The organism is Enterobacter nematophilus (assembly GCF_026344075.1).
Lineage (GTDB): Bacteria > Pseudomonadota > Gammaproteobacteria > Enterobacterales > Enterobacteriaceae > Enterobacter > Enterobacter nematophilus.
The window spans coordinates 1-57,671 of sequence record NZ_JAPKNE010000014.1; the positions used below are offsets into that span (position 1 = coordinate 1).

Annotated in this window: 46 protein-coding genes, 2 tRNA genes, 1 other RNA gene and 1 pseudogene (1 of these 50 running past the window's edge); 32 read left to right on the forward strand and 18 right to left on the reverse strand. The window is 57.1% G+C overall.

The features are described 5' to 3' along the window. The first annotated feature begins 79 nt into the window (after window positions 1-79). Window positions 80-1,138, forward strand: coding sequence for a MerR family transcriptional regulator (locus tag OSH03_RS21325; RefSeq protein ID WP_266180040.1), 1,059 nt, complete (start codon window positions 80-82; stop codon window positions 1,136-1,138). Here the strand turns inward: OSH03_RS21325 and dauA are convergent. From dauA to lolB, 4 genes are all read right to left on the reverse strand, one after another. Beyond that, on the reverse strand, window positions 1,124-2,803 hold the full coding sequence (dauA, locus tag OSH03_RS21330) for a C4-dicarboxylic acid transporter DauA (protein WP_266180041.1): 1,680 nt from the start codon (window positions 2,801-2,803) through the stop codon (window positions 1,124-1,126). The genes OSH03_RS21325 and dauA overlap by 15 nt on opposite strands. Window positions 2,804-2,927: 124 nt before the next feature. After that, a complete protein-coding gene (prs, locus tag OSH03_RS21335) occupies window positions 2,928-3,875 on the reverse strand; it encodes a ribose-phosphate diphosphokinase (RefSeq protein WP_003856663.1) in 948 nt (315 codons plus the stop codon). 125 nt (window positions 3,876-4,000) lie between these two features. Beyond that, window positions 4,001-4,870, reverse strand: a complete 870-nt coding sequence (gene ispE / locus OSH03_RS21340; protein WP_266180042.1) for a 4-(cytidine 5'-diphospho)-2-C-methyl-D-erythritol kinase — start codon at window positions 4,868-4,870, stop codon at window positions 4,001-4,003. Then, a complete protein-coding gene (lolB, locus tag OSH03_RS21345) occupies window positions 4,867-5,478 on the reverse strand; it encodes a lipoprotein insertase outer membrane protein LolB (RefSeq protein ID WP_266180043.1) in 612 nt (203 codons plus the stop codon). The genes ispE and lolB overlap by 4 nt, the downstream gene beginning before the upstream one ends. A 201-nt stretch (window positions 5,479-5,679) precedes the next feature. On the opposite strand from lolB, the gene hemA reads away from it, so the two are divergent. The 6 genes and pseudogenes from hemA (at window position 5,680) to kdsA (ending at window position 10,724) form a co-directional block, all read left to right on the forward strand. After that, window positions 5,680-6,936, forward strand: coding sequence for a glutamyl-tRNA reductase (hemA, locus tag OSH03_RS21350; RefSeq protein ID WP_021240361.1), 1,257 nt, complete (start codon window positions 5,680-5,682; stop codon window positions 6,934-6,936). Between the two features lie 41 nt (window positions 6,937-6,977). After that, window positions 6,978-8,060, forward strand: coding sequence for a peptide chain release factor 1 (gene prfA, locus OSH03_RS21355; protein ID WP_021240360.1), 1,083 nt, complete (start codon window positions 6,978-6,980; stop codon window positions 8,058-8,060). Further along, window positions 8,060-8,890 carry a peptide chain release factor N(5)-glutamine methyltransferase gene (prmC, locus tag OSH03_RS21360; RefSeq protein WP_266180044.1) on the forward strand — a complete coding sequence of 277 codons (831 nt, stop codon included), beginning with the start codon at window positions 8,060-8,062 and terminating at the stop codon, window positions 8,888-8,890. Before prfA ends, prmC begins: the two co-directional genes overlap by 1 nt. 8 nt (window positions 8,891-8,898) lie before the next feature. After that, window positions 8,899-8,994: pseudogene (locus OSH03_RS22235) on the forward strand (siroheme synthase); the annotation flags it as partial. Between the two features lie 29 nt (window positions 8,995-9,023). Beyond that, on the forward strand, window positions 9,024-9,833 hold the full coding sequence (gene sirB1, locus OSH03_RS21365) for an invasion regulator SirB1 (RefSeq protein WP_028013460.1): 810 nt from the start codon (window positions 9,024-9,026) through the stop codon (window positions 9,831-9,833). Between the two features lie 36 nt (window positions 9,834-9,869). Next, window positions 9,870-10,724 carry a 3-deoxy-8-phosphooctulonate synthase gene (gene kdsA / locus OSH03_RS21370; RefSeq protein ID WP_028013459.1) on the forward strand — a complete coding sequence of 285 codons (855 nt, stop codon included), beginning with the start codon at window positions 9,870-9,872 and terminating at the stop codon, window positions 10,722-10,724. 94 nt (window positions 10,725-10,818) lie between these two features. On the opposite strand, the gene chaA is transcribed toward kdsA, so the two are convergent. Then, window positions 10,819-11,919 (reverse strand): sodium-potassium/proton antiporter ChaA, encoded by a 1,101-nt coding sequence (gene chaA, locus OSH03_RS21375; RefSeq protein ID WP_061097959.1) that lies wholly within the window; start codon window positions 11,917-11,919, stop codon window positions 10,819-10,821. A gap of 269 nt (window positions 11,920-12,188) precedes the next feature. On the opposite strand from chaA, the gene chaB reads away from it, so the two are divergent. Both chaB and OSH03_RS21385 read left to right on the forward strand, forming a co-directional pair. Then, complete coding sequence (chaB, locus tag OSH03_RS21380; protein WP_014884191.1) at window positions 12,189-12,419, forward strand: putative cation transport regulator ChaB; 231 nt, start codon at window positions 12,189-12,191, stop codon at window positions 12,417-12,419. A gap of 178 nt (window positions 12,420-12,597) precedes the next feature. Continuing rightward, complete coding sequence (locus OSH03_RS21385; protein ID WP_061097960.1) at window positions 12,598-13,293, forward strand: gamma-glutamylcyclotransferase; 696 nt, start codon at window positions 12,598-12,600, stop codon at window positions 13,291-13,293. A 29-nt stretch (window positions 13,294-13,322) separates the two neighbouring features. Here OSH03_RS21385 and OSH03_RS21390 read toward each other — a convergent pair whose 3' ends face one another. From OSH03_RS21390 to OSH03_RS21400, 3 genes are all read right to left on the reverse strand, one after another. Then, the gene (locus OSH03_RS21390) at window positions 13,323-13,562 is read right to left on the reverse strand and encodes a DUF1883 domain-containing protein (protein WP_013096243.1); all 240 of its coding nucleotides are present in this window, start codon (window positions 13,560-13,562) and stop codon (window positions 13,323-13,325) included. Window positions 13,563-13,757: 195 nt separating this feature from the next. Further along, window positions 13,758-15,542 (reverse strand): methyl-accepting chemotaxis protein, encoded by a 1,785-nt coding sequence (locus tag OSH03_RS21395; RefSeq protein ID WP_266180045.1) that lies wholly within the window; start codon window positions 15,540-15,542, stop codon window positions 13,758-13,760. Between the two features lie 106 nt (window positions 15,543-15,648). Beyond that, the gene (locus OSH03_RS21400; protein WP_266180046.1) at window positions 15,649-16,002 is read right to left on the reverse strand and encodes a DsrE/DsrF/TusD sulfur relay family protein; all 354 of its coding nucleotides are present in this window, start codon (window positions 16,000-16,002) and stop codon (window positions 15,649-15,651) included. Window positions 16,003-16,074: 72 nt separating this feature from the next. Between OSH03_RS21400 and nasR the strand changes: the two genes are divergently transcribed. The 7 genes from nasR to OSH03_RS21435 all read left to right on the forward strand — a co-directional run bounded on the left by nasR (window position 16,075) and on the right by OSH03_RS21435 (window position 28,390). Next, entirely contained in the window at window positions 16,075-17,259 is a 1,185-nt protein-coding gene (gene nasR, locus OSH03_RS21405; RefSeq protein WP_266180047.1) for a nitrate regulatory protein NasR, read from the forward strand. Window positions 17,260-17,486: 227 nt separating this feature from the next. Continuing rightward, entirely contained in the window at window positions 17,487-18,734 is a 1,248-nt protein-coding gene (locus OSH03_RS21410) for a CmpA/NrtA family ABC transporter substrate-binding protein (RefSeq protein ID WP_266180048.1), read from the forward strand. A gap of 2 nt (window positions 18,735-18,736) precedes the next feature. After that, a complete protein-coding gene (gene ntrB, locus OSH03_RS21415; RefSeq protein ID WP_266180049.1) occupies window positions 18,737-19,615 on the forward strand; it encodes a nitrate ABC transporter permease in 879 nt (292 codons plus the stop codon). Window positions 19,616-19,624: 9 nt separating this feature from the next. Continuing rightward, a complete protein-coding gene (locus OSH03_RS21420; protein ID WP_253542348.1) occupies window positions 19,625-20,413 on the forward strand; it encodes an ABC transporter ATP-binding protein in 789 nt (262 codons plus the stop codon). Window positions 20,414-20,426: 13 nt separating this feature from the next. Continuing rightward, window positions 20,427-24,413: a nitrite reductase large subunit NirB gene (gene nirB / locus OSH03_RS21425; RefSeq protein ID WP_266180050.1), complete on the forward strand. Its 3,987-nt coding sequence runs from the start codon at window positions 20,427-20,429 to the stop codon at window positions 24,411-24,413. Continuing rightward, entirely contained in the window at window positions 24,410-26,908 is a 2,499-nt protein-coding gene (locus OSH03_RS21430) for a nitrate reductase (RefSeq protein ID WP_266180051.1), read from the forward strand. Before nirB ends, OSH03_RS21430 begins: the two co-directional genes overlap by 4 nt. Before the next feature lie 75 nt (window positions 26,909-26,983). Then, window positions 26,984-28,390, forward strand: a complete 1,407-nt coding sequence (locus OSH03_RS21435) for a YchO/YchP family invasin (protein ID WP_266180052.1) — start codon at window positions 26,984-26,986, stop codon at window positions 28,388-28,390. Window positions 28,391-28,393: 3 nt separating this feature from the next. Here OSH03_RS21435 and narL read toward each other — a convergent pair whose 3' ends face one another. Both narL and narX read right to left on the reverse strand, forming a co-directional pair. Further along, window positions 28,394-29,044, reverse strand: a complete 651-nt coding sequence (narL, locus tag OSH03_RS21440) for a two-component system response regulator NarL (RefSeq protein WP_003856701.1) — start codon at window positions 29,042-29,044, stop codon at window positions 28,394-28,396. Further along, entirely contained in the window at window positions 29,037-30,833 is a 1,797-nt protein-coding gene (narX, locus tag OSH03_RS21445; protein WP_253542336.1) for a nitrate/nitrite two-component system sensor histidine kinase NarX, read from the reverse strand. The genes narL and narX overlap by 8 nt, the downstream gene beginning before the upstream one ends. A gap of 309 nt (window positions 30,834-31,142) precedes the next feature. Between narX and OSH03_RS21450 the strand changes: the two genes are divergently transcribed. From OSH03_RS21450 to narI, 5 genes are all read left to right on the forward strand, one after another. Then, the gene (locus OSH03_RS21450) at window positions 31,143-32,540 is read left to right on the forward strand and encodes a NarK family nitrate/nitrite MFS transporter (protein WP_047364940.1); all 1,398 of its coding nucleotides are present in this window, start codon (window positions 31,143-31,145) and stop codon (window positions 32,538-32,540) included. A 382-nt stretch (window positions 32,541-32,922) separates the two neighbouring features. Beyond that, entirely contained in the window at window positions 32,923-36,666 is a 3,744-nt protein-coding gene (locus OSH03_RS21455) for a nitrate reductase subunit alpha (protein ID WP_266180053.1), read from the forward strand. Beyond that, window positions 36,663-38,198 (forward strand): nitrate reductase subunit beta, encoded by a 1,536-nt coding sequence (gene narH, locus OSH03_RS21460; RefSeq protein ID WP_119915826.1) that lies wholly within the window; start codon window positions 36,663-36,665, stop codon window positions 38,196-38,198. Before OSH03_RS21455 ends, narH begins: the two co-directional genes overlap by 4 nt. Next, complete coding sequence (gene narJ / locus OSH03_RS21465; protein WP_266180054.1) at window positions 38,195-38,905, forward strand: nitrate reductase molybdenum cofactor assembly chaperone; 711 nt, start codon at window positions 38,195-38,197, stop codon at window positions 38,903-38,905. Before narH ends, narJ begins: the two co-directional genes overlap by 4 nt. Further along, window positions 38,905-39,582, forward strand: a complete 678-nt coding sequence (narI, locus tag OSH03_RS21470; protein WP_021240339.1) for a respiratory nitrate reductase subunit gamma — start codon at window positions 38,905-38,907, stop codon at window positions 39,580-39,582. The genes narJ and narI overlap by 1 nt, the downstream gene beginning before the upstream one ends. Here narI and OSH03_RS21475 read toward each other — a convergent pair. After that, the gene (locus tag OSH03_RS21475; RefSeq protein WP_253543496.1) at window positions 39,579-40,475 is read right to left on the reverse strand and encodes a DMT family transporter; all 897 of its coding nucleotides are present in this window, start codon (window positions 40,473-40,475) and stop codon (window positions 39,579-39,581) included. The genes narI and OSH03_RS21475 overlap by 4 nt on opposite strands. A 108-nt stretch (window positions 40,476-40,583) precedes the next feature. Between OSH03_RS21475 and OSH03_RS21480 the strand changes: the two genes are divergently transcribed. Beyond that, entirely contained in the window at window positions 40,584-41,039 is a 456-nt protein-coding gene (locus OSH03_RS21480; RefSeq protein ID WP_266180055.1) for an Lrp/AsnC family transcriptional regulator, read from the forward strand. A 17-nt stretch (window positions 41,040-41,056) separates the two neighbouring features. On the opposite strand, the gene OSH03_RS21485 is transcribed toward OSH03_RS21480, so the two are convergent. The 5 genes from OSH03_RS21485 to OSH03_RS21505 all read right to left on the reverse strand — a co-directional run bounded on the left by OSH03_RS21485 (window position 41,057) and on the right by OSH03_RS21505 (window position 42,942). Further along, window positions 41,057-41,187, reverse strand: a non-coding RNA gene (locus tag OSH03_RS21485) — RtT sRNA. A 44-nt stretch (window positions 41,188-41,231) separates the two neighbouring features. Next, a tRNA-Tyr gene (locus tag OSH03_RS21490) sits at window positions 41,232-41,316 on the reverse strand. A 35-nt stretch (window positions 41,317-41,351) separates the two neighbouring features. Next, a tRNA-Tyr gene (locus OSH03_RS21495) sits at window positions 41,352-41,436 on the reverse strand. Between the two features lie 158 nt (window positions 41,437-41,594). Then, window positions 41,595-42,437 carry a formyltetrahydrofolate deformylase gene (gene purU, locus OSH03_RS21500; RefSeq protein ID WP_003856715.1) on the reverse strand — a complete coding sequence of 281 codons (843 nt, stop codon included), beginning with the start codon at window positions 42,435-42,437 and terminating at the stop codon, window positions 41,595-41,597. 46 nt (window positions 42,438-42,483) lie between these two features. Further along, window positions 42,484-42,942: a YchJ family metal-binding protein gene (locus OSH03_RS21505; protein ID WP_151413125.1), complete on the reverse strand. Its 459-nt coding sequence runs from the start codon at window positions 42,940-42,942 to the stop codon at window positions 42,484-42,486. Window positions 42,943-43,056: 114 nt separating this feature from the next. Here OSH03_RS21505 and rssA point away from each other — a divergent pair, with 114 nt between their 5' ends. From rssA to galU, 3 genes are all read left to right on the forward strand, one after another. Next, window positions 43,057-43,959, forward strand: coding sequence for a patatin-like phospholipase RssA (gene rssA, locus OSH03_RS21510; RefSeq protein WP_266180056.1), 903 nt, complete (start codon window positions 43,057-43,059; stop codon window positions 43,957-43,959). Between the two features lie 91 nt (window positions 43,960-44,050). Then, window positions 44,051-45,064: a two-component system response regulator RssB gene (gene rssB, locus OSH03_RS21515; RefSeq protein ID WP_061097977.1), complete on the forward strand. Its 1,014-nt coding sequence runs from the start codon at window positions 44,051-44,053 to the stop codon at window positions 45,062-45,064. Between the two features lie 200 nt (window positions 45,065-45,264). Further along, window positions 45,265-46,173 carry a UTP--glucose-1-phosphate uridylyltransferase GalU gene (gene galU / locus OSH03_RS21520; protein WP_028013435.1) on the forward strand — a complete coding sequence of 303 codons (909 nt, stop codon included), beginning with the start codon at window positions 45,265-45,267 and terminating at the stop codon, window positions 46,171-46,173. A gap of 198 nt (window positions 46,174-46,371) precedes the next feature. Here galU and hns read toward each other — a convergent pair whose 3' ends face one another. After that, window positions 46,372-46,785, reverse strand: coding sequence for a histone-like nucleoid-structuring protein H-NS (gene hns, locus OSH03_RS21525; protein ID WP_008502781.1), 414 nt, complete (start codon window positions 46,783-46,785; stop codon window positions 46,372-46,374). Window positions 46,786-47,332: 547 nt separating this feature from the next. Here hns and tdk point away from each other — a divergent pair. After that, a complete protein-coding gene (tdk, locus tag OSH03_RS21530) occupies window positions 47,333-47,947 on the forward strand; it encodes a thymidine kinase (protein ID WP_151413128.1) in 615 nt (204 codons plus the stop codon). A gap of 65 nt (window positions 47,948-48,012) precedes the next feature. On the opposite strand, the gene adhE is transcribed toward tdk, so the two are convergent. After that, window positions 48,013-50,691, reverse strand: coding sequence for a bifunctional acetaldehyde-CoA/alcohol dehydrogenase (gene adhE / locus OSH03_RS21535; protein ID WP_253542328.1), 2,679 nt, complete (start codon window positions 50,689-50,691; stop codon window positions 48,013-48,015). A gap of 478 nt (window positions 50,692-51,169) precedes the next feature. On the opposite strand from adhE, the gene OSH03_RS21540 reads away from it, so the two are divergent. The 6 genes from OSH03_RS21540 to oppF all read left to right on the forward strand — a co-directional run. Next, window positions 51,170-51,817: a YchE family NAAT transporter gene (locus OSH03_RS21540; protein ID WP_047368710.1), complete on the forward strand. Its 648-nt coding sequence runs from the start codon at window positions 51,170-51,172 to the stop codon at window positions 51,815-51,817. Between the two features lie 773 nt (window positions 51,818-52,590). After that, window positions 52,591-54,222, forward strand: a complete 1,632-nt coding sequence (oppA, locus tag OSH03_RS21545; protein WP_028013430.1) for an oligopeptide ABC transporter substrate-binding protein OppA — start codon at window positions 52,591-52,593, stop codon at window positions 54,220-54,222. 83 nt (window positions 54,223-54,305) lie between these two features. After that, on the forward strand, window positions 54,306-55,226 hold the full coding sequence (gene oppB / locus OSH03_RS21550; RefSeq protein ID WP_028013429.1) for an oligopeptide ABC transporter permease OppB: 921 nt from the start codon (window positions 54,306-54,308) through the stop codon (window positions 55,224-55,226). 14 nt (window positions 55,227-55,240) lie between these two features. Continuing rightward, the gene (gene oppC / locus OSH03_RS21555; protein WP_061097980.1) at window positions 55,241-56,149 is read left to right on the forward strand and encodes an oligopeptide ABC transporter permease OppC; all 909 of its coding nucleotides are present in this window, start codon (window positions 55,241-55,243) and stop codon (window positions 56,147-56,149) included. A gap of 11 nt (window positions 56,150-56,160) precedes the next feature. Beyond that, the gene (gene oppD, locus OSH03_RS21560; protein ID WP_061097981.1) at window positions 56,161-57,174 is read left to right on the forward strand and encodes an ABC transporter ATP-binding protein; all 1,014 of its coding nucleotides are present in this window, start codon (window positions 56,161-56,163) and stop codon (window positions 57,172-57,174) included. Further along, window positions 57,171-57,671, forward strand: the beginning of a protein-coding gene (gene oppF / locus OSH03_RS21565) for a murein tripeptide/oligopeptide ABC transporter ATP-binding protein OppF (RefSeq protein WP_061097982.1). It continues 504 nt past the right edge of the window; 501 of the gene's 1,005 nt are visible here — the first part of the coding sequence; it begins with the start codon at window positions 57,171-57,173; its stop codon lies beyond the right edge, outside the window. Before oppD ends, oppF begins: the two co-directional genes overlap by 4 nt.

Here is a 57,671-nt window from a genome sequence, read left to right on the forward strand (position 1 = left end):
TTTTTTTGCATAGCATATTGACCCTCACGTAACGTAAGGCTCCAGAGTGGTGGCACTGGCAAAGTAAAAAGGAGCAGTTATGTTGATTCAGGTGGGTGAGCTGGCGAAACGAGCCGGTATCACCGTGCGGACATTGCATCACTACGAGCAAACAGGGCTGTTGCTGCCTTCTGCCAGAAGCGCGGCAGGTTACCGGCTTTACAACCTGGCGGATGTCCAGCGTCTGCACATGATCCAGGCGCTGGCAAAAGCGGGGCTGGAACTTGCTGAAATCAGGGATTTTCTGGAAAAGGAGTCGCTGTCGTTGACCGAGCTACTCGATGCGCAAATCACGCTGCTGGATAAACAGCTGCGCAGCATACACACGCTGCGCGACCGGCTGGTGGAGCTGCGTACCGGGCTTACCGACGATGCGACGCCGGATCTGGAGTCCTGGCTACAGACTCTGGAGTTAATGAATATGTACGATCGCTGGTTTAGCAAAGAAGAGTTACAGCAGCTGCCGTTTGCGGTGCAAAAGGATGCGCTGGCGGCTATCTGGTCAGGGCTGGTGGCAGAGGCAAACGCGCTGCTGGAACAGGATACACCCGTAACTGACTCGCGGGCGATGGATCTGGCAACGCGCTGGATGGAACGCCTGGAGCAGGACACGGCGGGCAAGCCGGAGTTTCTCACCCGCCTGAACGAGATGCACAGCGTGGAGCCTCAAATGCGCGAGCAGACCGGCATCACGCCGGAGATGACCGATTACATCACGCGGGCGTTTGCGGAATCTAAGCTCAGCATCTGGGAGAAGTATCTCACTGCCGAAGAGATGGCCTTTACCCGGGTGCACTACTTTGACCGCATGATGGAGTGGCCGCCGCTGGTGGCGAAACTGCACCAGGCGCAGCGGGAAAATCGCGATCCTGCCTCGGAGGAGGCGCAAAAGCTGGCGGAAAACTGGCTGGCGTTGTTCCAGTCGTACGCAGGAACAAACCCTGAGACTCAGCAAAAGTTTCGCACAGCCATGCAGCAGGATCCGCATCTGATGAAAGGCACGTGGATGACGCCTGCCGTGCTGGGATGGCTCCAGCAGGCGATCGGGGTGATGATGCAGAGACGTTTCTCTGCATCGGGTAACTCACAGATCCGCTAACGCGGCTTCGCGGTTAGGGTAGAAGGAGAGTCGGCCAGGGATTGGCTGTACGCCCGCGCGCGCCATGGTCCGCAGGGGCTGGAATTCCAGGTTGCTCACCCGCAGCTCGCAGCCTTCCGGCAGACGTGCAACAAAGCGCTGGAAGGCATCCAGACCGCCAGCATCCAGCACCGGAACGGCATCCCACTTCAGTACCACAATTCGTTTGCCTGCGATGCGGGACTCCAGGTCGCTGAACAGACCTTCCGCCGCGGCGAAGAACAGCGGGCCAATCACGCGCAGAACCAGCACATCGTCAGGCACCTCAACGTTAACCGGTGAGAGGCGCGTCATCTGCGCGATGCGGCGCATAAACAGCAGGGAAGCGAGCACGATCCCGACGCTGATGGCGATAACCATATCGAACAGCACGGTCAGCGACATGCAGATCAGCATCACGATGATGTCGTCTTTCGGCGCGCGACGCAGAAGATTGACCACCTTATGCGCCTCGCTCATGTTCCAGGCCACCATTAGCAGCAGGGCGGCCATGGCGGAAAGCGGCAGCCATGAGAGCAGCGGAGCAAGGATCAGCAGCGCCAGAATCACCAGCAGGGAGTGGATAACCGCCGAAACGGGTGACGTTGCCCCCGCGCGTACGTTGGCCGCAGAACGGGCGATGGCAGCCGTTGCGGTAATACCGCCAAAGAACGGTGCGATGAGGTTGCCTAAGCCCTGACCGACCAGTTCACTGTTGGCTTTGTGCTTGGTGCCGGTCATGCCGTCGAGCACCACGGCGCAGAGGAGAGATTCAATCGCCCCAAGCATCGCCATCGAGAACGCGGCGGGCAGCAGGGCGCGCAGCGAATCCCAGCTCAGTGTGAAAGTGGAGCCCGGCATGTCCCACGGCAGCACCAGCTGCGGCAACAGCTGCGGAATGCCGCTACCCTGCGAACCGTCCGCCAGAACATAGTGGAACTGCGAGCCGATAGTCGCGACATGGCCGCCGAACATATTGACGATAGCCATCACCGCGCAGCCCAGCAGCAGCGCGGGCAGATGGCCCGGCAGGCGAATACCGAGGCGAGGCCAGACGATCAGCGTCCCGAGCGTGACAATCCCGATGGCGGCGTCGCCCAGGTTGGCCGTCGGCAGCGCCATAAACAGCGCCCCCACTTTTTGCAGGTAGTGTTCCGGTACGTGTGGCATCTGCAGGCCGAGGAAATCCTTGATCTGCATGGTTCCGATGGTAATCCCAATCCCCGAGGTGAACCCGAGCGTGACGGAAAGGGGAATATATTCAATCAGGCGTCCAAACCGGGCCAGACCGAACAGAATTAAAAAGAGGCCGGACATCAGGGTGGCAACCAGCAGGCCTGCCAGACCAAACTGTTGTGAAACCGGGTAGAGGATCACCACGAAGGCGGCGGTCGGGCCGGAGACGCTGAAGCGCGAGCCACCCGTCAGGGCAATAACTATCCCGGCAACGGCCGAGGTGTACAGACCGTACTGTGGCGCAACGCCGCTGCCAATGGCCAGCGCCATCGCCAGCGGGATGGCAATAATGCCGACGGTGATCCCGGCAATCAGGTCACGGATAAAGCGTGACGAAGTGTACTTTTCTTTCCAGCAGGCGTCGATGAGGGCGCGAAAGGGCAGAACATGTGAGGAGGCTACGTTTTTCACAATTATCTATCATCCGTATGCGCATCATCTGTCATGTGAATGGCAGGTGAAGGAGGCATTAATCATACAAATAAAACCCAGAGACAAAAAAACCCGCCGCAGCGGGTTTTTTGGCCGTGTTCGATTAGTGTTCGAACATTGCAGAGATGGATTCTTCGTTGCTGATACGACGAATCGCTTCGGCCAGCATCCCGGACAGGGTCAGGGTACGCACGTTTGGCAGTGCCTTGATCTCGTCGCTCAGTGGGATGGTATCGCATACCACAACTTCGTCAATGACGGAGTTGCGCAGGTTGTTCACGGCATTACCGGAGAAGATCGGGTGAGTCGCGTAAGCGAACACACGCTTGGCACCACGCTCTTTCAGCGCTTCAGCGGCTTTACACAGCGTACCGCCGGTATCGATCATGTCGTCAACCAGCACGCAGTCGCGGCCAGCCACGTCACCGATGATATGCATCACCTGAGAAACGTTAGCGCGCGGACGACGCTTGTCGATGATGGCCATGTCGGTATCGTTCAGCAGCTTAGCGATAGCACGGGCACGTACCACGCCGCCGATGTCCGGAGAAACCACGATTGGGTTGTCCAGGTTCAGCTGCAGCATGTCTTCCAGCAGGATTGGGCTGCCGAATACGTTATCAACCGGGACGTCGAAGAAGCCCTGGATCTGCTCGGCGTGCAGGTCAACGGTCAGGACGCGGTCAACGCCGACGCTGGACAGGAAGTCAGCGACAACTTTAGCGGTAATTGGCACACGCGCGGAACGGACGCGACGGTCCTGGCGGGCATAACCAAAGTAAGGGATTACAGCAGTGATACGGCCTGCGGAAGCGCGACGCAGGGCGTCGACCATAACAACCAGTTCCATCAGGTTGTCGTTCGTTGGAGCACAGGTGGACTGGATGATGAAAATATCACCACCGCGTACATTTTCGTTAATTTGTACGCTGACTTCGCCGTCGCTAAAGCGACCTACAGCGGCGTCGCCGAGGGAAGTGTACAGGCGGTTGGCAATACGTTGTGCTAGTTCCGGGGTGGCGTTACCAGCAAAAAGCTTCATATCAGGCACGAGAAGAACCTCAGGCATGCGTCCAGTGGTGGATAGCGTTCGCCGTAAACTGTGCGGGCCAGGCAAAGGCTATCCAGGCGGTGTATTAAAGAGCGCGATGCAACGTCTGGAACAGGGTGACGTTGTCACCGAAACTCAGTCTGCGCCAGAATGGCCTGCTGTAGGGGGGAGGTGTTCATCCCACGTGCTACAAAACCATGCAGCCAATCCGGCGCTTGCTCAAGCACCTGACGAGCGGCGGATTCGGTGTCAAATTCAGCAAAGACACAGGCCCCTGTACCAGTCAGGCGCGACGGCGCGTATTCTAACAGCCAGGAAAGCACCGCATCAACCTCGCGAAAACGTTTTCTTGCGATATCCTCGCAATCGTTGCTGAATTCACAATTTAATAACGTTTCTATTGACCGAATCGGGGTATTTCTTTTCAGGTCAGGATCTTTAAAGATGACCGGAGTCGGAATGCTCACGCCGGGGTGGGCAACCAGATACCATTTTTCCGGCGGGTTGACCGGGGAGAGGATCTCACCCACGCCCTCGGCAAAGGCCGCGTGGCCGCGAACAAACACAGGGACATCAGCGCCCAGCGTTAAGCCCAAACCAGCCAGTTCATCCGTCGATAGCCCGCAGCCCCAGAGGTGGTTCAGCGCAACCAGCACGGTGGCGGCGTTGGATGATCCCCCGCCGAGACCACCGCCCATCGGCAGACGCTTCTCGATGCGGATATCCGCCCCGCTTCCCGCCGGCAGACGGCCCGATTCCGCAGCGGCTTTCATCAGCAGGCGCGCGGCGCGGACGATCAGGTTGTCCTCATGCGCCACGCCGTCGACCGGCGTCAGCAGGCAAATCTGCCCATCCTGACGCGGCTCGATGGCAATCGTGTCGCCATAGTCAATAAACTGAAACAGCGTCTGCAGGGTGTGATACCCGTCAGCACGCTGGCCGGTGATGTATAAAAACAGGTTCAGTTTTGCCGGAGAAGGCCAGTGGGTCATCATTTAACGATCCAGTTGTCCATTTTCAGCTTGATGCGCTGGCTGCCCTGGGTCAGCTCCATGTTCGATGGCAGCGACGGTTTACTCTTGCTGTCATAGGCGCTGTACACTACTTTCCAGGTTTTGCCGTTCTGGGTGTAGTTGACCTGGCTCAGACGGTATTGGTCGTCAAGCGTATAGTCGGTCGCTTCTCCCGGCAGGCCGAGGATCCACTGGCGCAGGCTGTTCAGCGGAATAGGCATCCCGGTCAGCTTGCCAATCATCTCTTCGGCATCGGTCGCCGTGTAGTGCTGGCCTTTGTTATCGGTGATCTGCGCTTCGCCCGGTTTGGCGACAAGCTCCAGCTCGGTGCTGCCAAGCGGGTTCAGCAGCAGCAGGCGATAGTTGTCCTGCCCCGTTTGCTGCCAGAAGAAGCGGGCATAAACCTTTTGTTCGTCAGAGAGATACGCGAAGGCACCGCGCGTCTGGTACTGCTTCAGGTTAAGGACGTCCTGCTGGTGCTGACGCCACTGCGGTGAATCAGGGCTCTTGCCCGGGCCTTTTGGTTGGGTGACAGTACAGGCGGTCAGAACCAGTGCCGCCAGCGGCAGCAGGCGAATCAGTCGGGTCATAATGAGGACAAATCCTTGAGATACGTTGCAGTTATAACTGTTAATGCTAGCGTCCCGCAGTGCTACCGTCTACGTTCAAATTATCTCAAAGCGTTGAGTAACCTATTACTCCGAAAGGAGGCGGTCTCTTTTATTGATCTCGCGCATCCTGTATGATGCGTCCTGCTAACCTTATTAACGCTGGTACTACTCCCGCTCAACATGACCCTATTAGCACTCGGCATCAACCACAAAACGGCCCCGGTTTCGCTGCGAGAACGCGTTACGTTTTCGCCGGATACGCTTGACCTGGCGCTGGACAGCCTGCTTGCCCAGCCGATGGTGCAGGGGGGCGTGGTGCTCTCGACGTGCAACCGTACCGAGCTGTATTTAAGCGTGGAAGAGCAGGATAACCTGCACGACGCGCTGATCCGCTGGCTATGCGACTACCACAATCTCAACGAAGACGAACTGCGTAACAGCCTGTACTGGCATCAGGACAACGATGCGGTCAGCCATCTGATGCGCGTCGCCAGCGGGCTGGATTCGCTGGTGCTCGGCGAGCCGCAGATTCTGGGGCAGGTGAAAAAAGCGTTTGCGGATTCGCAAAAAGGGCATCTCAAGGCCAGCGAGCTGGAGCGCATGTTCCAGAAGTCGTTCTCCGTGGCGAAGCGTGTGCGAACCGAAACCGACATTGGCGCCAGTGCGGTTTCTGTTGCTTTCGCAGCCTGTACCCTTGCACGTCAAATCTTTGAATCCCTTTCCACCGTCACCGTGATGCTGGTAGGCGCGGGCGAAACCATCGAGCTTGTGGCGCGCCATCTGCGCGAACATAAAGTGAAAAAGATGATTATCGCGAACCGCACCCGCGAACGCGCGCAGGTGCTGGCGGACGAAGTGGGTGCCGAGGTGGTTGCCCTGAGCGATATCGATGAACGTCTGAAAGAGGCGGACATTATTATCAGCTCTACCGCCAGCCCGCTGCCGATCATCGGTAAAGGGATGGTGGAGCGTGCGCTGAAATCCCGCCGTAATCAGCCAATGCTGCTGGTGGATATCGCCGTTCCGCGCGATGTTGAGCCAGAGGTTGGCAAGCTGGCTAACGCCTACCTTTACAGCGTGGATGACCTGCAAAGCATCATTTCGCACAACCTCGCCCAGCGTAAAGCGGCGGCGGTGCAGGCGGAAACCATTGTTGAGCAGGAAACCAGCGAATTTATGGCCTGGCTGCGCGCGCAAAGCGTCAGCGAGACCATCCGCGAGTACCGCGGGCAGGCGGAGCAGGTGCGTGATGACCTGACTGCCAAAGCGTTAGCGGCCCTTGAACAGGGCGGCGACGCGCAGGCTATTATGCAGGATCTGGCGTGGAAGCTGACCAACCGCCTGATCCATGCACCAACCAAATCTCTTCAACAGGCTGCCCGTGACGGGGATGATGAACGCCTGACTATTCTGCGCAACAGCCTCGGGCTGGAATAGCGCCCTATACCCATTTTCTAAGACAAGGTGCACTTACGCCTATGAAGCCTTCTATCGTCGCTAAACTGGAAGCTCTGCACGAGCGCCATGAAGAAGTACAGGCGCTGCTCGGCGATGCCGGGACCATCGCGGACCAGGAACGTTTTCGCGCGCTTTCGCGTGAATATGCGCAGTTGAGTGATGTATCAAAATGCTTTACCGACTGGCGACAGGTTCAGGAAGACATTGAAACCGCGCAGATGATGCTCGACGATCCTGAGATGCGCGAGATGGCGCAGGAAGAATTGCAGGATGCAAAAGCCCGTTCCGAAGAGATGGAGCAGCAGCTTCAGGTGCTGCTCCTGCCGAAAGATCCGGACGACGAGCGTAACGCGTTTGTGGAAGTGCGCGCCGGTACCGGCGGTGACGAAGCGGCGCTGTTTGCCGGGGATCTGTTCCGCATGTACAGCCGCTACGCCGAATCGCGCCGCTGGCGCGTGGAAATCATGAGCGCCAACGAAGGCGAACACGGTGGCTACAAAGAGGTTATCGCTAAGATCAGCGGCGACGGCGTTTACGGCCGTCTGAAGTTTGAATCCGGCGGTCACCGCGTGCAGCGCGTGCCGGCTACGGAATCTCAGGGCCGCATTCACACCTCCGCCTGTACGGTGGCGGTGATGCCGGAGCTGCCGGAGGCGGAACTGCCGGATATCAACCCGGCGGATCTGCGCATTGACACCTTCCGCTCCTCCGGCGCGGGCGGTCAGCACGTTAACACCACCGACTCCGCCATCCGTATTACCCACCTGCCGACCGGCATCGTGGTGGAGTGTCAGGACGAACGTTCGCAGCACAAAAACAAAGCCAAAGCGTTGTCCGTGCTGGGCGCGCGCATCCACGCGGCGGAAATGGCGAAGCGTCAGCAGGCGGAAGCCTCTACGCGTCGTAACCTGCTGGGCAGCGGCGATCGCAGCGACCGTAACCGCACCTACAACTTCCCGCAGGGCCGCGTGACCGACCACCGCATCAACCTGACCCTGTACCGTCTGGACGAGGTGATGGAAGGGAAGCTGGATATGCTGATTGAGCCTATCGTGCAGGAATACCAGGCCGACCAGCTGGCGGCGCTGTCCGAGCAGGAATAATGGATTTTCAGCGCTGGTTACGCGAGGCGGCCGGGGAGCTTTCCGAAAGCGAAAGCCCGAAGCGCGACGCCGAAATATTGCTGGAACATGTGACGGGTAAAGCCCGCACGTACCTGCTGGCTTTTGGTGAGACGCTGCTGACCGCCGAGCAGGAAGCACGGCTCGCCGCGCTGCTTGCCCGCCGTAAAAACGGCGAGCCGGTGGCGCACCTTGTCGGTGAGCGCGAGTTCTGGTCGCTACCGCTTTACGTCTCGGCGGCGACGCTGATCCCGCGTCCGGACACCGAGTGTCTGGTGGAGCAGGCGCTGGCGCGTTTACCCGCAGCGGCCTGCAGCATTCTCGATCTCGGTACTGGCACCGGTGCCATCGCGCTGGCGCTGGCCACCGAGCGGTCCGACTGCGAAGTGACGGCAGTGGATGTGATGCCCGACGCGGTGGCGCTGGCGCAGCGTAACGTTGAGCGTCTCGGGCTCGGCAACGTAACGGTGATGCAAAGCAGCTGGTTTGCCGCGCTGGAGAACCGCTCATTTGCGATGATTGTCAGCAATCCTCCTTACATTGACGAACATGACCCGCACCTTGCGCAGGGAGACGTTCGCTTCGAACCGCTGACGGCGCTCGTGGCCACCAATGCGGGATTAGCCGATCTTGATCACATTGTGACAACGTCACGGGAACATTTGCTTCCCGGCGGCTGGCTGCTCGTGGAGCATGGCTGGACGCAGGGAGAATCCGTGCGGGAACTGTTTACCCAGGCAGGCTACGCCGCTGTCGAAACCTGCCGCGACTACGGCGGCAACGAACGCCTGACGCTGGGACAGTGGTCTTGAGTTCCGGGTATCTGCCATTTACTGATAAAGGCGTAAGGCTGACTGAAAGGCAGTTTGGCGTTATCATCTACATCGTTTTGAGTTTTATCGCGCCTGAGCGTCGTTGTTCGCTCAGTCGTTACTGGGGTAAGTCATGAGGTCCTTAGCCGATTTCGAATTTAATAAAGTGCCGCTTTGCGATGGCATGATCCTGATTTCGGAGATGATACGCGACGATTTTACGTCGCAGTACGTCTACGATGAGCTGGAGAATCTGGTCAGCCTGGCGCGTGAAGAGATCAATCAGGCGCGCCCGCAGGACTGGCAATTAGAGAAGCTTCTGGAGCTTTTCTACGGCGAATGGGGTTTCTGCGACACGCGTGGCGTGTATCGCCTGTCTGACGCATTATGGCTGGACCAGGTCTTAAAAAATCGTCAGGGCAGCGCCGTTGCGCTGGGCTCTATTTTGCTGTGGGTTGCGCACCGCCTGGATATTCCGCTGGTGCCGGTCATTTTCCCGACGCAGATGATCCTGCGCGCGGAGTGGCTGGACGGTGAGATGTGGCTCATTAATCCGTTTAACGGCGACACGCTGGATGAGCATACGCTGGACGTCTGGCTGAAGGGCAACATCAGCCCGGTGGCCGAGCTCTTTAACGAAGATCTCGACGAAGCCGACAACGCCGAAGTCATTCGCAAGCTGCTGGATACGCTGAAGTCAGCGCTGATGGAAGAGCGTCAGATGGAGCTGGCCCTGCGTGCCAGTGAAGTGCTGCTGCAGTTTAATCCGGAAGATCCGTACGAAATACGCGACCGCGGGCTTATCTATGCCCAGCTCGACTGCGAGCACGTGGCGCTGAACGATCTGAGCTATTTCGTCGAGCAGTGCCCGGAAGATCCGATTAGCGAAATGATTCGCGCGCAGATCAACGCGATCTCGCACAAACAAATTACACTGCATTAATCTTAATTCCGATTCACACCTGAATAAGGCGATCCTATGAAACAAAAAGTGGTTAGCATTGGTGATATCAAGGTAGCAAACGACCTGCCGTTCGTGCTGTTTGGCGGTATGAACGTGCTGGAATCCCGCGATCTCGCCATGCGTATCTGCGAGCACTACGTGACCGTCACCCAGAAGCTGGGCATTCCGTACGTGTTTAAAGCCTCTTTTGACAAAGCCAACCGCTCCTCCATCAACTCTTACCGCGGCCCGGGCCTGGAAGAGGGGATGAAAATTTTCCAGGAGCTGAAGCAGACGTTTGGCGTGAAAGTGATCACCGACGTGCATGAGTCCTGGCAGGCGCAGCCTGTGGCAGACGTGGTAGACGTGATTCAGCTCCCGGCGTTCCTGGCGCGCCAGACCGACCTGGTTGCCGCGATGGCGAAAACCGGTGCCGTGATCAACGTGAAAAAACCGCAGTTCGTGAGCCCTGGCCAGATGGGTAACATCGTTGATAAGTTTATCGAAGGCGGTAACGACAAGATTATTCTGTGCGACCGTGGCGCTAACTTCGGTTACGACAACCTGGTTGTGGACATGCTGGGCTTCAGCGTGATGAAGAACGTCTCTAACCAGTCGCCGGTGATCTTCGACGTGACCCACGCGCTGCAGTGCCGTGACCCGTTTGGTGCAGCCTCTGGCGGCCGTCGTGCCCAGGTGACCGAGCTGGCGCGCGCCGGTATGGCGACCGGCCTGGCAGGTCTGTTCATTGAAGCGCACCCGGATCCGGCTAATGCGAAGTGCGATGGTCCTTCCGCGCTGCCGCTGGATAAGCTGGAGCCGTTCCTGAAGCAGATCAAAGCGATTGACGATCTGGTGAAGAGCTTCGACGAGCTGGATACCAGCAACTAATAAAAAAACCCGCTTCGGCGGGTTTTTTTATATTTACTCCCTCTCCCTGTGGGAGAGGGTTGGGGTGAGGGCATCAGGCCGCACCGGATCAATCTCACGCAAAGATCGTCATCAAATACGCTACAAACAGCGCCATATGCGCCGCGCCGTTCAGCACGTTAGTGCGGCCGGTGGAGAATGAAATCTGGCACAGCAGCAGCGAGGCCACCATCACAATCATCTCCGGCGCGCCCAGCGCAAACTGCAGATCGTTACCCGTCATAAAGGCAATCAGCGTCACCACCGGTACGGTGAGGGAAATGGTCGCCAGCACGGATCCGAAGAACAGGTTCATTGCGCGCTGTACCTGATTGTTCAGCACCGCCTTCAGCGCGCCCAGCCCCTCAGGGGACAGGATCAGCAGCGCCACCAGGAAACCGGTAAAGGCCACCGGGGCGTTCAGCTCGGTTAACAGCGTCTCCAGCGGGTTGGCGTTCATCTTGGTGACCGCGATAACCGCTATCAGATGCACGATCAGCCAAACCGTGTGCCACGCGCTGCTGTGGGCCGACGGTTTGCCGTGGTGCGGGTCATCATCGTCGCTGTCATCTTCATGTTCGTAAACAAACAGGCTCTGGTGCGTTTTGGTCTGAATGAGCAGGAACACGCCGTACATGGCCGCGGAAATCAGCGCGACCAGCAGCGCCTGGCCGGTGGAGAAGTTTGCACCCGGCAGCGCCATTGGGAAGACCAGCACGATAATAGCCAGCGGGAAGAGGGCGATCAGATACTGTTTAATGCCGAAAAGATTCATGTACTGGGTCGCGAATTTGCGTCCGCCCAGTAACAGAGAGAAGCCCACCAGGCCACCCGTCACAATCATAATGATGGAGTAGAGCGTATCGCGCATCAGCGTCGGGGCGGCATCGCCGGTTGCCATCAGCGCGGAAATCAGGCTGACTTCGAGAATAACGACGGAAAGGCTGAGAATTAACGAGCCGTACGGCTCGCCCAGGCGGTGGGCTAATACGTCCGCATGGCGAACGACGCTAAACGCGCTGGTTAAAATGCCCACCAGTGCAAGAATATTGATACCAACCACCACTGGCAGTGACTGACTGCTTCCCCAGAAGAGCAGCACAGCCAGTGCCAGAACCGGGAAAATGAGAGACGTCTCCTTGTGGCGGGTTTTTACCGCCTCGTGTGTTGCTGTCATGTGCTTCTCCATCAATGCAGGTGCTTGTAATTATAGATAGATTTCGAGGGCATTAAATTAACAGAAATCTATTAAATCCCCTTTATTTTTTACTTAATTTTACCCTTTATCTTATTTTTCATGTTTAACGCCTATAATAATGCATTTCTTTTAAATAAATATTAAATAACAATAAATTATGAATTTCATTTGTTCATTATTTTCTGCCGGGTGGCACACAGACGTATCGTCGTCCACACTTAACTCTTTAGGCAAAAGAGAGGTTAGTGATGCCATATAAAACGAAACGCGAATTACCCGATAACGTGAAAAACGTCCTGCCCGAACACGCGCAGGATATCTACAAAGAAGCGTTTAACAGCGCCTGGGATCAGTACAAAGATAAAGACGATCGGCGGGATGATGCCAGCCGGGAAGAGACGGCGCACAAGGTCGCCTGGGCCGCAGTAAAACATGACTATGAGAAAGGAGACGATGATAAATGGCATAAAAAGAAATAGCCGTGAAATTATTCGCTGCCTTCATTTTGACTTTACAGGCGGTTGAACTTCCGTTGTATTGCAACTGGTCCGCTAATTGCTTATCGTAATTTGACTGCTGGCAAAATGACCAGCAACAGAATGCCGGGAAGGCGAATTACAGATGTCGCAAGGAAGCATGCAGTGGCGGAGGTGTAAAGTGTTAACGCGTGATTTCTTAATGAAGGCAGATTGTAAGACGGCATTTGGTGCTATTGAGGAATCGCTTCTCTGGTCAGCTGAACAACGTGCGGCGTCGCTCGCTGCCACGCTTGCCTGCCGCCCGGATGATGGCCCGGTATGGATTTTTGGCTACGGTTCACTGATGTGGAACCCGGCCCTTGAGTTTGTTGAATCGGCAACCGGCACGCTGCCTGGATGGCACCGCGCGTTTTGCCTGCGCCTGACGGCCGGACGCGGCAGCGCCTGTCAGCCAGGGCGCATGCTTGCACTGAAAGAGGGCGGACGCACCACCGGCGTCGCGTATCGCCTTCCGGATGCCACGCTCGAAGAGGAGCTGACGCTGCTCTGGAAGCGCGAGATGATCACCGGCTGCTATATGCCGAGCTGGTGCAAGCTGGAGCTTGACGACGGACGCACCGTTAACGCGCTGGTGTTTATTATGGATCCACGCCATCCGCTGTATGAAGCGGACACCCGCACGCAGGTGATTGCCCCGTTAATCGCCGCCGCCAGCGGGCCGCTGGGCACCAACGCGCAGTATCTCTTCTCCCTCGATCAGGAGCTGACCCGCCTCGGCATGCAGGACGATTGTCTGAATGAGCTGGTGGTAAAGGTGAAGGCGCTGCTGGAAGGGAACCCGCTCAACGGTACGCTGCGACCGGGTTTTGCCTGAGAATACGCCCGGCGAGCCGGGCGTTTAAATTACGCTGCCACGTAACTGACCGAATGCTCCAGCGACTGGCTGTGGCTGTCGATAAGAACATCCCACGTGCCGGTATACGGCACGGTTAGCCAGGCCTTGTCATCCTGCACGGTCAGAATATCCGCCTGGGATTGCTTCTGTGCTTTCGCGCTCATCAGATGAATACGACAGCGCTCTGAGCAACGCACCACTACCGTATCCCCGCCAAACAGTTTCAAACTTGTTTTCACCAGTGCCATTTTTTTACCCCGTCGATTTTGCCCATCCCGAGCGTGATGTTGTTCACAAAATACTCATTGCATAACACCAAAGCGGGGAGCGAGGGATGCTGATTTTGATCAAAAAATGGCATAACGTTTAAACAAAAATGACAAAATTCCTGAAACCTTTCAGCTGACGCGCGTTTACCCTGTTTAACGCGCGCCTGAAGAAAATTAAATGCGGAAATGGCCGGCGGTTTCAGCAAGGTCGCCCGCCTGGCTTTGCAGTGCGCTGGCGGCCGCGGCGGACTGCACCACCAGCTCGGCGTTCTGCTGCACCATTCTGTCGAGATGGGTCACCGCATGGTTGATCTCGTGAATGCCTTTCATCTGCTCGCTGGTGGCAATCGAGATCTCGCGCATGATGCCGGAGACGCTGCCGATGCTGGAGCGGATCTCATCCATGCTTTCCCCGGCCAGATGCACGTAGCGCGAGCCGGTGGCCACGCTGTCGGTGGTGGAGTCGATAAGCGATTTGATCTCTTTCGCCGCCTGGGCGCTGCGGCTGGCGAGGTTCCGCACTTCACCGGCGACCACGGCGAACCCGCGGCCCTGCTCACCGGCACGCGCCGCCTCGACGGAGGCGTTCAGCGCCAGAATGTTGGTCTGGAAGGCGATGCCGTCGATCACGCTGGTGATATCGCCAATCTTAGCGGACGCCACTTCGATGGACTGCATGGTGCTGATGGCCTGCGAGACCACTTCGCCGCCGCGCGCTGCGGCCGCAGAGGCCTTGCTGGCCTGGTCGTTGGCTTCTGCTGCCGATTCATTCGACTGGGTGACGGAGGCGGTGATCTCCTCCACGGCGCTGGCGGTTTCGCGAAGGCTGGACGCCGCCTGCTCGGTACGGCCTGAAAGATCCTGGTTACCTGCCGCAATCTCCTGCGCGGCGTTTTTCACCGAGGCGCTGGCGTCGCGGAGCTGAACCATCACCACCGAGAGCTTATCGCTGAAGGCGTTAAACGCCTGCGCAATTTGCGCCACTTCATCATCGCCGCTGTCCGGCAGGCGCTGGGACAGATCGTTGGTGCCGTTGGCAATGTTGTGCATTGCGTCGCGAATGTCGGACAGGCGCTTCAGCAACCGGGCAATCAGGACGTGAACAATGGCGCCGCTCAGGAGTGCGAGGATCACCAGGGAAATCGCCGACGCTTTCAGCAGGGAACGCATGCCGGAGGTGGCATCGCTGCTGTCGAGGGCGACCACCAGGAGCCAGTTCGTGCCCGGCACGGCTGAGGCGATAAAGGTTTTTTCCTCGTCATTCAGCGTTCCGTCGACCGGGTTACCGCTCTTCAGCGCCGCAAGGTCGATGCCTTTGATCGTCTCGGCAAACGGCTTCAGCGTCAGGGCCGGCTCGTTGGCGGCAATCACCGTGCCGTCGCTGTTCAGGAGCAACCCGCTGCTGGCAGGCGTAGGGTGGATCCCGCGCACGTTCGCCACCACGCTATCCATGGCGACATCGCCCGCCACCACCGCTTTCAGAGCGCCATTCTCCTTCACCGGCACGGCAAAGGTTACCACCAGCTTCCCGGTTCCGGCATCAACGTAGGGGGCCGTTACAACCGGGCCGTCCGTGCTCACCACCTGCTGATACCAGGGACGAACGGTTGGGTCATAATCCGCCGGGACGCCTGTCGGGTCGGAGAATTTCGCCGTCTTGCTGGCGTAGCCCACGTAAACGTTGGTGAAGCCGCCCGCCTGGGCAAGCTGCTTAAACACCGGAACCGGATCGTCAGCCAGCGCGATGCTCTGCGCGGAGGCAATCACCGTCATTTTGCTTTTGACCCAGTCGGCAATCGCCATGTTGTGGCTGGCGCTGGTGCTGGCCAGAATATCGCGCTGGGACTGCTGGTTATCCTGGCGCGTGACCTGGAAGTTAATTACGGTATTGAGAAGAAGGGCGACGACGAGGCAGCCTGTCGTCGCGGCGATAATGCGTGCGCGAATGGATCTGAACATAAGTGAAATACCTGCTGTGTTGTTTCCATGCCTATCGGCAACCCCGCAGGTAAACTTGATGCTGAAACCGCGTCCATAAGAAAATAATATTTTTACGGGTTTATTATTAAAAAGTTAATACTTTATCCGCGGCCAGCGTCCATTCGGCGAGTTCAACCAGCGTACCGATTTCAACGCCATCGATCAGCGGCAGCCCGGTAATGCCGCGCCCGTCGGTGCAGGTCTTACAGAGGTTTACCGGCACGTCCTGCGCGGTCAGGATCTCCAGCATCTGCTGGATGTTGTAGCCTTCCGCCGGTTTTTGACCCTTCAGCCCGGCGGTCACGGCATCGGACATTAAAAATATCCGCAGTGCCAGGTCGCTCTCTTTTTCGCGTAGTGCGATTGCCAGACGCAGGCTGTTGAAAAGGGATTCGCTGCCGTAGGCCGCACCGTTGGCGACGATCACAATCTTCTGCATGTTGACTCCTGTTCTTATAAAGGCACGAATATTGCTTAATTCCACGGAGTTTCGCTGTCCGGGAGAGTAAGCATGACATTAATGGCCGGCATTTCGCCAGGTGCAACCGAATGGCTCCAGCGCGCAAGGCGGATGCGCCGGGAGCAACTCAGCAGGCTGGCGCAGCTGAACGTGCTGGTGCACGGCATTAGCCAGCTGGTGCACATGCTCCAGTGCGAGCGCGGTGCATCCAACGTCTGGCTCTGCTCACAGGGTAAGCTCTATGCGCCTGAATGCAAAGCCAGCCGGGCGCTGGTGGACGAAAACCTTGCTGCACTGAACGACATCCTTGAAAAACAGTCCGTCTTTCCGGGGAGCGCCGTTTGCGAACGTATCGGCAATGCGCTTCTCACGCTGGAGACGCTTCCCGCACTGCGCGACGGTGTAAATCGGCAAACGCTGACGGCGCCGCAGGCAATGGAGCACTACTCCCGCATGCTGCGCCGCCTGCTCAGTATCGTACCGCAGCTTAATGACAGCATTGACGACCCGCAAATCGCAGGCCGTTTCGTCGCACTTTATAGCCTGATGCAGGGGAAAGAGCTGGCGGGACAAGAGCGGGCCCTGGGGGCGATTGGCTTCACGCAGGGCTTTTTCGATGATGTCACCCGCCAGCGGCTGGTTGACCGCATTGACGGGCAGCAGGCCTGCTTTGAGATCTTTCTCTCCCACAGCCAGGCCGACGTGCAGACTACGTTTTCCCTTAACTGTCAGCCCGATCGCGAAACGGAGCAACTCCGGCGCGTGGCCTGTACCCGCCAGCCCGCCGCAGACAATGGCCATACCGCGCTCGCCTGGTTTGCGCTGCAAACGGCGCGGCTGGAGCATCTGCGCGCGCTGGAGGAGACGATCATCGCCGATCTGATGGTCGCGGTGGATGAGCGTATTCAGCGCGACGAGGCGTACCCGCCCCATGGGGATGAACAGGACGATCCGCTGGCCCACTACCCGGATAAACCGCTGCTGACCCTGGTTCGCCAGCAGGCGCGGGAGATAGAGCAGCTTTCCCGCCAGCTCGCGTCGCTGCGCGATACGCTTGAGGAGCGCAAAACCATTGATAAAGCCAAAAGCGTGCTAATGACCCACCAGAACATGAGTGAAGAACAGGCCTGGACGACGCTGCGCAAAATGGCAATGGACAAGAACCAGCGCATGGTCGATATCGCCCGCGCGCTGCTTACGGTAAAAAGCGTGTGGCAGGTAACTCCAAAGGAGTAGCTGCACAATCAGCGGGCATTTAATGCCTGATTGAGGTGCGTAAACGCGGGCAAAACCCGGCTTCAGGGCCTGAAACGGGGTCTTCAAACCTGGCACTGGCTTTGCATTATTCAGTTAACCATTTTTGACGGTGCGCCAACGGCGGTGCATCAGTCTTCGGGATAAAGGCGTCCAGCGGTGCTTCGGCACGGCGGGCGCTTTTTTTTGGCTTTTTTTCGGGAGCGGTTATGGCGGATTTGTCGAGACGGCGATTTTTGCAGGCCAGCATGCTGGCGAGTGGCGCAGCGCTGTTACCGGGTGTTATGCAGGCTGCCTGGGCGGCTGGCTCAGATAAACCGGAACAGGAGACGGTGCGCGTCGGGTTTATTCCGCTGACCGACTGCGCGCCGGTGGTTATCGCAGCCCTGAAGGGCTTTGATAAAAAATACGGTATCACCCTCGTTCCCACCAAAGAGGCGAGCTGGGCGGCGGTGCGCGACAAGCTGGTGGCGGGAGAACTGGACGCCGCACACATTCTTTACGGTCTGCTGTACGGGCTGGAGCTGGGCATCGCCGGCAAGCCGCAGCAGATGGCGAACCTGATGACGCTCAATCAGAACGGCCAGGCCATCACGCTTTCAAGCGATCTGGCGGAGAAGGGCGTTCGCGACCTCGACGGGCTGAAAACGCTGATCGGGCAGCAGGCGCCGGGAACCTACACCTTCGCGCACACCTTCCCGACCGGGACGCACGCCATGTGGCTCTACTACTGGCTGGCCAGCGCGGGCATTAACCCCTTTGACGACGTGCGCACGGTGGTGGTGCCGCCGCCGCAGATGGTGATGAACATGCGCATTGGCAACATGGTGGGCTTCTGCGTCGGCGAGCCCTGGAACGCGCGGGCGATTAACGACCGTATCGGCTTTACCGCCGCCACGTCGCAGTCCATCTGGGCCGACCATCCGGAAAAAATCCTCGGCACGCGCCGCGACTGGGTGGAGAAAAATCCGCACACCGCCCGGGCGCTGGTGAGCGCGGTGCTGGAGGCCGCGCGCTGGATCGAGGCGTCTCCGGAAAACAAACGTGAAACCGCGCAGATCCTCTCCCGCCGGGCGTGGCTCAACTGCAAGGAACAGTATCTCACCGGGCGCATGCTCGGCGAGTACGACAACGGACTGGGCCAGCGCTGGGAGGACGCGCACCCGATCCGCTTCTTCAACGAGGGAGCCGTCAGCTACCCGTATCTCTCCGACGGCATGTGGTTCTTAACCCAGTTCCGCCGCTGGGGCTTGCTCAAAGCCGAGCCGGACTATGCGGGCATCGCGCAGCGCATTAACCAGACCGCGGTCTGGCAGGATGCCGCCACCGCCGTCGGCGGCATGTCCACGCCGTCATCGCCGTACCGCAGCAGCACGCTGATGGACGGCACCGTCTGGAACGGCACCGATCCGGAAGGGTACGCCAGCCGTTTCGCCATTCACCGTAAAGGGGCCTGATTATGCCGCATCTGCAAAACACGAAACCACAAGAGACGACAGAGAGCGGGGAAGTGATTGTCCTGCCTCCGGTACAGGTTCGCCGCCGCACGCCCGCGTTTGCGCGCCGGATGAACGATTTTTTCCAGCGCGTTATCCCGGCGCTGCTCGGCCTCGGGCTGCTGGTGGTGCTCTGGCAGCTGGCGGCGATAAACAGTAAAGGTTTTCCGACGCCGCTCAGCACGCTCGATTCCGCCATTACCCTGTTTGCCGATCCGTTTTATCGCGACGGGCCTAACGATATGGGCATTGGCTGGAACGTGCTTGCCTCACTGCAGCGCGTCGCCATCGGCTTTGGCCTGGCGGCGCTGGCGGGTATCCCGCTGGGCTTTTTGATTGGCCGCTTCACCTTTTTCGCGCGCATGTTTAACCCGCTGATTGCGCTTCTGCGCCCGGTCAGCCCGCTGGCCTGGCTGCCCATCGGCCTGCTGCTGTTCCAGAAGGCGGAGCCCGCGTCGAGCTGGACCATTTTTATCTGCTCCATCTGGCCGATGGTCATCAACACCGCCGAAGGCGTGCGCCGCATTCCGCAGGACTACCTCAACGTCGCCCGCGTATTGCAGCTTTCCGAGTGGACCATCATGCGCCGCATCCTCTTCCCGGCGGTGCTGCCCGCGGTGCTGACCGGGGTGCGCCTCTCCATCGGCATCGCCTGGCTGGTGATTGTCGCCGCCGAGATGCTCACCGGGGGGCTGGGCATCGGCTTCTGGATCTGGAACGAGTGGAACAACCTCAACGTCGAAAACATTCTCATCGCCATCGTCATCATCGGCGTGGTCGGGCTGCTGCTGGAGCAGGGGCTGATGCTGATCGCCCGTCGCTTTAGCTGGCAGGAAAAATAAGGAGCGAACATGAAACCATTAATTCAGGTCCAGGCCGTGAGCCAGCGTTTTTCCACCGCCAGCGGCGAATTTCTGGCGCTGCAAAACGTCTCTTTTGATATCCACGAGGGCGAAACCGTGAGCCTTATCGGCCACTCCGGCTGCGGCAAGTCGACGCTGCTTAACCTCATCGCCGGCATTACGCTGCCGACGGAAGGCGGGCTGATTTGCGACAACCGCGAAATCGCCGGCCCGGGGCCCGAGCGCGCGGTGGTGTTCCAGAACCATTCGCTGCTGCCGTGGCTGACCTGCTTCGACAACGTGGCCCTGGCGGTGGATCAGGTGTTCCGTCACACCATGAACAAGGCCGAGCGCAAAGAGTGGATTGAGCACAACCTCGACCGCGTGCAGATGGGCCACGCGTTGCACAAGCGTCCGGGGGAGATCTCCGGCGGCATGAAGCAGCGCGTCGGCATCGCCCGCGCGCTGGCGATGAAGCCAAAAGTGCTGCTGATGGATGAACCGTTCGGCGCGCTGGATGCGCTGACTCGCGCCCATCTTCAGGACTCGGTGATGCAGATCCAGCAGGCGCTGAACACCACCATCGTGCTCATTACCCACGACGTGGACGAGGCGGTGCTGCTTTCCGATCGCGTGCTGATGATGACCAACGGCCCGGCGGCCACCGTCGGGGAGATCCTCCGCGTTGACCTGCCGCGCCCGCGCAACCGGGTGCAGCTGGCGGACGATAGCCGCTATCACCACATGCGTCAGCAGATCCTCCATTTCCTCTACGAAAAACAGCCGAAAGCGGCGTAACGAGGGGGCGTTGATGCGACTGGTCATTATCGGGAATGGCATGGCGGCAACCCGGCTGATTGCTTCGCTCACCGGGCGTGCTTCCGGTCGGTTCGCTATCACCGTTATCGGTGACGAGCCGGAGCATGCCTATAACCGCATCCAGCTTTCGCCGGTGCTGGGTGGCGAAAAAACGGCTGCGGACATCTGCCTTCAGGATGAAGGCTGGTACCAGGATCGCGGCGTGACGGTGCTGCGGTGCGAAAGGGCGATTGCCGTGGACGTGAACGCGCGGGAAGTGCAAACCACCGCCCGCACGCTGGGCTGGGATGCGCTGGTATTTGCCACCGGGTCAACGCCGTTTGTGCCGCCGATCCCCGGCGGCGATGCGCCGCACGTGTTCACCTTCCGTACCCTGGAGGATACCCGCGCCATTCAGGCCATCACTGGTCCGGCGGTGGTGCTGGGGGGCGGCGTGCTCGGCGTAGAGACGGCGGCAGCGCTGGCGCGTTCAGGTGACAACGTCACGCTCGTTCACCGCGGCCCGTGGCTGATGGAGCAGCAGCTGGACCAGCAGGCGGGCGTGCTGCTGGAAGAGGCGCTGGCGGCGCGGGGCGTTAGCTGTGAACTGGCCTCCGGCATCGCGGCGATTAACGGGGATAGCGTGACGCTGCTCAACGGACGCCGCGTTGTCGCCGCGCGCGTGGTGCTGGCGACCGGCGTGCAGCCCAACGTCGCGCTGGCGCAGGCCAGCGGCATTCGCTGCGCGCGCGGCATCGTGGTGGATAGCCAGATGCGGACCTCCGCACCGGACGTCTACGCCATTGGCGAGTGCTGCGAAATTGACGGCCAGATCTTTGGCCTGGTCGCCCCCTGTATGGCGCAGGCGGATATCCTCGCCGCGCGGCTGGGGGGCGACACCGCCGCGCCGTTTGCCCTGACCGACAACGGCGTGCGCCTCAAGGTGACCGGCGTGGAGCTGTTTAGCCTCGGGCGCGCGGCGGAGCAGGAGGGCGATGCGGTCTGGAGTTCATGGGATCCGCTAACCCGCCACTATCGACGTTTACTGATCCATCGGGGGGCGCTGGCTGGCGTGCTGCTGATGGGCGACTGCCGCAGCGCGGCAACATTTACCGATTTACTGGCAACGGCTGTGCCCGCCCACGCGGACTGGCTGTTCGATCGTTTCACTACGCAACCGCAGGTTGCAGGACAGAACGCTATGACAAAACCTACTCTGGTGGTGGTTGGGCACGGTATGGTCGGCCATCATTTCCTCGAAGACTGCGTTAACCGCAATCTGCATCAGCAGTATCAGATCGTTGTCTTTGGCGAGGAGCGCTATGCCGCCTATGACCGCGTGCATCTCTCGGAATATTTTGGCGGCCGCAGCGCGGAATCGCTCTCGCTGGTGGAGGGGGATTTCTTTGCCGATAACGGCATTGAGCTTCGCCTGTCGCAGCAGATCGTCGCTATCGATCGCGACGCGCGCGTGGTGCGTACCGCCAGCGGGCATGAAACCCACTGGGACAAGCTGGTGCTGGCGACCGGCTCGTATCCGTTCGTGCCGCCGGTACCGGGCAACGATCTGCCGGGCTGCTTTGTCTACCGCACCCTTGACGATCTGGACAGCATAGCGGCCCACGCGGCGGGCTCGCGACGCGGCGTGGTGATTGGCGGCGGCCTGCTCGGGCTGGAGGCCGCGAATGCCCTCAAGCAGCTCGGGCTTGAAACCCACGTGGTGGAGTTTGCGCCCAATCTGATGGCGGTGCAGCTTGATAATGACGGCGCGACGATGCTGCGCAGGAAAATTGAGGCGCTGGGCGTTGGCGTTCTCACCAGTAAAGCCACCACGGAAATTGCTGCTACGGACGACGGGCTGGTGCTGCGCTTCGCCGACGGTGAACAGCTGGAAACGGACATGGTGGTCTTCTCTGCGGGCATTCGTCCGCAGGATGCGCTGGCGCGCAGCGGCGGGCTGGCTGTCGGCGAGCGCGGCGGGATCTGCATTGACGACGGCTGCCGGACCTCCGATCCGAACGTGCTTGCCATCGGCGAGTGCGCCCTGTGGGAGGGGAAAATCTTTGGCCTGGTGGCGCCGGGCTACCAGATGGCGCGCGTGGCCGCCGCCGCGCTCGCGGGGGAAGAGAAAACCTTCACCGGGGCAGATATGAGCACCAAGCTCAAGCTGCTCGGCGTGGACGTGGCGTCCTTTGGCGATGCTCACGGGCGCACGCCGGGGGCGCTAAGCTACCAGTGGACGCACGGTCCGCAGCAAATATACAAGAAAATCGTGGTCAGCCATGACGGCAAAACGCTGCTCGGCGGCGTTCTGGTGGGTGACGCCAGCGAATACGCCACGCTGGTGCAGATGATGCTTAACGGCATCAGCCTGCCGAAAGAGCCGGAAACGCTGATACTACCCGCGTCGTCAGGCAGCGCGCCGAAAGCGCTGGGCGTGGCGGCGCTGCCGGAAAGCGCGCAGATCTGTTCGTGTCATAACGTCAGCAAAGGCGATATCTGCCGGGCGGTGAGCGCGGGCGCAGCGGATATCGGCGCCGTCAAGCAGTGCACCAAAGCGGCGACCGGCTGCGGGGGCTGCAGCGCGCTGGTGAAGCAGGTGATGGAGTTCCAGCTTGCCGAGCAGGGCGTAGAGGTTAAAAAGGACATCTGCGAACACTTCCCGTACTCGCGGCAGGAGATTTACCACCTTGTGCGCGTCAACCATATCCGCACCTTTGACCAGCTCATCAGCCGCTACGGCCAGGGGCACGGGTGCGAAATCTGTAAGCCGCTGGTGGGGTCGGTGCTGGCCTCCTGCTGGAACGAGTATCTGCTGAAGCCGTCGCACCTGCCGCTGCAGGACACCAACGACCGCTACTTCGCCAATATTCAAAAGGACGGGACCTATTCCATCGTGCCGCGCATGCCCGCAGGGGAAGTGAGCGCCGACGGGCTGATCGCCATCGGCCAGATTGCGAAACGCTACGGCCTGTACAGCAAAATCACCGGCGGGCAGCGTATCGACCTGTTTGGCGCCACCCTGGAACAGCTGCCGGAGATCTGGCAGGCGCTGGTGGAGGCCGGGTTTGAAACCGGGCACGCTTACGGAAAATCCCTGCGCACGGTGAAATCCTGCGTCGGGTCGACCTGGTGCCGCTACGGCGTGCAGGACTCTACCGGCCTTGCGGTCCGGCTGGAGCACCGCTACAAGGGCCTGCGCGCGCCGCATAAAATTAAAATGGCGGTTTCCGGCTGCACCCGAGAGTGCGCGGAGGCGCAGAGCAAAGACGTGGGGGTGATTGCCACGGACAAAGGCTGGAACCTCTATCTGTGCGGCAACGGCGGCATGAAGCCTCGCCATGCGGATCTTTTCGCCAGCGATCTGGATGACGAAACGCTGATCCGCACCGTCGACCGTTTCCTGATGTTCTACATCCGCACGGCGGATCGCCTGCAGCGCACCAGCACCTGGATGGACAACCTGGAGGGCGGCCTCGACTATCTGCGTGAGGTGATCCTCAACGACAGTCTCGGCATCGCCCACGAGCTGGAGCAGGAGATGGCCCGGGTAGTAGAGACGTACCAGTGCGAATGGCAAACCACGCTCAACGATCCTGACCGCCTGGCGCTGTTCCGCACCGCGGTGAACGTCGCGCCGTCGGACGAAAGCAAGCGCTGGCAGGAAATCTGCGGCATTGAGGATATCCCGGAGCAGGCGGGCATCGGCGCGCGGCTTGGCCGCAAACCGATTGCGCTGTTCCGCTTTGGAACGTCCGTTTATGCCCTGGACGACCTGGAGCCGGGTAGCCGCGCGAACGTGCTTTCGCGCGGCATTCTCGGCGATGCGGCGGGCGAACCGGTCGTTATCTCTCCGCTCTACAAGCAGCGCATTCGCCTGCGCGACGGCTGTCAGGTGGAGAACGGCGAACCCGCGGTGCGCGCCTGGCCGGTAAAAATTGAAAACGGCAAGGTGTGGGTCGGCAACGAAGAGCTGGTGATGCGCGCGGAGGCTTCATGACGGAAACCCGGACAACGTGCCCCTACTGCGGGGTCGGCTGCGGCGTGGTCGCGAGCGTGGAAGGTGGCGCGGTCAGCGTTCGGGGGGATGACACCCATCCTGCGAACTTTGGCCGCCTGTGCGTGAAAGGATCGGCCCTGGGGGAGACGACGGGCTTGCAGGGGCGATTGCTGCACCCCGTTGTCGACGGACTTGAGGTGGACTGGACGCAGGCGCTGAACGCGGCGGGCGAGCGGCTGCGGGAGATCGTCGACACGTGGGGGCCGCGGGCGGTGGCGTTTTACGCCTCCGGCCAGCTGTTAACCGAGGACTACTATGCCGCCAACAAGCTGATGAAAGGGTTTATCGGCGCGGCGAATATCGATACCAACTCCCGGCTCTGCATGTCCTCGGCGGTGGTGGGCTACAAGCGCGCCTTTGGCGAAGACGTGGTGCCGTGCGGCTACGAGGATGTGGAAAACAGCGATCTGGTGGTGCTGGCTGGCTCGAACGCGGCCTGGACGCATCCGGTGCTCTATCAGCGTCTGGTGCAGGCAAAGCACAACAACCCGCAGATGAAGGTGGTGGTGATTGACCCGCGTAAAACCGCCACCTGCGATATTGCCGACCTGCATCTGGCGCTTAAACCCGGCAGCGACGCCGGCCTGTTTGTGGGGTTGCTCAATCTGATTCAGGGCACCGATGAGTGGCCAATTGCCCGCGTGGCGGCGTTTTGCGACCTGCCATCAGAGGACATTGGTATCTTTTACGACTGGTTTGTTACCGCGCCCCGTGCGATAACGCTCTACACCATGGGGATCAACCAGTCCTCCAGCGGCAGCGACAAGTGCAGCGCCATCATCAACGTTCATCTTGCCAGCGGGAAATTTAATCGTCCGGGCTGCGGCCCGTTTTCGCTGACCGGACAGCCAAACGCCATGGGCGGCCGGGAAGTCGGCGGGCTGGCGAACCAGCTGGCGGCGCATATGAGCTTCGAGCCGGACGATCTCTCGCGGGTGGCGCGTTTCTGGGGAACGGAACGGCTGGCGCAGACGCCGGGGCTGATGGCGGTGGAGCTGTTTGACGCTATCGCCCGCGGCGAGGTGAAGGCGGTGTGGATCATGGGCACCAACCCTGCCGTGTCGCTGCCGGACAGCCACGCGGTGTGTCAGGCGCTGGCAGGCTGCCCGCTGGTGATTGTCTCTGAGGTGATGAAAGATACCGATACCAGCCGGTTTGCCCATATCCGTTTTCCGGCGCTGGGCTGGGGAGAGAAGGACGGCACGGTGACCAATTCCGAGCGGCGCATTTCGCGCCAGCGCGCGTTTCTGCCCGCGCCGGGCGAGGCGAAGCCGGACTGGTGGATCGTCTCTCAGGTTGCAAAACGGCTGGGCTACGGCGAGGCCTTTGCCTGGCAACATCCGCACGAGATTTTTTGCGAACATGCGGCGCTGACGGCGTTTGAAAATGACGGCGCGCGGGCATTGAACCTTCAGGAACTGGCAGGGCTAACCCGTGAAGCGTGGGAGACGCTTGAACCTTATCAGTGGCCGACCGGGGATTTTCCGCGCCGAAACGTTGTTCCCGTCAACCCTCTGCCGCACCGTGCTACGGTCACCGCGTTATACCCGCTGATCCTTAACTCTGGCCGAATTCGCGACCAGTGGCACACCATGACCCGTACGGGGTACGTGCCCCGGCTGATGCAGCATATCGCGGAGCCGTTTGTTGAGGTTTGCGCCGCAGACGCCATTCGGTTTGCACTGTGCGACGGCCAGCTGGCGCGGATCGGCTCCCCGCGCGGCGTGATGGTAGCCAGAGTACGAATCAACGACGGAATACGGGAAGGCGAAGCGTTTGCTCCGATGCACTGGAACGCGGAGTTTGCCCGCCAGGGAAAGGTCAACGCGCTGGTGGAAGGGCGCGTCGATCCGGCTTCGGGCCAGCCGGAGAGTAAGCAAACCGCGGTCAGAATCATGCCCTGGCAGCCCGCCTGGCAGGGGGAGCTGTATGCCCGGGAATGGCCGGAAATGCCCCCTTCGGTTCACTGGTGGCGCAAAGCCTCGCGAATGACGATAGCTGGTGATAAGCCGCTGCTCTCGTGGGCCATGGACTATGCCAGCGGGCGGGGATGGCAGCTGCAGGTTGCGCAAGCCGGGGAACGCAGCAGCGTGCTGGCCTGGCACGAAGGCCATCTGATGCTCGGCTTCTGGGAAGGCACCGCTTTGCCCGAACTGGCGCACCCGGTGATAGAAGCCGCTTTTCAGTCGCCACCGTCGACGCCCGCAGAGCGCCATGCGCTGCTGAACGGGCAGGGCGTGGGGAAGGTTACAGATCCGGGGCGCATCATCTGCAGCTGTTTCAGCGTCGGGGAAACAGCGATACGGGAGGCGATTGCCGGAGGCTGCGGTTCCGTTACCGCGCTGGGAGCGACGCTACGGTGCGGCACGAACTGCGGTTCGTGCGTGCCTGAGCTCAAAACAATGTTTCAGGAAATTCCGGAAAATTCCCAGTAAAGCTGCAAAGAGGGAGAAATCGCGTTAAGGTACCTGGTGTTCTTACGTAAGCACCGGGTAATTCTTACGACATTGATGACTGTTTCTCCCCCTTTCCGAACGCTGGTTTTACTCTCCCTTGTTATTGCCGGAGTCGTTCACGGTGCGCCGAATTCCTTTATCCAGCAGGCACAAAATCCCTTTGATAATAACGGGGACAATCTGCCCGATCTCGGTATGGCAGCCCCCACCGGGGAGGGGGAAAAGCATCTCGCCGAAATGGCGAAAGCCTTTGGTGAAGCCAGTATGACCGACAACGGCCTGACCACAGGAGAGCAGGCGCGGCAGTTTGCCTTTGGTCAGGTGCGCGACGCGGTGAGCGGCGAGGTGAACCAGCAGATTGAATCCTGGCTGTCGCCCTGGGGGAATGCCAGCGTCAATCTGCTAGTGGATAACGACGGGAAGTTCAACGGCAGCAGCGGGAGCTGGTTTATCCCCTGGAACGACAACAACCGCTACCTGAGCTGGAGCCAGCTCGGCCTGACGCAGCAGACGGATGGCCTGGTCAGTAACGCCGGAATCGGCCAGCGCTGGGTGGCCGGAAAATGGCTGCTGGGCTACAACACCTTTTACGACAACCTGCTGGATGAGAACCTGCAGCGTGCCGGGCTGGGCGCGGAGGTGTGGGGAGAAAATCTGCGCCTGTCGGCTAACTACTATCAGCCTTTTGCCGGCTGGCGCGACAGCTCTGACGTCCAGGAGCAGCGCATGGCGCGGGGATATGACGTTACCGCCAAAGCCTGGCTGCCGTGGTTTCATCACCTGAACACCAGCGTCAGCGTCGAGCAGTATTTTGGCGACAACGTTGACCTCTTCAACAGCGGAACCGGGTATCACAACCCTGTGGCGGTTAATCTCGGGCTTAACTATACCCCCGTGCCGCTGGTGACGCTCACCGCCGCGCATAAGCAGGGCGAAAGCGGAGAGAGCCAGAACAACCTCGGGCTGAAGCTCAACTACCGCTTCGGCGTGCCGCTGGTTAAGCAGCTCTCCGCCGGGGAGGTCGCGGCCACGCGATCCCTGCGCGGTAGCCGCTATGATTCGCCGGAGCGCAACAGCCTGCCGGTGATGGAATTCCGCCAGCGTAAAACGCTCTCCGTCTGGCTGGCAACCCCGCCGTGGGATCTGAAAGGGGGCGAGACCGTTATGCTGAAGCTGCAGGTTCGCAGCACCCACGGCATTCGTCAGATCCACTGGCAGGGTGATACCCAGGCATTGAGCCTGACGTCCCCGGGGAAAAGTGACAGCACCGACGGCTGGAGCGTAATTATGCCCGCCTGGAATGACGCTGAAGGGGCGACAAACCGCTGGCATCTTTCGGCAGTGGTGGAAGATGCGAAGGGCCAGCGCGTCTCGTCCAATGAGATCACGCTTGCTGTGGTGCAGCCGCTGGTCGCATTACCTGACGACGACCCGCGCTGGAAGCTGCTGCCGGATGAGTAATGCTTAGAAAATGCGTTCCTGATGGACCCACACCGCGGCTTCAACGCGGGATTTTAGCTTCATTTTCTTCAGCATATGCTTCACGTGCACTTTGACCGTGCTTTCTGTGATATCCAGGCGGCGGGCGATCATTTTGTTCGGCAGGCCTTGGGCAATCAGCTTCAGAATATCGCGCTCGCGCGGCGTTAACTGGCTGACGTCACGATCAGACGTGGCGCGGTTCGCCCGCAGGCTGGCGGCCAGCACCGGGGTCAGGGCCTCGCTCAGCACCATTTCGCCTGCGGCCGCCTGCTGCAGCGCCTTCAGCAGGTCTTCCGGCTCCATATCCTTCAGCAGATAGCCATCCGCGCCGCGCTTCAGCGCCGTGACCACGTCCTCTTCGTGGTTGGAAACGCTAAAGACCACCACGCGGCCGGAAAGGGATTTCTCGCGCAGCTTGTCGAGGGTTTCCAGACCGTTCATGCCGGGCATGTTGAGATCGAGCAGGATCAGGTCCGGATCGAGGGATTCGGCAAGCTCAATACCCTGTTCACCGTTGCTGGCCTCGCCAACTACGGTAATGTCGGGTGCCATGCTGACCAGCTGTTTTACGCCAGTACGCAGCATCGGATGGTCGTCGATCAACAGGATGGATGCCGGTTCCTGATTAGTCATGGGTTTCTCCTTGAGCAGTTGTAAGCGGTTTTTCGGGAATAAAGGTGACCACAACTTCCGTGCCACCCGTCTCTCTCCGGCGAACCTGGCAATCACCGCGCAGGCTTTGGGCGCGGTCTCGCATAATGATTAAACCATAGTGGTTAGTGCGTTCGGCATTTTCCGGCACGCCGCGACCGTTGTCGTGAACCGTCAGCCTGACCTGGTTAGCGTGCTGGCTGACGGTGACCGTGACCGCCGTTGCTTCCGCGTGTTTGAGCACGTTGCTCAGCGCTTCGCGGGCGATTTGCAGCAGATGAATCGCCTGATGGGAAGGGACAAACCGCGGCGGCAGCTGGTAATCCAGCTTCACCGGGAAGCCCAGCCGGGCGCTAAATTCCTGGCAGCTGGATTCCAGCGCCGGGCGCAGGCCCGGCTCGGTCAGCTGCAGGCGGAAGGTAGTCAGCAGCTCGCGCAGCTGTACCCAGGAGGTGTTCAGCTCGTTGCGGATCTGGCTCAGCAGCTGCTTGTTGCTTTCCGGCATCTCCGCGTCCTGCATCTGCAGGCAGCTCACCTGCATTTTCATACAGGAGAGCGACTGGGCGATAGAGTCGTGAAGCTCGCGGGCAATGGTCGCGCGCTCTTCCATGACGATCAGCTGCTGCTGTTTTTCCTGATGCCTGTCGAGCGCCAGCGTAGCCGTTAGCTGTTCAACCAGGGTGTCCACCAGCTGCTGCTGGTCGTGGCTCAGATGACGTCCGGCTGGCAGGGTGGCCAGCAGAATACCGTACTGGGTGTGGCTGTCCGTCAGACGCCACTTCAGGGTGGTGCCGCCAGAAGCCTGCAGCGGCAGGCCGCGCGGGCAGAGGTGGCAGCCTTTATCATCGCAGGACATGTCGGACTGACAGGTAAACTCCTGATGATTATCCTCATCTTCCACATCGTAAACCCGCAGCTCCAGATCGTGCAGCAGGGTCAGATTTTGCAGGCCGTTCAGCACCGGCGAAAGGCGTTCACATAGCGGCACCTGCATGTGCAGCCGACGGTTGGCCTGCCACAGGAAGGAGAGGATCTCATTTTTTTGCTCCAGCCCGGCGGTTTTTTCCTGCACGCGCTGCTCCAGCACCGCGTAGCTTTCGGAGAGCTCCGCCGACATGGTGTTCAGCGCCTGGCCGAGCATGGCCATCTCGTTGCGGCCGCTGATGTGCGTGCGCTGGGTAAAATCTCTGTTCGTTACGGCGCGCGCCATCGCCAGCAGCTGTTTCCAGGGATTCAGCAGCCGCGCCCGCAGCCAGATAATGGTGAAGATCAGCAGCAGGCCCATAAAGAGGGCCATAGCACGATGCACCATTACCACCCGGTCGATGCGTAATTCGGTGGTTTGGTCGAAAGAGGAGACCAGCGCGTCAATGCGGGAGACGAAACCCGCTACGTCCTGCGCAACGGTTTCGGTGCTGCGCGCCTGTTTCAGGCCGGGTTCCAGCTGGGTGTGCCAGTAGCCCTGCAGGGCTTTAAGCTGGGACTGCTGGCCGGCGCGGATGGCGGCGTTTTCCAGTTCGGGGCTGAAGGCCGTGCGCTCCATTTCATCAATTAAGGGCCGATCGTCCTGCGTCAGAGGGACCGACGCCAGCAGGCGGTAACTCTGCATGCGTAGCGAGCCTGCCTCGTTGATGGCATGTGCATTACCCTGTACCCCCTGTACCAGCCAGCCGGAAATCGCCATGCCGGTCACGCCAAGGGCGGTAGACAGCAAAACAATCAGGGCTAGCTGATTGACGAGAGTCAGCGGTGATAAACATCTTTTTAACATAGAGTTGCCGGGCTCCTGACGTGGCCTGCTTGCAGGAATGGCGCTATTCTGGTGCATACCCTGGAGTATACCCATACCAATAAAGGATTACCCCTAAATTGCCAACGGAGTATAGGTGAAGAGGCGGGGGTAGCAAGGAACCTTCAGTGCAGTGAAAAACCACGTCTTTTTTACCGAATTATTCTACTCACTTAGGATAACCTCTTTTTTTTCGCCGCTAATCCCCGCACTTTTCCTTTGATTTATATCAACTTACCGCCGCCCTAAAACCCTAATGTTTGCAGCATCATTCGAGAATCAGAGGTGTCTATGAGTCACTCATCCGCTCCCGAAAGGGAAAATGGGGCCGTTATTACAGACTGGCGTCCAGAGGATCCGGCGTTCTGGCAACAGCGCGGCCATCGTGTAGCAAGCCGAAATCTGTGGATTTCCGTTCCTTGTCTGCTTTTAGCGTTTTGCGTATGGATGTTGTTTAGCGCGGTCGCGGTAAACCTGCCGAAAGTAGGGTTTACGTTCACGACCGATCAGCTGTTTATGCTGACCGCGCTGCCGTCGCTTTCGGGCGCGCTGCTGCGTGTGCCTTACGCGTTTATGGTCCCGGTATTCGGCGGCCGTCGCTGGACGGCGTTCAGTACGGGCATCATGATCGTCCCTTGCGTGTGGCTCGGATTCGCGGTGCAGGATACCTCCACGCCGTTCAGCGTGTTCGTGATCATCTCACTGCTGTGCGGTTTCGCGGGTGCGAACTTTGCCTCCAGCATGGCGAACATTAGCTTCTTCTTCCCGAAAGCGAAGCAGGGCGGCGCGCTGGGTATTAACGGCGGTCTGGGCAACATGGGCGTGAGCGTGATGCAGCTGATTGCGCCGCTGGCGATCTCTGTTTCTATTTTTGCCGCCTTCGGTGGCGGCGGCGTCGAGCAGGCGGATGGTTCTTCCCTCTACCTGCAGAACGCGGCCTGGATTTGGGTTCCGTTCCTGGTGGTCTTCACCCTGGCCGCATGGTTCTTTATGAATGACCTGTCTGCGTCGAAGGCATCCCTGAGCGAGCAGCTGCCGGTGCTGAAGCGTGGACACCTCTGGGTAATGGCGCTGCTGTATCTGGCTACCTTCGGTTCGTTTATCGGCTTCTCAGCGGGCTTTGCCATGCTGTCGAAAACCCAGTTCCCGGACGTGCAGATCCTGCAGTTCGCCTTCTTCGGCCCGTTCATTGGCGCACTGGCGCGTTCGCTGGGCGGCATGATCTCTGACCGTCTGGGCGGTACCCGCGTGACGCTGGTGAACTTTATTGTGATGGCGGTCTTCTGCGCGCTGCTGTTCCTGACGCTGCCTTCTGACGGGCAGGGCGGTAACTTCTTTGCCTTCTTCGGCGTGTTTATGGTGCTGTTCCTGACGGCCGGGCTGGGGAGTGCTTCCACCTTCCAGATGATCTCCGTGATCTTCCGCAAGCTGACGATGGATCGCGTGAAAGCGCAGGGCGGCAGCGAAGAGCAGGCCATGCGTGAGGCGGCGACGGATACGGCTGCGGCTCTGGGCTTTATCTCGGCGATTGGCGCAATTGGCGGCTTCTTTATTCCGAAAGCGTTCGGCATCTCGCTTGACCTGACCGGCTCTCCGGCCGGCGCCATGAAAGTCTTCCTCGTCTTCTATATCGCCTGCGTTGTGATTACGTGGCTGGTATATGGCCGTAATACCAAGAAAAATAAGTAAGTATGATTATCCGTTTGCGCGGCCTTCGGGCCGCGTTTTTTTTAGACTGAATAATAGTTACAACATACTGAAAGCTTTTACGGCAGTTGCCTGCGGGTAACACTGTGATCGCCATCGCTTTGAAGGCATGTCTACCCCTTAATACCTGAGATGTTAAATTTTGCTGAAGTTATTGTACGATGAATTATAAATATCTTTATAAATCATTTACTTATTAGCTTTAAAAATATACCGCTTTGGTGGTATTTGGTCTAACCCCTCCTTTTAAAGTCCCTCTTCGTCTTGATCGTTATCAATTCTCCCCCTCTTTCAGGGCGTTACCTTCGCTGCAAATCAGCAATGTCGATTTAGAGAGCCACAGGCTCCATACAGGAGATACCCGATGAGCAAATTTTTGGACCGGTTTCGCTACTTCAAACAGAAGGGTGAAACTTTTGCCGATGGGCACGGCCAGGTTCTGGATACCAACCGGGACTGGGAAGACGGTTACCGCCAGCGCTGGCAGCATGACAAAGTCGTCCGTTCTACCCACGGCGTAAACTGCACTGGCTCATGTAGCTGGAAGATTTTCGTTAAAAACGGTCTGGTGACCTGGGAAATGCAGCAGACCGACTATCCGCGCACCCGTCCGGATATGCCGAACCACGAACCGCGCGGCTGCCCGCGTGGCGCCAGCTACTCCTGGTATCTCTACAGCGCTAACCGCCTTAAATACCCGCTGATGCGCAAACGCCTGATGAAAATTTGGCGTGAGGCGAAAGTTCAGCACAGCGATCCGGTTGACGCCTGGGCGTCCATCATTGAGGACGCCGACAAAGCGAAAAGCTTCAAGCAGGCTCGCGGTCGCGGTGGATTCGTTCGCTCTTCCTGGAAAGAGGTGAACGAGCTGATTGCCGCCTCCAACGTTTACACCGTCAAAACCTACGGCCCTGACCGCGTGGCGGGCTTCTCGCCAATCCCGGCGATGTCGATGGTTTCCTACGCCTCCGGCGCGCGCTACCTGTCTCTTATCGGCGGTACCTGCCTGAGCTTCTACGACTGGTACTGTGACCTGCCGCCTGCCTCTCCGCAGACCTGGGGCGAGCAGACCGACGTGCCGGAATCCGCCGACTGGTACAACTCCAGCTACATCATCGCCTGGGGCTCTAACGTGCCGCAGACCCGTACCCCGGACGCGCACTTCTTTACTGAAGTTCGCTATAAAGGGACCAAAACCGTTGCGGTCACCCCGGACTACGCGGAAATCGCCAAGCTGTGCGACCTGTGGCTGGCACCGAAACAGGGTACCGATGCCGCGATGGCGATGGCGATGGGCCACGTCATGCTGCGTGAATTCCACCTCGACAAACCGAGCCAGTACTTCACCGACTACGTGCGTCGCTACACCGACATGCCGATGCTGGTGATGCTGGAAGAGCGTGAGGGCTACTATGCCGCGGGCCGCACGCTGCGCGCCGCCGATCTGGTGGACGCGCTGGGCCAGGAAAACAACCCTGAATGGAAAACCGTTGCCTATAACAGCAACGGCGAACTGGTGGCGCCAAACGGCTCTATCGGCTTCCGCTGGGGCGAGAAGGGCAAGTGGAACCTTGAGCAGCGCAACGGCACCACCGGTGAAGAGACGGAGCTGCGTCTCAGCATGCTGGGCAGCCAGGACGAGATCGCTGAGGTTGGCTTCCCGTACTTTGGTGGTGAAGGCTCCGAGCACTTCAACAAGGTTGAACTGAAAAACGTGCTGATGCACAAGCTGCCGGTTAAGCGCCTGCAGCTGGCCGACGGCTCTACCGCGCTGGTCACTACGGTGTATGACCTGACCATGGCGAACTACGGCCTGGAGCGCGGTCTGAACGACGAAAACTGCGCCACCGGCTATGACGACGTGAAGGCCTACACTCCGGCCTGGGCGGAGCAGATCACCGGCGTACCGCGCGCGCAGATCGTTCGTATCGCCCGCGAGTTTGCGGAAAACGCCGACAAAACCCACGGTCGTTCCATGATCATCGTCGGTGCCGGTCTGAACCACTGGTATCACCTCGATATGAACTATCGCGGTCTGATCAACATGCTGATCTTCTGCGGCTGCGTCGGTCAGAGCGGCGGCGGCTGGGCGCACTACGTGGGCCAGGAAAAACTGCGTCCGCAGACCGGCTGGCAGCCGCTGGCGTTTGCTCTCGACTGGCAGCGTCCGGCACGCCACATGAACAGCACCTCCTACTTCTATAACCACTCCAGCCAGTGGCGCTACGAGACGGTGACCGCGCAGGAGCTGCTGTCGCCGATGGCGGATAAATCCCGCTACAGCGGCCACCTGATTGACTTCAACGTGCGCGCCGAGCGTATGGGCTGGCTGCCGTCTGCGCCGCAGCTGGGCACTAACCCGCTGCGCATTGCGGAAGCGGCGAAGCAGGCGGGGATGTCGCCGGTGGATTACACCGTAAAATCCCTGAAGGATGGCTCCATCCGCTTCGCGGCAGAACAGCCGGAAAACGGTAAAAACCATCCGCGTAACCTGTTCATCTGGCGCTCCAACCTGCTGGGCTCGTCCGGTAAAGGCCACGAGTACATGCTGAAATACCTGCTCGGTACCGAAAACGGTATTCAGGGTAAAGATCTCGGCAAGCAGGGCGGCGTGAAGCCAGAAGAGGTGGAGTGGAAAGACAACGGTCTCGACGGCAAGCTGGATCTGGTGGTGACCCTCGACTTCCGTCTGTCCAGCACCTGCCTGTACTCCGACATCGTGCTGCCAACCGCCACCTGGTATGAAAAAGACGACATGAATACCTCGGATATGCATCCGTTTATTCATCCGCTTTCCGCGGCCGTTGACCCGGCGTGGGAATCGAAAAGCGACTGGGATATCTACAAAGACATCGCGAAGAAATTCTCTGAAGTCTGCGTAGGCCACCTGGGCAAAGAGACCGACGTGGTGACGCTGCCCATCCAGCACGACTCCGCCGCCGAACTGGCGCAGCCGCTGGACGTGAAGGACTGGAAAAAAGGCGAGTGCGACCTGATCCCGGGCGTCACCGCACCGCACATCATTCCGGTTGAACGCGACTACCCGGCAACCTACGAACGCTTTACCTCTATCGGCCCGCTGATGGAAAAAATCGGTAACGGCGGGAAGGGGATCGCCTGGAACACCCAGAGCGAAATGGATCTGCTGCGCAAGCTCAATTACACCAAAGCGGACGGCCCGGCCAAAGGCCAGCCAATGCTGAACACGGCGATTGATGCGGCAGAGATGATCCTGACCCTGGCCCCGGAAACCAACGGCCACGTGGCGGTGAAAGCCTGGGCGGCGCTGAGCGAATTTACCGGTCGCGACCACACGCATCTGGCGACGAATAAAGAGGAAGAGAAGATCCGCTTCCGCGATATTCAGGCCCAGCCGCGCAAGATTATCTCCAGCCCGACCTGGTCAGGACTTGAAGATGAGCACGTGTCCTATAACGCCGGCTACACCAACGTTCACGAGCTGATCCCGTGGCGTACCCTGTCCGGCCGTCAGTCGCTGTATCAGGATCACCAGTGGATGCGCGACTTCGGTGAAAGCCTGCTGGTATATCGTCCGCCAATCGACACCCGCTCCGTGAAAGCGGTAATGGGCGCGAAATCCAACGGTAACCCGGAGAAGGCGCTGAACTTCCTGACGCCGCACCAGAAGTGGGGGATCCACTCCACCTACAGCGACAACCTGCTGATGCTGACGCTGTCGCGCGGGGGGCCGATTGTCTGGATGAGCGAAGCGGACGCCAAAGATCTGGGCATTGAAGATAACGACTGGATCGAAGTGTTTAACAGCAACGGCGCCCTGACGGCGCGTGCGGTGGTAAGCCAGCGCGTACCGGCCGGGATGACCATGATGTACCACGCGCAGGAACGTATCGTGAACCTGCCGGGGTCAGAAATTACCGAGCAGCGCGGCGGGATCCACAACTCCGTCACCCGCATTACGCCGAAGCCGACCCACATGATCGGTGGCTATGCGCAGCTGGCCTACGGCTTTAACTACTACGGCACCGTAGGATCGAACCGCGATGAGTTCGTGGTGGTACGTAAGATGAAGAACATTAACTGGTTGGATGGCGAAGGCAATGACCAGGTACAGGAGAGCGTAAAATGAAAATTCGTTCACAAGTCGGCATGGTGCTGAATCTCGATAAGTGCATCGGCTGTCACACCTGTTCAGTGACCTGTAAAAACGTCTGGACCAGCCGCGAAGGTATGGAGTACGCCTGGTTCAACAACGTGGAAAGCAAGCCGGGCACCGGCTTCCCGACCGACTGGGAAAACCAGGAGAAGTGGAAGGGCGGCTGGATCCGTAAAATCAACGGCAAGCTGCAGCCGCGCATGGGTAACCGCGCGATGCTGCTGGGTAAAATCTTCGCTAACCCGCACCTGCCTGGCATTGAGGATTACTACGAGCCGTTTGACTACGACTACCAGAACCTGCACAACGCGCCGGAAAGCAAACACCAGCCGATCGCCCGTCCTCGCTCGCTGATCACTGGTCAGCGCATGGACAAAATTACCAGCGGTCCAAACTGGGAAGAAATTCTGGGCGGCGAATTCGAAAAGCGCGCCAAAGACCAGAACTTCGAGAACATGCAGAAGGCGATGTACGGCCAGTTCGAAAACACCTTCATGATGTATCTGCCGCGCCTGTGCGAGCACTGCCTCAACCCGGCGTGCGTGGCGACCTGCCCAAGCGGCGCCATCTACAAGCGTGAAGAAGACGGCATCGTGCTAATTGACCAGGACAAGTGCCGCGGCTGGCGCATGTGCATCACCGGCTGCCCGTACAAAAAAATCTACTTCAACTGGAAGAGCGGTAAGTCTGAGAAGTGCATCTTCTGCTACCCGCGCATCGAAGCCGGTATGCCGACCGTCTGCTCAGAGAGCTGCGTAGGCCGTATCCGCTACCTCGGCGTGCTGCTGTACGATGCTGACGCGATTGAAAATGCGGCAAGCACCGAGAACGAGAAAGATCTGTATCAGCGCCAGCTGGACGTGTTCCTCGATCCGAACGATCCGAAGGTGATTGAGCAGGCGCTGAAGGACGGCATTCCGCAGAGCGTGATTGACGCCGCGCAGCAGTCTCCGGTGTACAAAATGGCGATGGACTGGAAGCTGGCCCTGCCGCTGCACCCGGAATACCGCACGCTGCCGATGGTCTGGTACGTGCCGCCGCTGTCGCCAATTCAGTCTGCGGCGGACGCGGGCGAGCTGGGCAGCAACGGCATTTTGCCGGACGTGGAGAGCCTGCGTATCCCGGTTCAGTATCTGGCCAACCTGCTGACCGCAGGGGACACCCAGCCGGTACTGCTGGCGCTGAAACGTATGCTGGCGATGCGCCACTTCAAACGTGCGGAAACCGTTGACGGCGTTAACGATACCCGCGCGCTGGAAGAGGTGGGCCTGACCGAAGCGCAGGCGCAGGAGATGTACCGCTACCTGGCAATTGCCAACTACGAAGACCGTTTCGTGGTGCCGAGCAGCCACCGCGAGCTGGCCCGCGAGGCCTTCCCGGAGAAAAATGGCTGTGGCTTTACCTTCGGTGACGGTTGCCACGGGTCCGACAGCAAATTCAACCTGTTCAACAGCCGCCGCATCGACGCCATGGATGTGACCAGCAAAACGGAGCCGCACCAATGATTGAACTCGTCATTGTTTCGCGTCTGCTCGAGTACCCGGATGCTGCGCTTGCGCAGCATCAGCAGGAACTCTTTGATGCACTCGCGTCATCTGAAAACTTGGATAAAGAGGACGCCCAGGCGCTGGGCGTTTTCCTCCGCGATCTTCTGGCGCGCGATCTGCTCGATGCCCAGGCGGATTACAGCCAGCTGTTTGACCGCGGGCGCGCGACGTCGCTGCTGCTGTTTGAACACGTTCACGGGGAATCCCGCGACCGCGGTCAGGCGATGGTGGATTTGATGGCCCAGTACGAGCAGCACGGCCTGCAGCTCGACAGCCGCGAGCTGCCGGACCACCTGCCGCTGTACCTTGAGTATCTGGCGCAGCTGCCAAAAGAAGAGGCGCTGGGCGGTCTGCAGGACATCGCCCCGATTCTGGCGCTGCTCGGCGCGCGTCTTCAGCAGCGCGAGAGCCGCTATGCGGTGCTGTTCGACCTGCTGGTGAAGCTGGCTAACGCCTCTGTAGACAGTGAAAAAGTGGCGGAGAAAATCGCGGATGAAGCCCGCGACGATACCCCGCAGGCGCTGGATGCGGTCTGGGAAGAAGAGCAGGTGAAATTCTTTGCTGACCAGAACTGCGGCGAGTCTGAAATCTCCGCTCACCAGCGTCGTTTTGCCGGCGCGGTTGCCCCGCAATATTTGAATATCTCTAACGGAGGACGGCACTAATGCACTTCCTGAATATGTTCTTCTTTGACATTTACCCGTATATCGCGGGCACCGTGTTCCTGGTGGGAAGCTGGCTGCGCTATGACTACGGCCAGTACACCTGGCGTGCCGCCTCCAGCCAGATGCTGGATCGTAAGGGGATGCACGTCGCGTCTAACCTGTTCCACATCGGGATCCTGGGGATTTTCGCCGGTCACTTCCTGGGGATGCTGACCCCGCACTGGATGTACGAAGCGTGGCTGCCGATTGAGGTGAAGCAGAAGATGGCGATGATAGCCGGCGGTGCCTGCGGCGTGATGACCCTGGTAGGCGGCCTGCTGCTGCTGAAACGTCGTCTGTTCAGCCCGCGCGTGCGTGCGACCACCACCGCAGCGGACATCCTGATCCTCTCCCTGCTGATGGTGCAGTGCGCGCTGGGCCTGCTGACCATTCCGTTCTCGGCTCAGCATATGGACGGCAGCGAGATGATGAAGCTGGTGGGCTGGGCGCAGTCCGTGGTGACCTTCCACGGCGGAGCGTCTGAGCACCTGGACGGCGTGGCGTTTATCTTCCGCGTTCACCTTGTGCTGGGCATGACGCTGTTTGTGCTGTTCCCGTTCTCCCGCCTGGTGCACATCTGGAGCGCGCCGGTGGAGTACCTGACGCGCAAATACCAGATTGTGCGCGCCCGCCGCTAATTCAGCGTTTTGATACTAGCCCCGCATTCGCGGGGTTTTTTTTCGCCCCAGCCCAGGTTGTTGCCCGCAGCCGCAAACAGGATCAACGCGCCGCCCGCAAGCTGCGTCAGGTTCAGCGAGTGTCCGAACACCAGGTTATCGACAACAATTGCCACCACCGGATAGATAAATGACAGGGAGCCGGTAATGGGGGTAGGCAGCTTTTGAATCGCGCTATACAGCAGCTGGTACATAATGCCAGTATGGACGATGCCGAGCGTCAGCAGGATCGGCCAGGGAAAATCACCGGAAAATGACGGCAGGCTGGCAAACGGCAGAAGCATTACCACGCCCGTCAGCACCTGGATAAAGGCAATATGCTGCGGTGCGATGGTTTTCAGTTTGCGCGCAATGATTGCCGTAAGCGCGTAGAAGAAGGCCGCGGCCATGGCCAGACCGATACCCGCCAGCCATTCAGTGCCGTGGGCACCGGTCAGCTCGCTGGAGAGCAGTATCACCACGCCGCCAAAGGCAAGGAACAGCCAGCCCCATTTCACCAGGCTGACGCGCTCGCCTAAAAACATCCCCATCAGAACCAGCATAAACGGCTGGGTGTTATAGACCACGGTAGAGAGGCCGATAGAGATGCGTTCATAGGCCGCGAAGAGCAGCAGCCAGTTCACGACTAAAGCCACGCCGCCGAGAATCGCCAGCAGCAGCGTGGTGCGGGTGAGGGGACTAAAGGGCTTTTGACTTACCCGGATAAAAATGAAAAGCGCCATTGCCCCAATAAGGCAGCGCCAGAACACCACTTCCGTCACCGGCAGGCCGCTGAGCAAAACAAACGCGCCGATAGAGCCAGAAATTAACATCGCCAGGCTCATCTGCCAGACGCCTTTATGGAAATCACGCATCATCCACCTCCTGATTGAATGACCCTATTGTCGAAAAACGCTGTCAGGTTTTACAGGGGTGATATAAGGTTGAAGAAGTTAACTGCTTTTTAAAATTAGGTGAAACGAGTGGAATACCTTATTGATGATATCGACCGGCAAATTTTAGCCTGCCTGGTTGAAGATGCGCGCATGTCTTTGAAGGTGCTCAGCGGCCGCATCGGCCTGACCTCACCCAGCACGGCAGAGCGTCTGAAGCGGCTGGAAGAGCGGGGCGTGATTCAGGGATATGGCGCACGGGTGAATCTCGCGGCGCTGGGGTATACGCTGCAGGCGCTGGTACGCGTGCGGCCTTTGCCGGGGCTGTTGCATAAGGTGGATAAATACATACAGGCGATGCCGGAGTGTATTGAGAGCGACAAGGTGACCGGGGAAGACTGCTTCGTCATCAGGCTGGTGGTGCGGTCAATCGAACAGCTTGATGCGCTGCTGGACGGGCTGGCGGAACATGCCCAGTGTAATACGTCGATTGTGAAAAGTTCGCCGGTAAAGCGCCGGTTGCCGCCGATGCGAACAGAAAGTTAAGAGTCGTTTGGGAATGATGGTGGTGGGGGAAGGATGACTCGGCGCGTTGCGCCTCGCCCTTCGGGTCGTTGCCTGCGGCAACGCTTTCTCGCTACGCTCGAATCGAACCTTAGTCGAAGCTTCTCATCCTTCCCCGTACGGAAATGCATGATGTTCGCTGCGAACGGAAAGCTTAGCGTCATTTGAAGGTGATGGTGGTGGGGGAAGGATTCGAACCTTCGAAGTCGATGACGGCAGATTTACAGTCTGCTCCCTTTGGCCGCTCGGGAACCCCACCAGGGGTAATTCAAATTTTGAGGTCGTGCTGAGAGATGGTGGTGGGGGAAGGATTCGAACCTTCGAAGTCGATGACGGCAGATTTACAGTCTGCTCCCTTTGGCCGCTCGGGAACCCCACCACGGGGTAATGCTTTTTAACTGGCCTGCTTCCTGATGGAAGCGGGGCGCATCATATCAAATGAGACGCCCCTGTAAAGCATTCCTTTAGGGAAATGAAGCTGTTTGCCTGCTTTTTATCCGTAAAGGCGCAAAGCTAATCAATTCATTTTCCGAAAGATTAAAGAATGATAGTTCTGTTACCGTAGACAAAGACACGCTGCGCCAGCACCTGATACAGGGCACGACTCAACACGTTCTTCTCAACGTCACGTCCGGCGCGCATCATATCTTCTGCGGTGTAGGTGTGATCCACGTGAATCACGTCCTGCATGATGATTGGGCCTTCGTCCAGATTGTCATTCACGTAGTGCGCGGTGGCGCCGATGATCTTCACGCCGCGCTCGTACGCCTGGTGATAAGGACGCGCGCCAATAAAGGCCGGCAGGAACGAGTGGTGGATATTGATAATCTTGTTCGGGAAGCGGGCCACGAAGGAAGGCGTCAGCACGCGCATGTATTTCGCCAGCACCACGTAGTCCGGGTTATGCGCTTCAATGGCAGCAGCCATCAGGTTGTCGTGCTCTTCACGGGTATGGCCTTCATGGCTCACCAGCTCAAACGGAATATCAAAACGCTCAACCAGCGTGCGCAGGGTTTCGTGATTGCCGATAACGGCGGCAATTTCCACGTCCAGACCGCCGTAATTGGCTTTCATCAACAGATCGCCCAGGCAGTGAGCCTCTTTCGTCACCAGAATCACAATGCGACGACGGCCTGCAGGATTCAGCTCACGCACGGAGCCTTCCGGCAGCGCGCTGTCCAGATCGGCCAGCAGGGTGGTGTCGTTGAAAATGCCTTCCAGCTCGGTGCGCATGAAGAAGCGACCGGTACGGTGGTCAACGAACTCGTTGTTCTGCACGATATTCAGTTCATGCTTGTAGCAAATATTGGTAATTCGTGCGATCAGCCCTTTTTGATCGGGACAGATAGTGCGCAGAACTTTACGTTGTAATGATTGCATCGCCGGGAAATCCTGTTTGTAATTGCGAAGTCTGGGTTGTCAGGCGTTACTGCCCGCAACACTTTTTGAATTTTTTTCCTGAACCACAAGGGCAGGGATCGTTACGACCAAACTGTGGACGCGTACCGTCAATATAATACCATTGCCCGCTTTCCTTTAAGAACCGGGAACGCTCGATAATGGCGCCGGGCCTTGCGTTCTCTGTAAAACGGGCAACAAAGCTGACAAAGCCTTCGTCGTCGTGGCTGCCTGGTGAGGATTCAAACACGGTAAGTCCAAGCCAGCGGGTGTTGGCGAACCCGGCTTCGATCTCCTGTCGGAAATCGGCGGCGTGGCAGGACGGGTGCCAGGTTTTTATCAGGTAGTCTGCGTCTTTGATCACAAAAGCAGTATACCGTGAACGCATGAGGTGTGACGGATCCGGTGCAACCTGATTGCCAGAAAGATATCGCTGGCAACATAGGCTATACTCCAGAGCGCTACCGCAAGGGCAGAGTTGAGACACGATTCTCTTCCTGGAACAAAAAATAAGGGCGTAAAACGCCTCGGGTAGCACTATGTTAACTGAGCAGTTGCGTTGACGCTATGTCAGGAATCCAGGGGAAGTAAAACAGGGCTAATGAGAAAGGTTAAAATTGGACTGGCGCTGGGATCAGGTGCAGCCCGGGGATGGTCTCATATCGGCGTGATTAATGCCTTAAACAAGATGGGCGTTGACGTTGATATCGTTGCAGGATGTTCAATAGGATCGCTTGTCGGGTCCGCCTACGCGTGCGGCAAGCTTCCGGATCTCGAAACCTGGGTGCGCTCCTTCAGCTATTGGGACGTGCTGCGTCTGATGGATCTCTCCTGGCAGCGCGGTGGGCTGTTGCGCGGTGAACGCGTCTTTAACCAGTTCCGCCGGGTGATGCCTCTCGAAGATTTTACTGACTGCCGGATGCCTTTTGGCGCCGTCGCAACCAATCTCAGCACAGGCCGTGAACTCTGGCTGACCGAAGGGGATATTCACCTTGCGGTGCGTGCTTCATGCAGTATTCCCGGGCTTATGGCCCCCGTGCCCCATAACGGTTACTGGCTTGTGGATGGTGGCGTCGTGAACCCGGTACCCATCTCTCTGACGCGTGCAATGGGGGCCGACATCGTCATCGCCGTTGATTTGCAGCACGATGCTCATCTGATGCAGCAAGACCTTATGTCGGTCAATCTGCAGGGCGAAGATGCCGACGTCGAGAAGCTTGCCTGGCATGAGCGCCTGCGCGGAAGAATTGGTCGCCTGGCCGCACGACGCTCGGTTGCCGCGCCGACGGCTATGGAAATCATGACCACCTCAATTCAGGTTCTTGAGAATCGCCTTAAACGTAACCGTATGGCAGGCGATCCTCCGGATATTCTTATTCAGCCTTACTGTCCGCAAATCTCTACCCTTGATTTCCATCGGGCTGAGGCCGCCATCGCAGCGGGCTCGCTAGCCGTCGAAAAGAAAATAGACGAGTTGCTGCCGTTTGTGCGAACAGCACGTTAAGCACCTTTTTTTGACTACTTCAGCAAAATCTGACAGGCGATAGTGCCGATAGCATGCCACTATTTAGTAACTGTCAGCCAGGGGAGGAACCATGACGCAGCCATTGGCCGGAAAACACATTTTGATTGTTGAAGACGAGCCCGTTTTCCGATCGCTACTGGATTCGTGGTTATCCTCGCTGGGAGCAAACACTTTACTGGCTGAAGATGGTGTCGACGCGCTGGAAAAAATGACCGGTATTACGCCCGATCTGATGATTTGCGACATCGCGATGCCGCGAATGAATGGGCTGAAACTGGTCGAGCATCTGCGCAATGAGGGTGACCAGATGCCCATTCTGGTGATCTCCGCGACAGAGAATATGGCGGATATTGCCAAAGCATTACGTCTTGGCGTTCAGGATATTCTGCTAAAACCCGTCAAAGACCTGAGCCGGTTACGTGAAACGGTATTAGCGTGCCTTTATCCGAATATGTTTAATTCCCGCGTTGAGGAAGAGGAACGTCTTTTTCAGGACTGGGACGCGCTGGTGAGTAATCCGCCAGCGGCGGCGAAATTGCTGCAAGAACTTCAGCCTCCCGTTCAGCAAACTATTTCCCACTGCCGCGTAAATTATCGTCAGCTGGTGGCGGCCGATCAGCCCGGGCTGGTGTTGGATATTGCACCTCTGTCTGATTCCGACCTCGCATTTTATTCTCTGGACGTAACCCGTGCAGGGGATAATGGCGTATTAGCCGCGCTGTTACTTCGTGCGCTCTTTAATGGATTATTGCAGGAACAGTTATCGCATCAGGGACAACGGCTCCCTGAGTTAGGCAGTTTACTCAAACAGGTAAACCAGCTTTTTCGTCAGGCCAATTTACCCGGACAGTTCCCGCTGCTGGTTGGTTATTACCATAGCGGTTTAAAGAATCTTATCCTCGTTTCAGCAGGCCTCAACGCGTCACTGAATACCGGAGAACACCATATTCAGGTGAGTAACGGTGTGCCGCTTGGAACACTGGGAACGGCGTATCTCAATCAAATTAGCCATCGCTGTTCTTCCTGGCAGTGCCAAATTTGGGGTGCCGGGGGAAGGCTACGCTTAATGTTGTCCACGGAATAAGCAATTGGATCTTAATTTTAAGATTGCTTTACCTGTGTTTTCTCGGGAGTGCTACTATCGCTGCCCAGATTCATGCGTATTTGTCCTAATTGATCGGCAACGCGTTCTTTTCAGACCCGGACTGCGGGGCGAGGCTGATATACTCAACGCGTTATTTATTGCATAAAAGTTCAAAACTTGAACAGCTCAGGAGAATTTGAATGGCTGCCCTAAATTCGAAAGTCAGAAAGGCCGTCATCCCGGTAGCGGGATTGGGGACCAGGATGTTACCAGCAACTAAGGCGATTCCTAAAGAGATGCTGCCTCTGGTTGATAAGCCATTAATCCAGTATGTCGTTAATGAGTGTATCGCGGCCGGCATCACTGAAATTGTGCTCGTTACGCATTCATCTAAAAACTCTATCGAAAACCACTTCGATACAAGTTTTGAACTCGAAGCCATGCTGGAAAAACGCGTTAAGCGTCAGCTGTTAGAAGAAGTTCAGTCTATTTGCCCTCCGCACGTCACCATTATGCAGGTTCGTCAGGGGCTGGCTAAAGGTCTGGGCCACGCGGTTATGTGTGCACACCCGGTTGTGGGTGATGAGCCTGTCGCGGTTATTCTGCCTGACGTGATTCTGGATGAATATGAATCCGATCTTTCCCAGGATAACCTGGCTGAGATGATCCATCGCTTCGACGAAACGGGCTGCAGCCAGATCATGGTTGAGCCAGTTGAAGACGTGACCGCTTACGGTGTGGTTGACTGTAAGGGCGTGAACCTTGAGCCAGGCGAAAGCGTGCCAATGGTTGGTGTCGTAGAGAAGCCTAAAGCCGACGTAGCGCCGTCTAATCTGGCGGTGGTGGGTCGCTATGTCCTGAGTGCTGAAATCTGGCCTCTGCTGGCGAAAACGCCTCCAGGAGCAGGGGATGAAATCCAGCTGACGGATGCCATTGATATGCTGATCGAGAAAGAGACCGTTGAGGCTTACCACATGAAAGGTAAGAGCCATGACTGCGGTAATAAGCTCGGTTATATGCAGGCGTTCGTTGAATATGGCATTCGCCATAATACGCTGGGTGAAGAATTTAAAGGCTGGCTCAAAGAGAGTATGGGTATTAAGAAATAATCCAGGCGTAAATCTCTGAAACCGGTGTGGCGCTGCCCACCGGTTTTTTTATGCCCATAAAACAGCATGACCAGCCTGTTTGTAAGCAAAACTAAATAGGCGAATAACGCTTTATGACGGAGTGTAAGAGGATGTTTGTGATAAATTGCGGGCAAAAAAAATCCCACCAGAGGCGGGATTTTTCTGAATTCGGCGTGATTAATCCTTGATCAGGAAGTCATCCAGCTGTTTACCTTGCTCATCCATGGCTTTCTTGATTACAGCAGGAGTACGGCCCTGGCCGGTCCAGGTTTTAGTTTCGCCGTTCTCATCAACATAGCTATATTTAGCAGGACGGGCAGCGCGTTTTGCTTTGGTACCGGTTTTTGCAGCAGCCATGCTGTTCAGCAATTCATTTGGATCGATACCATCAGCAATCAGCATTTCACGATATTGCTGCAGTTTACGCGTACGCTCTTCGATTTCAGCAGCAGCAGCGCTTTCTTCTTCGCGACGTTCATTAACTACAACTTCTAATTTTTCCAGCATTTCTTCGAGCGTTTCAAGGGTACATTCTCTTGCCTGCGCACGAAGAGTACGGATGTTGTTCAGAATTTTAAGTGCTTCGCTCATTGTAGTAATCTCAAACTTATAATGGGGGGTGGTTTGTTGACCTAATAATAGAGCCATAAATTCAGATGTGCAATAGCCAGGAATGTAAGGAATTCAAAAAATACTAAATAAAGCCGCTATTATTAATTACGCTAACTTAAATTTCCTCTTTGACAGTCTCGCTTGTTATCACGATAACCTGCTTAACCCCGCCGCTTGCATCTTTTTTTGTGACATTTACCGCAGGAATTATAGTTTCGGCGGATAAATATCAGCCTTTTGTATTAGTTCCTGGCGACGGTGTTAAGGCAGGAATAGTTAATAAATAGTGAATTTTAATGAACGCAGATTCCACTATAAAAAGAAGTGTTATGTTTGGCTAACCATATAACCTATTCACCCGCATGACCGCCTTTACTCTCTGTTTTAGCGGATTATTTTTGCGAGAAGGGGGTGTTTTACACCTTTCAGCACGGCATCGTTTGTGCGGCGCGTCGCTGATGACCAGACAAAATATGGTACAATGAATCATCGGGAATATTACACATTGATTAGGGTTTTACGGCCAATGGCACAACTTTATTTCTACTATTCGGCAATGAATGCCGGGAAATCCACCGCGCTGCTGCAATCCTCATACAATTACCAGGAACGAGGAATGCGTACCGTAGTTTATACCGCTGAAATCGACGATCGCTTCGGTGCAGGGAAGGTGAGTTCCAGAATAGGCCTCTCTTCGCCAGCCAGGCTGTTTAACCCGCAAACCGACCTGCTACAGGATATCCGCGCTGCGCATGCGTCAGAGCCCATTCATTGCGTGCTGGTGGATGAGAGCCAGTTCCTGACGCGTGAACAGGTGCATGCGCTCTCTGAAGTGGTTGATGAACTCGATATCCCCGTTCTGTGCTACGGGCTGCGTACGGACTTCCGCGGGGAACTGTTTGCCGGAAGCCAGTATTTGCTTGCATGGTCAGATAAGCTGGTTGAACTGAAAACTATCTGTTTTTGCGGACGCAAGGCCAGCATGGTGCTTCGTCTGGACCAGGCCGGAAAACCTTACGCGGACGGTGAGCAGGTGGTGATTGGCGGCAATGAACGCTATGTGTCGGTCTGTCGTAAGCATTATAAGGAAGCGTTGTCCGTAGGCTCGCTGACGGCGATCCAGCACGACAACAGAAAATAATATCCGCTGATATTCAGACATAAAAAAACCCGCCTGTATGGCGGGTTTTTTCATCATGCTGTCAGTTAAGCGCTTTTCTTCGCTTTCTTGTCAGCTTTAATGACCGGAGCGTCTGTTTTCACAGCAGCAACGTCACCTTCTTTGAACTCACGACCGTAGTAGGTATCCAGCAGAATCTGTTTCAGCTCGGAGATCAGTGGGTAGCGCGGGTTAGCACCAGTACACTGGTCATCGAAGGCATCTTCAGACAGCTTGTCTACGTGAGCGAGGAAGTCAGCTTCCTGAACGCCTGCTTCACGGATAGATTTAGGAATACCCAATTCAGCTTTCAGGCTTTCCAGCCATGCCAGCAGTTTCTCAATCTTCGCAGCAGTACGGTCGCCCGGTGCGCTCAGACCAAGGTGGTCAGCGATTTCAGCATAACGACGACGCGCTTGCGGACGGTCGTACTGGCTGAACGCAGTCTGCTTGGTTGGGTTGTCGTTAGCGTTATAGCGGATAACGTTGCTGATCAACAGGGCGTTCGCCAGACCGTGAGGAATGTGGAACTGTGAACCCAGCTTGTGCGCCATAGAGTGGCAGACACCCAGGAAGGCGTTCGCAAACGCGATACCGGCGATGGTTGCTGCACTGTGGACACGTTCACGTGCTACAGGGTTTTTAGAACCTTCATTGTAGGACGCTGGCAGGTTTTCTTTCAGCAGTTTCAGAGCCTGCAGAGCCTGACCGTCAGAGAACTCAGACGCCAGTACAGAAACGTAGGCTTCCAGCGCGTGAGTCACCGCATCCAGACCACCGAACGCACACAGAGACTTCGGCATTTCCATTACCAGGTTGGCATCAACGATAGCCATATCTGGCGTCAGCGCGTAGTCAGCCAGCGGGTATTTCTGACCTGTTGCGTCATCCGTTACCACCGCAAATGGTGTCACTTCTGAACCGGTACCGGAAGTGGTGGTGACGGCGATCATTTTCGCTTTCACGCCCATTTTCGGGAACTTGTAGATACGTTTACGGATGTCCATAAAGCGCAGCGCCAGCTCTTCGAAGTGGGTTTCCGGATGTTCGTACATAACCCACATAATTTTCGCGGCGTCCATTGGGGAACCACCACCCAGTGCGATAATCACATCTGGTTTGAAGGAATTCGCCAGTTCAGCACCTTTGCGTACAACGCTCAGGGTTGGGTCAGCTTCAACTTCAAAGAACACTTCAGTTTCGACGCCAGCCGCTTTCAGCACAGAGGTGATCTGGTCAGCGTAGCCGTTGTTGAACAGGAAACGGTCAGTCACGATGAGCGCACGTTTGTGGCCATCAGTAATCACTTCATCCAGCGCGATTGGCAGAGAGCCACGGCGGAAGTAGATAGATTTCGGAAGTTTGTGCCACAACATGTTTTCAGCTCGCTTAGCAACGGTTTTCTTGTTGATCAGGTGTTTTGGACCAACGTTTTCAGAGATGGAGTTACCACCCCAGGAACCACAACCCAGAGTCAGGGAAGGTGCGAGTTTGAAGTTATACAGGTCACCGATACCACCCTGAGAAGCAGGGGTGTTAATCAGGATACGGGCAGTTTTCATCATCTGGCCGAAGTGGGCAACACGCTCAGGCTGGTTATCCTGGTCGGTGTACAGACATGAGGTATGACCGATACCGCCCATGGCAACCAGCTTCTCGGCTTTTTCTACCGCGTCTTCGAAATCTTTCGCACGGTACATCGCAAGCGTAGGAGACAGTTTTTCGTGAGCAAACGGCTCGCTTTCGTCGACAACTTTAACTTCACCGATCAGGATCTTGGTGGTCGCCGGAACGGTAAAGCCTGCGAGTTCAGCGATTTTATAGGCTGGCTGACCTACGATAGCAGCGTTCAGCGCGCCATTTTTCAGGATGATGTCCTGAACCGCTTTCAGCTCTTTGCCCTGCAGCAGGTAGCCGCCGTGGCTGGCGAAACGTTCGCGTACTGCGTCGTACACGGAATCAACAACAACTACAGACTGTTCAGATGCACAGATAACGCCGTTATCGAAGGTTTTAGACATCAGAACAGACGCAACAGCACGTTTGATGTCAGCGGTTTCATCGATAACAACAGGGGTGTTACCTGCGCCTACACCGATTGCTGGTTTACCGGAGCTGTATGCTGCTTTAACCATGCCAGGACCACCGGTCGCCAGAATCAGGTTAATGTCCGGGTGATGCATCAGCGCGTTAGACAGTTCAACAGAAGGTTGGTCGATCCAGCCAATCAGATCTTTTGGTGCGCCCGCAGCAATTGCTGCCTGCAGAACGATGTCTGCTGCTTTATTTGTCGCGTCTTTCGCACGTGGATGTGGAGAGAAGATGATTGCGTTACGGGTCTTCAGGCTGATCAGCGATTTGAAGATAGCCGTTGAAGTTGGGTTAGTCGTTGGAACAATACCGCAAATGATGCCGATAGGTTCGGCGATGGTGATCGTCCCGAAGGTGTCGTCTTCAGACAGAACGCCACAGGTTTTCTCATCTTTATAGGCGTTGTAGATATACTCAGAAGCAAAGTGGTTTTTGATCACTTTATCTTCAACGATACCCATGCCAGATTCGGCAACGGCCATTTTAGCGAGAGGGATTCGAGCATCTGCAGCAGCCAGAGCGGCCGCGCGGAAGATTTTATCAACCTGTTCTTGGGTGAAATTGGCATATTCACGCTGGGCCTTTTTAACGCGCTCGACGAGGGCGTTCAGTTCAGCGATATTAGTAACAGCCATAATGCTCTCCTGATAATGTTTAAACTCTTTTAGTAAACCAGCGCTCGATACGTCAGACAGTATAGACAGTGCCAATACGACTTGCGTTACATAAAGTAAAACAAAGGGTTACTTTATGCTCCAGTACACTAATTTACTAAAAGAGCCTTACCTTAGCATCATCCCTTTTTGTCAGGTGACCTCCCTGGGGGCGTAATCAAGATTACTCACTTCTGAGTACGGAAATCATGATCTGCGTCAATTTTCCACCAAGCTGATACCTTTCAGCAGGGTTATTTGATGGATAAATTTCCACTGTTAATTAATTAAGTAACTATTGGAAGCGGCGCTATCATTGTCTCAACATATGTTTAACATTCTGAAATGCTGACGTTTTGGCACAGATTTCTGGTGAAGTATGCTAATAAAAAGCGTATCTTCAGCGCGATTTTTCATAACAACGTATCAGTCCCGGGCATGCGCAAAAGCGGAGCAAAACGTGATCCAAACGCTCTTTGATTTTCCAACGTATTTTAAATTTTTTATCGGTCTGTTTGCCCTGGTCAACCCGGTGGGGATCATTCCTGTCTTCATTAGTATGACCAGTTACCAGACGGCGGCGGCCCGGAACAAAACCAATCTTACCGCTAACCTGTCTGTGGCGATCATTTTGCTCACCTCGCTTTTCCTGGGTGATGCCATTCTCCAGCTCTTTGGCATCTCGATTGACTCCTTCCGCATTGCGGGCGGGATCCTGGTGGTGACCATTGCCATGTCCATGATCAGCGGTAAGCTGGGTGAGGATAAGCAGAACAAGCAGGAAAAGTCAGAAACCGCCATCCGCGAAAGTATCGGTGTGGTTCCGTTGGCGTTACCCCTCATGGCCGGGCCGGGCGCCATCAGTTCGACGATTGTCTGGGGCACGCGTTACCATAGCCTCATGCACCTGATTGGTTTTTCTGTCGCGATTGCCGTTTTCGCGCTCTGCTGCTGGGGCGTATTCCGCATGGCGCCGTGGCTGGTGCGCCTGCTGGGGCAGACGGGTATCAACGTTATTACCCGTATCATGGGACTATTGTTAATGGCACTCGGGATCGAGTTCATTGTCACGGGTATTAAAAGCATTTTCCCCGGCTTGTTACATTGATATTTCATATGAAAAAAACGGCGCTTCGGCGCCGTTTTTTTTATGTCATTATCAGTAAATCATATAAATAAAGTTGAAAAGCTTACATATCATAATAAATTCTACTAATAATGTTCATCTCTTATATTTCATAGAGTTATGAATTCACCTCAAGCCTGCCTGCACAGAAAATCTTCGAACGCACTGTTATTTTACTCACACGATAGTCTTGGGCTTGCTGAGGGATAACCGAAATGATATTAGTAATTTCAACATTTCGTTAGATGAATGTGCTAAATAATAATCAATTGTTAAATTTTCGTACAAAGCTACGCGATGATAGCGCAGCGACGCGCCTGAAGAGATAATTTTCCATATTAGTTTGAATTTTAAGATTTTTTTAGGGTGTTCAACGTATGGAAGGATTGGGCGCGACGATACGGCCTGCACCGTAAAAGAGAATTGCTTAACAAATTTGCAAAATGTATTGGCGCGTGTTTACGCCATTTGATACTTTCCGGCCTACTATTTTGCAGCATAAAACAAGTAGATGAGAATTATTTTCATATAGTCCTCTTCTCAGATATCCAGCACAGGTCTCAAACAGGGGAGGCCTGGCAAGAATCGACGCAAGACGGCCATACGAGCGGTCAGTAATAAAAAAAGTCGGTGATAGCAAGAAGTAAAAAAAGAACCTGACAGCAGCAAAAAAAAACTCCTGCGCTGTACAGGCCCCAACAGGGGATTAACAGCTGGCGAAAGCCAGTAATTATAATGAGTGGAGTACCAACACAATGTCCATCATCACAAAAAAAAATCTGGTAGCGGCGGGGATTTTAACTGCGCTAATCGCGGGCAACGCTGCAATGGCTGCGGACGTTCCTGCAGGTGTTCAACTGGCGGAAAAACAGACGCTGGTGCGTAACAACGGTGCGGAAGTGCAGTCTCTCGATCCGCATAAAATTGAAGGCGTTCCTGAGTCAAACGTTAACCGCGACCTGTTCGAAGGTCTGCTGGTGACTGACGTAGACGGCCACCCGGCACCGGGCGTGGCGGAAAAGTGGGAAAATAAAGATTTCAAAGTCTGGACCTTCCATCTGCGTAAAGATGCCAAATGGTCCGACGGAACACCGGTTACCGCCGAAGATTTCGTATATAGCTGGCAGCGCCTGGCGAATCCAAACACCGCCTCTCCGTATGCGAGCTATCTGCAGTATGGCCACATCGCCAATATCGATGACATCATCGCCGGTAAAAAGCCGGTCACCGACCTGGGCGTTAAGGCGATCGATGCTAATACCTTTGAAGTGACGTTGAGCGAACCTGTTCCGTACTTCTATAAGCTGCTGGTTCACCCGTCCGTCTCGCCGGTTCCAAAATCCGCCGTGGAAAAATTTGGTGAAAAATGGACGCAGCCTGCCAATATCGTGACCAACGGCGCCTATAAGCTGAAAGACTGGGTGGTCAACGAACGTATGGTGCTTGAGCGTAACCCGCAGTACTGGGATAACGCGAAGACCGTGATTAATCAGGTCACCTACCTGCCAATCTCTTCCGAAGTGACCGACGTTAACCGCTACCGCAGCGGCGAAATCGACATGACCTATAACAACATGCCGATTGAACTGTTCCAGAAGCTGAAGAAAGAGATCCCGAAAGAAGTTCACGTCGATCCATATCTGTGCACCTATTACTACGAAATCAACAACCAGAAAGCCCCGTTCACCGACGTGCGCGTTCGTACCGCGCTGAAGCTGGCGCTGGATCGCGATATTATCGTGAACAAAGTGAAAAACCAGGGCGATCTGCCGGCGTACAGCTACACGCCTCCGTATACCGATGGGATGAAGCTGGTTGAGCCTGAGTGGTTCAAGTGGTCACAGGAAAAACGTAACGAAGAAGCGAAAAAACTGCTGGCTGAAGCTGGGTATACCGCAGACAAGCCGCTGACGTTCAACTTGCTGTACAACACATCAGACCTGCACAAGAAACTGGCGATTGCGGTCGCGTCTATCTGGAAGAAAAACCTGGGCGTGAACGTTAAGCTGGAAAACCAGGAGTGGAAAACCTTCCTCGATACGCGTCATCAGGGGACCTTCGACGTGGCGCGTGCGGGCTGGTGTGCGGACTATAACGAACCGACGTCATTCCTGAACACCATGCTCAGCGACAGTTCAAACAACACGGCGCACTATAAGAGCCCGGCGTTTGACAAGATCATCGCTGAAACGCTGAAAGTGTCTGACGATGCGCAGCGCGCAGAGCTGTACGCGAAATCAGAAGAACAGCTCGACAAAGACTCTGCAATTGTACCGGTTTACTACTACGTTAACGCCCGTCTGGTGAAACCGTGGGTAGGGGGTTATACCGGTAAAGACCCGTTGGATAATATTTCCGTTAAAAATCTTTATATTATCAAGCATTAATGGCAATACGTGGGGCGGGCATGGCTTGCCCCACTGTGTCTACTTTGTAACATTCATCAGGCACACGCCAGAAGGTACGGGCAATGTTGAAATTTATCCTGCGTCGCTGTCTAGAAGCGATACCAACGTTATTTATTCTAATTACGATTTCCTTCTTTATGATGCGTCTCGCGCCGGGAAGTCCATTTACCGGTGAACGCACGCTGCCGCCGGAAGTTATGGCGAACATCGAGGCGAAGTATCACTTAAACGATCCCATCACCACCCAATACTTCAACTATCTGAAGCAGCTGGCGCACGGTGATTTTGGACCGTCATTTAAATATAAAGACTATTCCGTTAACGATCTGGTGGCCTCCAGCTTCCCGGTCTCGGCAAAACTGGGTGCTGCAGCATTCATTCTGGCCGTCGTTCTCGGGGTCACCGCAGGCGTTATCGCCGCGCTCAGACAAAATACCAAATGGGATTATGCCGTAATGGGGGTGGCAATGACCGGGGTAGTCATACCCAGCTTCGTTGTCGCGCCATTGCTGGTGATGATATTTGCCATCACGCTGAAATGGCTGCCCGGCGGCGGCTGGAACGGCGGGGCACTGAAGTTCATGATTTTGCCGATGGTGGCATTATCGCTGGCGTACATCGCCAGTATCGCGCGTATTACCCGTGGTTCTATGATCGAAGTGCTGCACTCAAACTTCATCCGCACCGCGCGCGCGAAAGGGCTGCCGATGCGCCGGATCATCTTCCGCCACGCGCTCAAGCCGGCGCTGCTGCCTGTGCTCTCCTATATGGGACCGGCATTCGTCGGCATCATTACGGGCTCAATGGTTATCGAAACAATTTACGGCCTGCCGGGTATTGGCCAGCTGTTCGTTAACGGGGCGCTTAACCGTGACTACTCGCTCGTTCTGAGCCTCACGATCCTCGTGGGCGCGCTGACCATTCTCTTTAACGCCGTTGTCGATGTGCTGTATGCCGTTATCGACCCGAAAATTCGTTACTAACGCTGGAGCACGCCATGATGTTGAGTAAGAAAAACAGCGAGGCGCTGGAAAACTTCAGTGAAAAACTGGAAGTAGAAGGTCGTAGCCTCTGGCAGGACGCCCGCCGTCGCTTTATGCACAACCGCGCCGCGGTCGCCAGCCTGGCGGTTCTGGTGGTCATCGCGCTTTTTGTGACCCTGGCACCTATGCTGTCGCAATTTACCTATTTCGATACGGACTGGGGCATGATGTCCAGCGCGCCGGATATGGAGTCCGGCCACTATTTCGGTACCGATTCATCCGGCCGTGATTTGCTGGTGCGCGTAGCGATTGGTGGTCGTATTTCCCTGATGGTGGGTATCGCCGCCGCGCTGGTGGCGGTGATCGTGGGGACGCTTTACGGCGCGCTTTCCGGCTACCTTGGCGGCAAAGTAGACTCGGTGATGATGCGTCTGCTGGAAATCCTGAACTCCTTCCCGTTTATGTTCTTCGTTATTTTGCTGGTGACCTTCTTCGGACAGAACATCCTGTTGATCTTTGTGGCTATCGGGATGGTTTCCTGGCTGGATATGGCGCGTATCGTGCGCGGCCAGACGCTGAGCCTCAAACGCAAAGAGTTTATCGAAGCGGCGCAGGTAGGGGGCGTATCAACCAGCAATATCGTGGTTCGCCATATCGTGCCTAACGTGCTGGGCGTGGTGGTGGTCTATGCCTCACTGCTGGTGCCAAGCATGATTCTGTTTGAATCCTTCCTCAGCTTCCTGGGGCTGGGCACGCAAGAGCCACTGAGCAGCTGGGGTGCGTTGCTGAGCGACGGTGCAAACTCGATGGAAGTTTCACCGTGGCTGCTGCTTTATCCGGCGGGTTTCCTGGTCGTCACCCTGTTTTGTTTTAACTTTATCGGCGATGGCCTGCGTGATGCCCTCGACCCGAAAGACCGTTAAGGAGCGCCGTCATGACAATAATTGAAACGGCCACCGCGCCTCAGGCGCAACAGCAGAGCAACCTTCTGCTGGATGTGAAAGACCTCCGCGTGACCTTTAAAACCCCGGACGGTGATGTGACCGCGGTCAACGATCTCAACTTTAACCTGAGCAAAGGTGAAACGCTGGGGATCGTGGGGGAATCCGGCTCCGGAAAATCCCAGACGGCATTTGCGCTGATGGGCCTGCTGGCCGCTAACGGCGTGATTGGCGGTTCGGCAAAATTCAACGGGCGTGAAATTCTCAATCTGCCGGAGCACGAGCTGAACAAGCTTCGCGCCGAACAGATCTCAATGATTTTCCAGGATCCGATGACCTCGCTGAACCCGTATATGCGCGTCGGCGAGCAGCTGATGGAAGTCCTGATGCTGCACAAAGGCCTGGGCAAAGCGGAAGCCTTTGAGGAATCCGTTAAAATGCTGGATGCGGTAAAAATGCCGGAAGCGCGCAAGCGCATGCGCATGTTCCCGCACGAGTTTTCCGGCGGTATGCGTCAGCGCGTGATGATTGCCATGGCGCTGCTGTGCCGGCCAAAGCTGCTGATTGCCGATGAACCGACTACCGCGCTGGACGTCACCGTGCAGGCGCAAATCATGACCCTGCTGAACGAGCTTAAGCGTGAGTTCAACACCGCGATTATCATGATCACCCACGATCTGGGCGTGGTTGCCGGTATCTGTGACAAAGTGCTGGTGATGTACGCCGGGCGCACCATGGAATACGGCAAAGCGCGCGACGTGTTCTATCAGCCAGCCCATCCGTACTCCATTGGCCTGCTGAACGCGGTGCCGCGTCTTGATGCAGAGGGTGAATCCCTGCTTACCATTCCGGGCAACCCGCCAAACCTGCTGCGACTGCCGAAAGGCTGCCCGTTCCAGCCGCGCTGCCCGCACGCGATGGAGATCTGCAACAGCGCGCCGCCGCTGGAAGAATTTGCCCCAGGCCGTCTGCGCGCCTGCTTTAAGCCGCAGGAGGAGCTGGTATGAACGCAGTAGATGAAAAACGCAACGTGCTGCTCGAAATCGCTGACCTCAAGGTGCATTTCGATATCAAAGACGGCAAGCAGTGGTTCTGGCAACCGCCGAAGACCCTGAAAGCGGTGGATGGCGTTACGCTGCGCCTGTACGAAGGGGAGACCCTGGGCGTGGTGGGCGAATCCGGCTGCGGTAAATCCACCTTTGCGCGTGCGATTATCGGTCTGGTGAAAGCCACCGGCGGCAAAGTGGCCTGGCTGGGTAAAGATCTGCTGGGCATGAAGCCCGACGAGTGGCGCGACGTGCGCAGCGATATCCAGATGATTTTCCAGGATCCGCTGGCGTCATTAAACCCGCGTATGACCATCGGTGAGATTATTGCCGAGCCGCTGCGCACCTATCATCCTAAGATGCCGCGTCAGGAAGTGCGCGACCGCGTGAAGGCGATGATGCTGAAAGTTGGCCTGCTGCCTAACCTCATAAACCGTTACCCGCATGAATTTTCAGGC

Coding starts and splice junctions, on each gene's coding strand:
- narJ (WP_266180054.1), top strand. CDS start 38,195: ATGATTGAACTCGTCATTGTTTCGCGTCTGCTCGAGTACCCGGATGCT.
- tdk (WP_151413128.1), top strand. CDS start 47,333: ATGGCACAACTTTATTTCTACTATTCGGCAATGAATGCCGGGAAATCC.
- OSH03_RS21430 (WP_266180051.1), top strand. CDS start 24,410: ATGACGGAAACCCGGACAACGTGCCCCTACTGCGGGGTCGGCTGCGGC.
- narX (WP_253542336.1), bottom strand. CDS start 30,833: ATGTTAAAAAGATGTTTATCACCGCTGACTCTCGTCAATCAGCTAGCC.
- chaA (WP_061097959.1), bottom strand. CDS start 11,919: ATGACAGCAACACACGAGGCGGTAAAAACCCGCCACAAGGAGACGTCT.
- oppC (WP_061097980.1), top strand. CDS start 55,241: ATGATGTTGAGTAAGAAAAACAGCGAGGCGCTGGAAAACTTCAGTGAA.
- oppA (WP_028013430.1), top strand. CDS start 52,591: ATGTCCATCATCACAAAAAAAAATCTGGTAGCGGCGGGGATTTTAACT.
- hns (WP_008502781.1), bottom strand. CDS start 46,785: ATGAGCGAAGCACTTAAAATTCTGAACAACATCCGTACTCTTCGTGCG.
- OSH03_RS21455 (WP_266180053.1), top strand. CDS start 32,923: ATGAGCAAATTTTTGGACCGGTTTCGCTACTTCAAACAGAAGGGTGAA.
- purU (WP_003856715.1), bottom strand. CDS start 42,437: ATGCAATCATTACAACGTAAAGTTCTGCGCACTATCTGTCCCGATCAA.
- OSH03_RS21450 (WP_047364940.1), top strand. CDS start 31,143: ATGAGTCACTCATCCGCTCCCGAAAGGGAAAATGGGGCCGTTATTACA.
- OSH03_RS21420 (WP_253542348.1), top strand. CDS start 19,625: ATGAAACCATTAATTCAGGTCCAGGCCGTGAGCCAGCGTTTTTCCACC.
- rssA (WP_266180056.1), top strand. CDS start 43,057: ATGAGAAAGGTTAAAATTGGACTGGCGCTGGGATCAGGTGCAGCCCGG.
- narH (WP_119915826.1), top strand. CDS start 36,663: ATGAAAATTCGTTCACAAGTCGGCATGGTGCTGAATCTCGATAAGTGC.
- oppD (WP_061097981.1), top strand. CDS start 56,161: ATGACAATAATTGAAACGGCCACCGCGCCTCAGGCGCAACAGCAGAGC.
- OSH03_RS21435 (WP_266180052.1), top strand. CDS start 26,984: ATGACTGTTTCTCCCCCTTTCCGAACGCTGGTTTTACTCTCCCTTGTT.
- narI (WP_021240339.1), top strand. CDS start 38,905: ATGCACTTCCTGAATATGTTCTTCTTTGACATTTACCCGTATATCGCG.
- prmC (WP_266180044.1), top strand. CDS start 8,060: ATGGATTTTCAGCGCTGGTTACGCGAGGCGGCCGGGGAGCTTTCCGAA.
- OSH03_RS21395 (WP_266180045.1), bottom strand. CDS start 15,542: ATGTTCAGATCCATTCGCGCACGCATTATCGCCGCGACGACAGGCTGC.
- narL (WP_003856701.1), bottom strand. CDS start 29,044: ATGACTAATCAGGAACCGGCATCCATCCTGTTGATCGACGACCATCCG.
- ntrB (WP_266180049.1), top strand. CDS start 18,737: ATGCCGCATCTGCAAAACACGAAACCACAAGAGACGACAGAGAGCGGG.
- kdsA (WP_028013459.1), top strand. CDS start 9,870: ATGAAACAAAAAGTGGTTAGCATTGGTGATATCAAGGTAGCAAACGAC.
- OSH03_RS21390 (WP_013096243.1), bottom strand. CDS start 13,562: ATGGCACTGGTGAAAACAAGTTTGAAACTGTTTGGCGGGGATACGGTA.
- lolB (WP_266180043.1), bottom strand. CDS start 5,478: ATGACCCGACTGATTCGCCTGCTGCCGCTGGCGGCACTGGTTCTGACC.
- chaB (WP_014884191.1), top strand. CDS start 12,189: ATGCCATATAAAACGAAACGCGAATTACCCGATAACGTGAAAAACGTC.
- nirB (WP_266180050.1), top strand. CDS start 20,427: ATGCGACTGGTCATTATCGGGAATGGCATGGCGGCAACCCGGCTGATT.
- rssB (WP_061097977.1), top strand. CDS start 44,051: ATGACGCAGCCATTGGCCGGAAAACACATTTTGATTGTTGAAGACGAG.
- galU (WP_028013435.1), top strand. CDS start 45,265: ATGGCTGCCCTAAATTCGAAAGTCAGAAAGGCCGTCATCCCGGTAGCG.
- adhE (WP_253542328.1), bottom strand. CDS start 50,691: ATGGCTGTTACTAATATCGCTGAACTGAACGCCCTCGTCGAGCGCGTT.
- sirB1 (WP_028013460.1), top strand. CDS start 9,024: ATGAGGTCCTTAGCCGATTTCGAATTTAATAAAGTGCCGCTTTGCGAT.
- OSH03_RS21400 (WP_266180046.1), bottom strand. CDS start 16,002: ATGCAGAAGATTGTGATCGTCGCCAACGGTGCGGCCTACGGCAGCGAA.
- oppB (WP_028013429.1), top strand. CDS start 54,306: ATGTTGAAATTTATCCTGCGTCGCTGTCTAGAAGCGATACCAACGTTA.
- OSH03_RS21325 (WP_266180040.1), top strand. CDS start 80: ATGTTGATTCAGGTGGGTGAGCTGGCGAAACGAGCCGGTATCACCGTG.
- hemA (WP_021240361.1), top strand. CDS start 5,680: ATGACCCTATTAGCACTCGGCATCAACCACAAAACGGCCCCGGTTTCG.
- OSH03_RS21475 (WP_253543496.1), bottom strand. CDS start 40,475: ATGCGTGATTTCCATAAAGGCGTCTGGCAGATGAGCCTGGCGATGTTA.
- prfA (WP_021240360.1), top strand. CDS start 6,978: ATGAAGCCTTCTATCGTCGCTAAACTGGAAGCTCTGCACGAGCGCCAT.
- OSH03_RS21410 (WP_266180048.1), top strand. CDS start 17,487: ATGGCGGATTTGTCGAGACGGCGATTTTTGCAGGCCAGCATGCTGGCG.
- nasR (WP_266180047.1), top strand. CDS start 16,075: ATGACATTAATGGCCGGCATTTCGCCAGGTGCAACCGAATGGCTCCAG.
- ispE (WP_266180042.1), bottom strand. CDS start 4,870: ATGATGACCCACTGGCCTTCTCCGGCAAAACTGAACCTGTTTTTATAC.